The organism is Agrobacterium sp. Azo12, from assembly GCF_029193765.2.
Taxonomy (GTDB): domain Bacteria; phylum Pseudomonadota; class Alphaproteobacteria; order Rhizobiales; family Rhizobiaceae; genus Agrobacterium.
The window spans coordinates 804,514-862,184 of record NZ_JARFYO020000003.1 but is presented as its reverse complement, the minus strand read 5'-3'; the positions used below and the strand labels follow the sequence as shown (position 1 = coordinate 862,184).

Sequence of the window (57,671 nt, the reverse complement as noted above, 5' to 3'; positions counted from 1 at the left end):
GCGCTTCGGAAAACCAACATATCGATGATCTTCTTGCTGCTGATCGCGCCAGAAACCGCAAAGATATCGAAGATTGTATTCGCCGCGGTGTTGCCGGCGCAGAGTTGGCGACGACCGTCAACGCCGAGGCGCTGGCCACAACCTTCCACACATTCTTACTCGGCATGGCCATGGAAGCGAGAGATCAGGTTGATCCGAAAAAGCTCCGCTCCTCCGTCGAGGCCATCATGCTCCTATGGGATGCAAACCGCGCGCGTTAGATTTTGGGCTCCATGTTTCTTGCGAGTAAAGAAGCTGCTTGAATTTCTTTGGTACCGTGCGCGACGTGAGCCGACGGCGCGTTTTTGTGAGGGAAGATAACGCGAGCCCCACGCGGAATTGCTAGAGTGGCGTTAATTGGTTCTCCAACCAATTGAGCGCCGCCCGGTTGAGGCTTTGGATTTCTTAGAAGGCCAATTGCACTTTCATTGACTTTGTTCTGTCTGCGGCTGTTTCGAATGCGGTGACGGCTTCGTTGAGCGGGAAGGTCCCGGTCAGAAGTGGTTTGAGATCAACACGGCCCTTGTTGATGAAGTCGACCGCAAGCCCGAACTCCTCATGGAACCGGAACGTGCCCTTCATTTCGATTTCCTTGGCAACCACCATGTTTTGCGGAATGGAGACATCGCCACCCAGCCCAAGCTGCACAACGGTCGAGCGCGGACGAAGAACCTCAAGCCCCGAGCGCACAGCGCTCTGGTTGCCCGACGCCTCGAACTGAACGTCAAAATATCCCTTGTTGGCGGAATAGGCAGAGAGCTGATCGGCATTGTCGGCAACATTGATCACCCGGTCAGCACCAACATCCAGTGCCTTCTTCAGCACCGCATCCATCACATCGGTTGCCACAATCTCGCGCGCCCCATGCGCCCGTGCTGCAATGATCGCCAGTGCTCCAATGGGTCCACAGCCGGTTACCAGAACCCGCTTGTCAGTTAGAGCTCCAGCCCTCGCCACGGCATGCAGTGTGACGGCAAAGGGTTCAGCCATCGCCGCTTCATGGATTGATACACCCTCTTCTACCCTGTGGCACTGCCAGGCCTGTGCCACCAGTCGCTGGCGAAACGCGCCCTGGATATGCGGCATCGGCATGGCACTACCGTAGAACCGCATGTTGAGGCAGTGGTTCTGTTGCCCCTTCAGGCAATACTCACACTCATTGCACGGACGGCTTGGCGAGACCGCAACACGGTCACCCACGGCAAGTCCCGAGACACCCTCACCCAGTGCCTTGATCGTACCGGCAACCTCATGGCCGAGGATCATCGGTTCGCGGATGCGCACGGTGCCAAAACCACCGTGATTGTAGTAATGCAGGTCAGAGCCGCAAATGCCGCCCGCTTCAATGGCAACCTCTACCTGACCCGGACCAACAGGTTCGACGTCTCTCTCCTCGATACGCAAATCCTTGGCGGCATGTATGACGACGGCTTTCATGGCTTCTCTCACAGAACAGGCGTTAACAGGGCAGACCCGGCAAAATGCGCGGCGAGATTGTCTCGTACCAGCTTGCCCATGGCCTTGCGGGTCTCAATGGTTCCAGACGCATGGTGCGGCTGAACCAGCACATTACCAAGTTGCAGGAAACGTGGATTGAGCTTTGGTTCACCCTCAAACACATCAAGTGCTGCCGAACCAAGCGTCCTGTTCTCCAGTGCTTCCAACAGGGCCTCCTCATCGATGTTCGAGGCCCGCGAGATGTTGATCAGCATGCCATCAGGTCCAAGTGCGGCAATCACATCCTTTGATACGATATGGCGGGTGACAGCAGAAGCGGCCAGTGTGACGAACAGGAAATCGGCATGACGGGCAAGTTCCACCGGATCGGCGATGTAGGTCAGGCCGTCCGCGAAGGATTTTGCCTCGACATCGCTATAGGCGATATCCATATCAAAGCCACGCAGGCGCTTTGCGACTTCAAATCCAATACGGCCAAGTCCCAGCACACCAGCTTTGCGGCCCCAGACGCGGCGCTTCAAGGGATAAAGACCTTTTTCCGCCCAGCTTCCGTCCCTGACCCAGGTCTCTGCGCCGATGATACCGCGTGACTGCACCAGCATCATTGCCACACCAAGGTCGGCCACATCATTGGTCAACACATCAGGTGTATTGGTGACACGAATGCCGCGGGCACGGCAGGCTGCTAGATCAACCGCATCAAAACCGACACCATAGACGGAGATCACTTCCAGCTTTGGCAGCTTGCCGATCAGCTCGGCAGACGCCCCCAGTTCACCACGGGTGGCAATCGCACGGATCTTGGCGCCATGCTGGCTCAGGAATGCATCGCGGTCGGCGGCTTCAAACAGCTTGTGCACCGTATAATGTGCATCGAGTTCAACCTGATCCCATTCCGGATATGGACCCGTCATCAGAATATCGGGTTTGCTCATGGTTTCCTCCAAAAGATAAACACCGCTCACGCGGTTATGGCCAGTGGTCATGATCAGTAGTCATGGCCGATGGGCATGCATCTGCCATCATCGTCATTATGGGATCTCAAAAAGGGCTCTTTGGCTCACGGAGCCAAAACTCAAAGGCTGGTGGTAATCCCACCATCGACATAAAGCGTGTGGCCATTCACGAACGACGATGCCTTGCCCGACAGGAACACAGCCGCACCGACCAGTTCATCGACATTGCCCCAACGGCCAGCCGGTGTGCGCTTCTCAAGCCAGGACGAGAACTCCTCGCTATCGACCAGCGCCTTATTGAGCGGTGTCTTGAAGTATCCAGGTGCAATCGCATTGATCTGCAGGCCATGTTTGGCCCAGTCAGTGCACATGCCGCGTGTCAGGTTCTTCACAGCCCCCTTGGTGGCCGTATAGGGCGCAATTCCCGGACGTGCCAGTTCGCTCTGCACCGAGGCGATATTGATGATCTTGCCGCGACCACGGCCAATCATGTGACGGGCCACCGCCTGACCGACATAAAACACGCTGGAGATATTGGTCTTCAGCAATTGTTCCCACCGGTCGGCTGGAAACTCCTCCAGCGGTGAGCGGAACTGCATGCCGGCATTGTTGATCAGGATATCGATCGGTCCGATATCCCGCTCGATCGCCTCGACACCGCGCTTGACCGCGTCAGCATCCGTCACGTCAAAATCCGCCGTATCGACAGCAACACCCGTTTCAGCCTTCAGCGCTCCCGCCGCTTGACCAAGTCGCACCGTGTCACGGCCATTCAGCACAACAGATGCGCCATGCTCGATAAGACCCTGCGCAAGCGCAAGACCAATCCCCTGCGACGAGCCCGTCACCAAGGCACGCAAACCGGACAAATCAAATAGTCGAGACGTCATCATTGCCTCTCAGGACAGCGCATTTTTGACGGCCGCGAGACCACGGCGCAAAAACGGATCGGAATGCACGTAGAAGAACTGGACACCGCGGTCCCGCCAATGGGGGATTTCTTCAAGCGTCGCGAGTGTTCCCGCAATTTTGCCCGCTGCACGGATCTTGTCGACGGCAACAGCGACCTGTTCCATGACAACATCAGGCCGTGGCTGGCCAAATGGTGGCGCCGGCGGATATCCCATATCCTGCGAGAGATCACCAGGCCCGATGAAAAACACATCGATGCCCTCGACTTTCAGCATATCGCCAAGATTATCGATAGCATCGACCGTCTCGATCATCGCGATCACAAGTCGCTTCTCATAATCTGACGGCAATGCGTAACGAACAGCATCCACGATGGCGCGCGCTTCCTCAGCATTGCCCACCATCGGCACCATGACACCATCAGCCCCCGCATTCAGGTAGCGGATGATGATGGGTCGCTCATGGGAATGCGGACGGACAATTGCAGCGCCGCCCACGGACCGCACGATCTGTCCCGTCTCGCGCACATCCTCGAAACTCCAGGTTCCGTGCTCGCAATCCACGAAAACCGCATCCCCACCAAGCTCTACCAACCGGGCAGAAAGACCCGATGATGCATGGTGCGGAGTGAACATGCTGATAGCTTCACCCGCCTCAAGACGGGTGCGAAGTTTGGCTCCATTCACGACGGTGGTCTCCTCAGTTCTTTTTCGGCATATCCGGCGTATCGTCCGGTGCTCCCACCCAGCGCGCGATCTCGATATCCTTCGATGTGTCACGCATATAGGTTGGGCAGATGTGCAATTCGGGAATGACAGCGCTCTTGTTCAGGCTCGCGCACAGCACGATGGCCCGTGCCACATCATGTGGGTCCATCATCACAGCCCGCTCCTCGTCAAGCGGCGGTCGCGCACGATTGTCCATGATCGGCGTATTGGTTTCACCGGGCAGGATCGTCGTCGCGCGGATACCCTGATTGCGATAGGTGTTGTGCAGGAAGGTCATGAAGTTCTTCACACCCGCCTTTGCTGCGCCATAGGCCACACCACCCAGAAGGTTCGGGTTTACGACCGCAAGCGACGAGACCGTGATCACCGTTCCCTCACCTTTTGCGATCATCTCGGGCAACACAGCCTGCGTCAGATTGAAAACTGCAGTCAGGTTGACATTGATGGTGGAGTTCCACTCCTCCTCGCTGATGAAACGGGCATTCAGCACCTTGCTGGCACTGCCGGCATTGTTGACGAGAATATCAACTGCACCGATCCCGTCCTTGATCCATTTCACCGTCTCGAAAATTTCGTTGCGAGACTCGATGTTCAAGGCGCGGGTGAAAGCCCGCCCTTTGGTCTTTTCAATCAAGAACGCAACGTCACGAAGTGGTTCAAGACGCCGCCCCGTCAGGACAACGGTTGCCCCCTCCTTGGCCAGAAGCAGGGCGGTCTCGCGACCAATCCCTGAACCAGCGCCTGTTACCAGAGCAATTTTTCCTGCAAAAAGTCCCATGTCTGTCCCCTATTCCGCCGCGACTGCTGATGAGCCGGAATATCCATAGATATCCTTGGCCGCCTTGGGTGTAACGAGGTTTTCCAACAGGTCCTGTGCAATAAGGTCACGCGCACGGTCTGCTGCACGGCCCCATCCGCCGCCGCCGGGTGTCTCCACTTCCAGTTTTTCGCCAGTTTTCAGGACAACCTTGCCTTTGGGAAAATGGGGCTTGTCTTCCTTGAGCACCTTTCCAGCCGACCCGCTTTGCCCTTCGACAACGCCGAAGCAGGGATGACGGACACGTTCGGAGGCAAGATAGATGCTCATCGGATTTTTGCCGATGTTGCGCAGGATAACGCGCTGGCCGAGGCCACCGCGATATTTGCCAGCACCACCAGAATCGGCAATCAACTCCTTGCATTCGGTGAGAGCCGGCACTGCTACCTCGAACATCTCGATTGCGGTAACCTTGCAGTTTGACGGGAAGCTCAGCGTATCCAGCCCGTCAAATTCTGCACGTGCGCCCTGCCCGCCATGGAAGTTCTGCACGGAACCATATTGTGAACCGTCATTGCGCTGGCCGACGCAGTTTGCAGCCCAGATTGGTGCGCCACCGCTATCGCCCATCACCTTGTCCGGAACGACGCCTTCAAGTGCCTTGAAAATCAGCGACGGAATGACGTGACCTATCAGGTTACGGGAGTTGCCCGCCGTCCATTGTTGCGGGTTAAGAATGGAGCCAAGCGGAGCCTCATCGGTGATCGGAACGATGCAGCCTTCATTGTTCGGCGTTTCCGGATCAAGCAGACATTTCAGCGCATAGACGGAATGTGCATAGCGATAATTCGTGCGGCAATTGATCGAATGCAGCACCTGATCCGATGTGCCCGTATAATCGACATGGATGGACTCGTCCTGAACGATAACCGAGGCCTTCAGCGTGACATCGACGTCATAACCATCAAGCAAAACCTCGGCGCTGTAGGCGCCGTTCGGCCATTCCCGGATGGCCTTGCGGGTCTGTGCTTCCGAGCGTGAATGAATAGCCTGCGCCAGACCTTCAACGTCATCAAGACCATATTCATCCAGGAACTTTACCAGTTCGCGACCCATGACGTTGTTGGCGGCAATCATCGATTCCAGATCACCACGCACTTCGGTCGGAAGGCGGACAGAGGCTTCGATGATATCGAACACATCTTCGTTGGGAACACCAGCTTTCAACAGCTTCACAATCGGGAAACGAATGCCTTCCGCGAATATGTCGCTGGCTTCAGAGTGCAGTGGCGCACCGCCAATATCTGGCAAGTGGGCAATCGACCCGGCATAGGCAACGACTTTGCCATTCTTGAAGATCGGCGTGATCATCGTCACGTCGGGTAGGTGTCCCGTGCCTATCTCCGGATCATTGGTCGCCAGAACATCACCTTCAAGGAGATTTGCAGCCGGAAACTTCGGCAGGAAGTATTTTTGCGCAGCCGCCGGCAGCGAGGTGATGAACACCGGGATCGACCAGGTGCACTGGGCAAGGGCCTGTCCCTTGGCGTCGAGAAGCACGGTCACATAGTCGTGGTTCTCACGAACGATCGGCGAAAAGGCTGTCTTGCCAAGCACATTGTCTGCCTGATCGGCGATAAAGATCAGGCGGTTCCACATGACCTGCAGATTGATCGGATCGTTAAAATCAGTAGCGGGTTTCGACATCGGATCGCCCTCAGAGAATATTGATTACAAGATTGCCATGCGCGTCGACATGGAAGACGCCGCTCGGACCGACCACGGCAGTAGACTCCCGCTGCTCGACAATGGCCGGGCCTTGGACCGGCTTGCCAACAGGCAGCTTGTAATGGTCGTAAACCGAAGTCTCGACATAGCTGCCAGCCTCCTGGAAATAGACCTGACGGCTGCCTTTGCGAGCGTTGGCAACAAGCGTTTCGTGCGGACGTGTAACCTGGTCTTTCTCGCCGCTGGCACGCAGGCGCCAAGTAATGACCTCAAGGGGTGCAGCAACAGTGCGTCCAAAAAGTTCGCGATAGAGCTTGAAGAAGGCATCACGCAATTCCTGCAGGAATTGTTCCCTCGGCAACGTGCGATCCGGCAGAACAACCGTGATTTCATGGCCTTGACCGACATGGCGCATATCGACAGTATAACGGTTGCTGATGGTATCCTTGGGAACACCGGCAGCGGAGACGACTTCGGCGCCCTGCGCCGCAAGATCATCCAGCAGGCGGTTCATTGCCTCGCTATCCCAGCCATCCAGTGCCATTGGATGGCTTGCCGAAAGATCGACAGCGACCGGCGCAATCAACAGGCCAATCGCAGAACTGACACCAGCGCCGGTCGGGCAAATGATGCGGCTGATGCCCAGCTTGCGAGCGATGCCATAGGCATGCACGGGTCCGGCACCACCAAACGCCACCATAGGCAGCGAACGGGGATCGACACCCAGATCGGTCGCATGCATGGCGGCTGCCTTGCTCATCGATTCATTGACGAGATCATGGATACCCCAGGCGCAACGCTCGATGGACACATCAAGTGACTGGGCCAATTTGCCCATCGCATCACGCGCTGCGTCTTTGGACACCTTGAACGAGCCGCCAACAAAGGATTCGGTTCCCATGTAACCAAGCAGAATGTCGGCATCCGTGACAGTCGGCTGGGTGCCGCCACGCTGGTATGCTGCCGGTCCGGGCATGGCGCCAGCAGAATGCGGGCCGACATCCAGCAGACCGAGCGGGTTTTTCGCAGCAATCGAACCACCGCCTGCACCGATTTCGATCATCTGGATCGACTGGATTTTCAGCGGGAAACCCGAGCCCTTGCGGAAGCGCTGGTAGTGGGCAACCTCCAGATCCGTACCGACATTCGGTTCGCCATTGGGAATAAGGCAGAGCTTGGCAGTCGTGCCGCCCATATCGAATGACAAAACGCTGTCTTCACCGGCGGTCCGGCCAAATTCTGCTGCGGCAACGGCGCCGGCGGCAGGACCCGATTCAATCAATCGCACCGGCAGATCAGCAGCACGACGGCTCGGCACCAGACCTCCTGACGACGTCATCCACAACACTTGGCGATCAATGCCCTTGGCTGCAAATTCGCGCTGCAAATGCGCTACGTGACCCGCCATCTGTGGTCGTGTATAGGCGTTCACAACGGTTGTCGACGCCCGGTCGAATTCGCGCATCTCCGGGCAAACTTCCGACGACAGCGAAACGAACACATCAGGATATTCTTCACGCAGCAAAGCGGCGACGCGTTGTTCGTGCTGTGGGTATTTGTAGGCATGCAGAAGGCATACCGCGACAGAGCGAATGCCCTTTTCTTTTAGGCGACCGGCTATTTCGCGAACCGTTTCTTCCTTGAGCTCGGTAATCACTGAACCGTCAGCAGCAATGCGCTCCTTTGCGCCGTGACTGTTGGCACGCGATACTAGCGGATCGGGATATTTGATGTTCAAGTCGTAAAGGTCGTAGCGACCTTCATTGCGAATGCGCAGCATGTCCTGGAAACCGTCAGTGGTGACAAAGCCTGTTTCCACCCCCTTGCGTTCCAGAACGGCATTGGTCACGACGGTTGTTGCACCAAGAACCTGCAGATTTTCGATCGAAATCGTGTCAGCAAATTTTTCCAGAAGTTCCGACACACCTTGAACAACGGCCTCGGCCGGGTTCTTTGGAGTGCTGAGAACCTTGTGGAGATGGAGGTCGCCCTTGTCGTCCAGGAGCGCGAAATCGGTAAAGGTACCGCCGGTGTCGAAAGCCAGTTTTGCCATGTTTCCCTCTGAGCGATCATGCGGCATTTGCTGCCGATTTCCAGACCTATCTGGCAGGTCTATTCACTGAGAGTGAGGTTAGGTGAGTTGGGTCAGACTTTGCCAACACAACCTCTGTCTGGCGCCATAGGGTTTGCTTATGACAAATTCAAACGGCGCGAATACCCGGGAAGTGTTCGCTTTTCAGTTTGGTGACGATTTCGAGAAGGACAGACCTAGCCGCAAGTGCCGGTTCGGATAACGGCATATGGTCCGATACACAGAGCGAAACGGTCGCATCGATGACAGGGGTTGTCAGCGGATGCAATTGCGCGCCCTTGAAGCTGGCCGTTTTTGAAACGACGGATGAAGGCAGGATCGTGGAGCCCAGACCATCCATCACAGCCGCTTCAAGCGCCGGCACGGATTCGAGTTCGGAAATGACATCCGGCTTGGAACGGGCTCTGGCCAGACCATCATCGATAAGGCGTCGCAGAAAATGCGCCTTGCTCGGTAGCAGCATCGGTAAGCCATCCAGCGCGCTGAGCGGCAGCGGTTCGCCCGGCCCGTTTGGAAGCACCATGTCAGGCGCGGAAACAAGGAACATTTCCTCACGGAACAATGGCTCCAGCGTCACGCCCTTGATGGGATCTGACGTGTAAATCAGCGCCATGTCCATTTTACCGGTCATGATCAGTTCGCTCAGGATATGACCGAAACTATCATTGATATGTACCGTGATGGCCGGAAACCGCGCTCGCATTTCCTTGATGAGCGGCAGAGACAGGGCACTGGACGAAGAATAGGTCGCAAGCCCGATGGACACGCGGCCTGAAATGGAGCGTGCCGAACGGTCTATGTCGGTTTGCGCCTGCTCGATTTGTTTGAGCATGATTTGTGCATGGCGATACAGGATCAGGCCTGCTTCGGTTGGCGTGATGCCAACATTGCTTCGCAAGAGAAGCTGGTGCTTGAAATGCTGTTCGAGCGATGCAATCTGCTGCGAAAGCGCTGGTTGGGCAACCCGAAGAATGCTGGCCGCACGCGATACGCTACCGGTGTCGACCACCTTCACGAAGCTCTTCAGTTTTTTGAAATCGACGCTCATCGGTCCCCACTTTTTTAAGGGAGACCCTAGGGCGCGCAAAAGGGCCTGTGCAAGCCCTTCTGCAAGAGGATTCCCACTTTTTAAATCAAGGCATTCACGGCACGTTCGATACGATCGCAGGCGTCCTCGATCACCTCCATCGACGTGGCAAACGAAATACGGAAATAAGGCGACAATCCATATGCCGCGCCCTGAAGAGCCGCCACGCCCACACCATCAAGCAGATACAGCACAAAATCGAGATCATTTTCGATTATCTTACCTTCCGGCGTCTTTTTGCCAATCACACCGGCACAACTCGGATAGAGATAAAATGCACCATCCGGAACAATGCAGGATAGGCCTGGAATGGCGTTCAGGCGTTTGCACGCAAAGTCACGTCGCTGCTTGTAGATTGCCACACTTTCACTGACAAAAGTCTGGTCCCCGGAAAGGGCGTCAGCCGCAGCAGCCTGACTGATGGACGACGGGCAGGAAGACATTTGCGACTGGAGCTTGTTGATCGCCGCAATCAGCGGTGCCGGTCCAGCTCCGTAACCGATACGCCAGCCCGTCATCGCATAGGACTTTGAGACGCCGTTTGTCAGAAGAACACGATCCTTCAAGGCCGGAACAACTGCGACCAGTGTCTTCATTGGCTCATCTCTGAACCACACCTGATCATAGATATCGTCTGACAGTACCATGACATGCGGGTGGCGCAGCAAAACCTCGCCAAGCGCCTTCAGTTCGTCTTCAGAATAGGATGCACCGGTCGGGTTGGATGGTGCATTGAGGATCACCCACAGGGTTTTCGGTGTAATGGCCGCCTCAAGTGACTCTGCCGTCAGTTTGAAGCCGGTGTCTTCATTGCAAGGGACGATCACCGGCGTTCCGTCATTGGCAATCACCATATCGGGATAGGACACCCAATAGGGAGCGGGAATGATAACTTCCGCGCCGTTCTCGACGCTTGCCATCAGGGCAAGGAACAGAATCTGTTTGGCACCGCCGCCAACGCAGATCTCGTTTTCGGCATAGGTCATGCCGAGGCGTTTCTCGAAGTCTCCGATGATTGCCTTGCGCAGGGCGGGCGTGCCGTTCACCGCGGTATATTTCGTTTCACCTCGATCAATGGCGGCATGCGCCGCGGCCTTGACGGATGTCGGCGTGTCGAAATCGGGTTCACCAACCGTCAAATCAGCGATATCGCGCCCGGCGGCCTTCAGTTCCCGTGCCCGGGCGGCAGCAGCCGTACTTGGAGAAACCTTTATTCTGGACACGCGTGATGCAGGCACAAAAGTGCTCATTGTGAATTCCTCATTCTGGATCGTAATAGCTCAGAGGTTTAGTGCGCGCCTTCGAGCTCGCCGCGCATCTTGCCGGTCAGAAACAGTTCGCCCAGTTCATCATGCGTGATGTCTGCCGGCTTGCCGTCCCAGATGACCTTGCCAAGGCGCAGGATGACTGCACGCTCAGCAACTTCCATGGCCTTCTTGGTGTTCTGCTCGACAAGCAGAATTGTCATTCCGGCCGCATGCAGGCGCAAAAGCTCATCAAAAACGATCCCGATTGCTGCCGGAGACAAACCGACCGATGGCTCGTCGACCAGAAGTACCTTCGGACGTTGCAACACGGCCATCGCCACTTCGAGCAGTTGCTGCTCACCGCCGGACATGTTGCCGGCAAGGGTTGAACGGCGTGTCTTAAGGATCGGGAAAAGATCGTAGACATAATCACGATCTGCCTTCACCTTGGCATCACGGATCGTGTAAGCCGCCATCTGCAGGTTCTCATCGACCGTCATGACCGGAAAATTGCAGCGTCCTTGCGGCACGAAGGAAACGCCCTCCCCCAGAATGGTCCGCGACTTTGCTCCGGCAATATCCTTGCCGCGCCAATTGATGCCTCCACCCTTAATTGTAGTCATGCCATAGAGCGTTTTGAGAAGAGTTGATTTACCGGCACCGTTGGGGCCCATGAGCGCCACGAACTGCCCTGCCGGTATATCGAGATCGACGCCGTTGAGAATGTCGAGATTACCATAGCCCGCCCGCAGATCACGGATCAGAAGATTGGAATTAGCCACCAAGATAGGCCTCCCTGACACGCTGGTCCTGAATGATGTCGTGTGGCGTGCCTTCAACAAGCTTGGCACCCTGGTCAAGCACGATGACGCGCTGACAAATGCTTGTCACGACATCGATATTGTGTTCGATGACAAGGAAACTGACGCCCAGTGATTTGTTTGCGTAGAGAATTGTTTCCACAACACGCTCGATGATCTTCGGATTGATACCGGCCATCGGCTCATCCAGCAGAATGAGTTTTGGCTCCGGCATCAGCATGGAGGCGAACTGGATAAGCTTTTGCTGCCCGCCAGAAAGGTTGCCTGCCTGCTGGTGGCGGACATCCCAAAGTCCTGCCATTTTGATCAGCTCCCGTGCCCGCTCACGAAGGCCATTGATGCGGCTCCTGGACAGTTTGCCTAACCCGAATGTCGAGGCAAGGGTCGGAAAGGAAAACATCTGACCGGCAATGATCAGGTTTTCTTCCACATCAAGAGACTTGAACGTTACCGTCTTTTGAAACGACCGTAGCATGCGGCCTTCGCGGGCAATCCTGTTCAACGACCAGCCGGTGATGTCCTGACGGTCAAGTATAACGGTTCCGGAATCCGGCTTAGCAAGACCGGTGCTGCAATCGAAAAAGGTCGATTTTCCAGAACCATTTGGACCGATCAGCCCGGCGATTTCTCCTCGATTGATATGCATGGAGACATCATTGACCGCGCGGACAGCACCATAGGATTTGCTGAGATTACGGATTTCGAGAATGGGCAGATGGCTTGTCACTTTGCACCCCCGATCGCATTCCAGAAACGGTTGATCAACGGCGCACAGCCATTCTTGAACCAGAACACCAGAACCAGCAGGCAGAGCCCATAGGCAATCATGCGCAGTTCAGGGGCGATCCGCAGCGCTTCGGTCAATCCGACAAACAGCAGGCTACCGAAAACCGTGCCGGAGATCATGCCGGCACCACCACCAAGCACGATGATCAGCATGGTTGTCGAATAATACATCTGGAAGGTCAGCGGGCTGACAACAGTGAGATAATAGGCGTAGAGGCAACCGCCGACACCGGCAAAAACCGCGCTGATCATGAAGACGATCAGCTTGTAACGCCATGTCGGTACACCCAGGGACTCCGCCAGGGTTTCATTCTCACGGATCGCTACCATGTTGCGACCGGCCGGGGAACGTACCAGCGCCCAGACGGCGAGTGTTGCCAGCACACCGATGGCAAGTGCCAGATAGTAGAAGTTGGTTGTACCGCTGACGGTGAACGACAAGGGCCCGAGTTCGAAATAAGGCTTGGGGATGCCCGACAGGCCCATATCGCCGCGTGTCAAGGAAATCCAGTTCTTCGAAATCGCCTGGCCAATGATGACGAAACCAAGCGTACACATCACAAAGGATGTCGAACGCAACCGCAGTGCCGGAATACCGAGCGGCAGTGCCAAGGCACCAGATACCAGGCCTGCAGCAATCAGGTTGACGTAAAACGGTGTTTCGTAGTGGACAGCCAGCAAGCCAGCTGTATAGGCACCGATACCGAAGAAGGCTGCCTGCGCAAGGGAAAGCAAACCGGTATAGCCCACCAGCAGGTTGAGCCCGTGTGCCGGCAACATGAAAATCAGCGCGATGATCAGCGCATGGGTGACGTAGCGTGTCCCAATGAACGGGAATACCAGCGCCAGGATGGTCAGGATAATGGCCAGTGGGATCCGCAGATCGCGTCGACGCAACTTACCTGCTGTTTCTGTGAGTGACATGTCTAGTCCTCAAAGTTCGAGTACATTCGGCGGGCGCGGCTATCAGAAGCGCGCCTGCGTCGAGAAGAGGCCATGCGGACGCCACATCAGCATCAAGATCAGTGTTGCAAAGCCGACGGTGTCTCTGAATTGCAGGCCGATATAAGTCGCGACGAGGCTTTCGGCGATGCCAAGGATCATAGCGGCAAACAGGGTACCGCGAACGTTTCCAAGACCGCCCATGATGATGATCGGGAGCGTCTTGAAGGTGATCAATTCGCCCATGCCACCATAAACGCTGACATTGACCGGGGCAGTCAGCACGCCAGACAGCGCGGCGAGAGCGGCACCGAGAACGAAGGTGCGCAGCACGACTTGCGGCACATCAATTCCAACGACCCCACAGCACTCCACGTTTTGAGATACAGCCCGCATCGCCATCCCCAAGCGGCTGTATGTCACCATCAGTTCAAGTCCGATGAACACCAAGATGCAGACGACGAGGACGATGATACGCTGCTGCGCAAGGCTGAAACCGAGGATGGAGACCGCTTCGATGTAACCTCCGGCGAAGAACTTGTAGCCGCCGCCAAAGATGAAGATGACAGCGTTTTGCAACACCAGCGCGATGCCGAGAGTGGCAAGCACCCCCGACTCCGGAGGTGCTCCCACCATGCGGCGCATGACCAATTGGCCGACGACGTAAGCGACGACAATTGTCGAGAGTACGCCGACAACGATCGAGGCTTCATAAGAAAGGCCAAGATAATCAATTGCAAACCAGGCCCCGAATGTGCCGAGCATGTAATATTCGCCGTGAGCGAAGTTAATGGCACGCAGCACGCCAAAGATCATGGTCATGCCGACGGCAACGATCGCGTAGACGGAACCAGTGACGATACCGTTTACGACCTGCTCAATGATAGTCGAGAGCATGGCTGTACCCTTTCTTCAGTATCAATTTGCAGGGTACTGGATTTCTGCTGTATAGGCGCCTTTGATGCTCGGGACACCATTTTCGATTTGGAGCAAAATCATTGGCAAGCGCGCCTGATTATGATCATCGAAAGTCACTTCGCCAACCGGACTTTGGTATTTGATCTTGGAGAGAACATCGCGGACTTTGACTTTGTCGGCTGAGCCAGCTTCCTTGATTGCCTTGGCAAGCAGATTGACCGTATCCCAGTGAACATAGGCGTGGTTGTTCGGGGCTTCGTTATAGGTCTTGGTAAACTCTTCGACGAATGCCTTGCTGGCCGGAGAGTCAAATTGCGGAAGCCATGCTGCCGCCTCCACAGCGCCTTCCATTGCCTTAGGAGCGGATTTGATGGTTTTTTCGGTATTGAATTCACCATTGCCGATCAGTGTCACCTTACCGGCCAAGCCAAGCTCCAGCATCTGACGAGCAATGATCGGCGTGGTATCTGCCAAACCATAAAGGATTATTGCTTCTGCGCCATTATCACGGATCTTCGCGAGAACACTCCGGAAGTCGACTTCGCCCTCTTTGTAATAATCTTCGCTCAGAATTTCGCCTTTGAAATCAGGCAGATATTTCTTTGTGAATGTGATGGCAGAACGGCCATAATCGCTATCGACCGAGAGCACTGCGAATTTGGTGAAACCGCGTTGCTGTGCGGCATATTTTGCGACGATCAGTGCACGATTTTCATCGGTCGGGTAATTGCGGAAAGTCCATTTGAAACCGCCAACGCCCGCCTGATACGTGATCTTCGGGTTGGATGACGCTGCGTTCAACAAGAGCACTTCGGCATCCTCAGCAACCGGCTGCATCGCCAGTGTTACAGAGCTGGATACGTCGCCAATGATAAAATCTACGCCATCCTGGTCGATCAGGCGACGGGTCGCAGAAACACCTTCAACGGGTGTTCCCTGGCTGTCTGCGCTGAAAAGTTCAATCTTGGCACCGTCGATGCCTCCAGCATCGTTAATATCTTTCACGGCAAGCTGAGCACCGTTCAACGAGAAACCGCCATAACGGGCATTTGGGCCGCTCATCGGAGCAACAATGCCGAGTTTAATCGTGTCAGCTGCTTGGGCCGCCGAAGACATGAATTGTGCCGGGCCAACCGCGGAAACAACCGCTGCGGAAACTAAAAGTAATCTGCGAGTTATGTTGTGTGTCATGTTCCCACTCCGTTTTCGGATTTATCTGTTCCGGCCCAGGCCGGGCGGTTTGCCGCTTTTGCGGTTTGTCTTGACCAATCTTACGCTGATCTTTCAAGCAGAGTAGGTTCATCTCCCCGGGTTTTGCCAACACAAGTCTATTCTGCCGCTATAGCGTTTCGTTATGGCGATATTTTTCGGCATCCAAGGTGGAAGTAAGCTCGCCAACATTTGCATGCCACCGGTGCAAGCAGATGCCTACTAGTTCCCCTCAACTTGCTTATTTTACAGGCAACAAAGTTATTGGAGAACGATCATGAAATTTCGTGAAAAGCTTAAGAAAATGGTTCAAAATCGCCGCGCATTCCGCGAACAGTCGTCGCTCGACGATCGCACATTGGAAGATCTTGGTGTATCGCGTTCGAACATTCTCGCGGTCGTAGAAGGTCGTTTTTGAACTTCGAAATGGCCAAAATGGTGAATTTTGTCTCAGTTGACGCCATTCTTCACGGGGCGAACGATCGCCCCCTTGTCGTAAATCGCAATTTTTATGGCACCCATGTGTGGAAACGTAATGACCAGAGTTTCAACTTTTTGTGGCGACGTTGTTGGTGAATTTATCTAGAGTGGTAGTCAATAATCTGGAGGAGCTCGTCAACGGGCGATGCCATATTCGTATCGGCTTGACTCAAATAGTTATGCTTGGCATACATATCGCGGCCCTATACGCGGGCCGGTGTGCCCGCCACGCAAAGCTATGTCAGCGTTTTATTTCTGAAGTGTCACTCCATGCCAACTGGCAGGACCTGACCATTAGCGGGCACATGGTCGGATCATTTCAGGATATGGATATGACCGAGACAACAAAATTTAACAGCCTTAAGCATCTTGCTAAGCAATACGCGCGCGCTAAACGGATCACGCAAAACCAAGCGCTCAACTTGGTTGCGGAGAAACTGGGTTTCGCCGCGTGGACCAAACTCGTCTCAGCTCACAAGGGGAATTGGATACCCAGTTTTGAACAGATGGCTGGCGTCGAAGCCTTCGTGGCAGATGCATTCCCGAAAGCAGATTTTCAAGCCGGGCACCCCGACGCGATGGCTCGCCGGTCGGCTTATTTGGATAACGCTGAGCATGGCATGATTGGCGATCACCCGTATCGCCTTCTCGTGGCTTTGCACGACATCCTCATGGTCGGAGACGGGTGGAGCATCAAGGTGCGAGAAAACCCCAGCGCGCGGCCAATCGTCCAGACAGTTGCCGAAGACGATGGACAATGCCCTGTGTTTGACCCGGTGTTCCTCCACAAAGCACTCAGCTTGGCGCGAGATCGCGCTGATCGGGTTCGTGGCGGAATCTCTACGGATTGGCCCCGACGCTCCACGAAACCCGACCATGACGGCGTTGTTCGTCACCCCCTCTGGGGCGATGCGTCTGCTGTCTGGTACTGCCTACATTGCGATGGAAAAATCACTGGTTCTCAGATCGCTCAGAACCTTTGGCATTGCCCAGGTTGCGGCGCATCCCCACTCGACATCTTCAACACGGCGTTCTGGTGTGAGGATGAGGGAAAATCTCTGCCGCCAGTGAAAACCGACGGAGCCAATCACAATGACAAACCTGATTTCCGGGTTGTCGATGACAGACCCAAACTTGAGCTGACTGCGGAGAGGATCACTTTGCTCATTCGAAGCGCCTTGCTTGATGATGCGACCAACGTAAGTGAAAAGCTGGGGGCGCTTCATGCCGAAATCACTGTTGATGACGACAATGACGTGTGGATCTCACTTGAGGAAGACTTGTGGCCTTGCGACAAAGAGCCGGCCCAGGCCGTGAGAGTTGCGGCACAGTTAGGCATTGAGGTAGCACTCGAATGCATGGTTTCAGAGATACCGTTCGCTTGGCCAGGGCTGGGTGAACTAACTTCTAGCACAAGTGAATATACGCAACTGATGCTGGACGCATACGCCCAATATAGTCGTTCCGACGATAAAAAATCATAGAACTGCTGCGACCAGCTTTCCTGCTCGGCAGGGGAGTTGGTCGCATTTGAAGTTACCCTCCATGGAAACACGTGGTCGGGTGATCGCCACGACGCACGTGCATTTAGCGACCTATCCATCGTGTGGTGGCAGTGGGAAAGATAGCTCTTGAAGGGACCTGAACCACTGGCCGTCATTATTTTGGTCCGTGCGTTGCGGTAAGCTGCTGGGAACTTCGGAAATATTCAACGCTCGCGTCAAACGGCTGGTTCCTGTAGAGCGAGAACAGCTAAGTGGATGGCAGAAAACCTTCGGAGGCGATACTGACCACCTTGCAGCCCGTTGGCGTTTTGCTGCGGCCCATTCGAAAGTAATCGTTGCTACTCAAGGTTCCCCGTGAAAGCATAAATGTCACCTTCTTACGAATTTTCGCAGTTCTGCGATATCTTTCGGTTTGGTGCCGGGACACCAATTATGCGACTGACGCGGTTGAAGCGCGCCCCTGAACAGGCTCGCATACGATAACTGATCCTCGACGGCCCGAGTTCATGAACCACTTTGAAACAAAACGGCAAAGTAGAGCCGCCCCCTCCTTCTCCAGCGTCGCTCAGTAATTGAAGCGTCGTCACGGCGGGTCACGCTTCTTATTAATCTGCCAGATGTGAAATTGAAGGCACCTGAATAACCCTTCAAAAACTCGCGCCGTGCACGATATGTTCTTGTGCACGAGGGCAAATCCTGGCATTGTGACAAAAAAATGCCCAGCGAGGATTGCATGGCCGATTCGACCACCGAATTTTCTAGACTACGTCAGGTGGTCGGGATTTCTCTAGAGGAGCTAGCTCCCATTGTTGGCTTTAGCCTTTCAACTCTTTACCGGTGGGAGCGAGGGAAGCAGGAGCCGAGGCAGGCTGCAATGGTGGTGCTGCAGGGTCTACTGAATGCCCGTGCACAGATCGTCAATGATGACCCCACATTCACGTTTATCGACCTGTTTGCAGGTATTGGGGGACTGCGACGTGGATTCGATCAAATCGGAGGAAAGTGCGTGTTCACGTCCGAGTGGGATAAATACTCACAGGCGACGTACAAGGCCAATTATCGTGGCGATAGCCATGAAGTTCAGGGCGACATCACGAAAGTTGATGCCGCCGATATTCCCTCACATGACGTGCTTCTCGCCGGTTTTCCATGCCAACCTTTCAGTATCGCCGGTGTCAGCAAGAAAAACGCACTCGGGAGGGCGCATGGTTTCGCAGATGAAACGCAGGGGACCCTGTTCTTTGACGTTGCCCGTATCATCAAACACCACCGGCCCAAGGCTTTCCTCTTGGAGAATGTCAAAAATCTAGTGAATCACGATAAGGGTCGCACGTTCGCTGTGATAATGAAAACACTGAAAGAAGAGTTGGGGTATGAAGTCGAGGCGCGTGTTCTTGATGCGAAAGGATATGTGCCCCAGCATCGCGAGCGGATCTTTATCGTCGGTTTCCGTAAAGACCTCGGTGTAGGTTTTTCATTTAACGATTTCGAGATGCCTGATCGTTTTTCTGGTCCCAAGCTCAAGACCATACTGCATCCAGAAGACGGATCAGAAGGTCCAGACAAACATTATACGCTCGGTAACATAGGTAGCGTATCTGAGCGCTACATCCTTACAGATCATCTTTGGAAGTATCTCAGGGAGTACGCTGCAAAGCATGCAGCAGCTGGGAACGGTTTCGGCTATGGCCTCGTGGGGCAGGAAGATGTCGCGCGCACTTTGTCCGCACGTTATTACAAGGATGGTTCCGAAATTCTGGTGGATCGCGGATATGCAAAAAATCCCCGTCGGCTCACGCCCAGAGAATGTGCTCGCCTTATGGGATTCGATGAACCGGGCAAGGCCGAGTTTGTAATTCCTGTCAGCGATACGCAGGCTTACCGACAGTTCGGAAACAGCGTGGTCGTACCTGTCGTCAAGGCAGTAGCGAACCACATGTTGCCATTCATTGAACAAGCACTCGCCATGTCCGCCGGAGAGCATCTTAAGCTTAGGGCATGATTGAGTTGGCTTTATACACCACCCCAGATTTTTGCCGGATGACTTGACATGACGGATGTCGTGGATCCTGCGACTCGCAGCCGTATGATGTCGGGTATCCGTGGTAAGAACACGAAACCTGAGATCGCTGTAAGACTGGGCCTGCATGCGCTTGGTTTCCGTTACAGGTTGCATCCGAAACAGATTCCCGGAAAGCCTGATTTATGGCTACCCAAATACACTGCAGCCATATTCGTCCATGGTTGCTTCTGGCATGGGCATGATTGCTCTCTTTTTAAAATGCCGGCCATCCGTGAGGATTTTTGGAAAGCAAAAATCAGCGCGAATCGCGCTAGAGATGTACGGGTGAATGAGTTGCTCGCATTTCGCAACTTACGTCGGCTTGAAATATGGGAATGTGCGTTTCGGGGGCCGGGCCGCATCGGACTCGACAAGACCCTCGACCAAGCAGCCAAGTGGTTGCGAGGGACAGAACTTAGGGGCGAGATACGGGGGACACGGTAAATGATGGAGTTGGTTGACTGGCTGAATAAATACAGCGGTCGGGATTATACATGGTACATCAAACGGCTTAGTGGAAACGACACCCTTGCCAATAAGACAAACCAGGCTGGTCCCTACATTCCCAAAGAACTGCTGTTCGAGGTGTTTCCCAGCTTAGCCCGTATCGATATAGAACGCCCAGATCTTTGGTTCGAGGTCTATATCGATAGTCACGCTGACGCCCGTCGTATTCGCGCGGTCTACTACAATAGCAAGCGTTTCAAAAACCAAAGCAATGGTAGAGACGAGACCCGATTGACAAACTGGGGTGGTAGCGAATCGGCTCTACTTGATCCGGAAAGCACTGGCGCTCTGACAGTATTCGCCTTCGCAAAAGCATCTTCTCAACCAGAATGTCACGTGTGGGTATGCCGACATGAAACGGAGGAGGACCTTGTCGAGGACCGAATAGGCCCTATTGAACCCGGAAAGACCGTAATTCAGCCAGTTGGCGGCACGTTTCAGACGAACTCCATAACGTCTCCCGTGCGGGCCAATTGCTGGCTTGTGCCTGCAGAAATCCCACCGGGTTGGTTGGCAAAATTTCCCAGTGGTGCAGAGATCATTGCCAAGGCTGCAGAACTCCAGTCGCACGATAGCCTGATGCCAGATAAGCGCCTGATGAAGCGACGCAATTGTGAGTACGAAATTTTCCGCAGTATCGAGGAAACAATCGAGCTACCGCTTATCAAGGCTGGCTTCAGTGACATTGATGGTTTCATAGCTAGGGCGCAAACCATCCTCCAGCGTCGCAAGTCACGCGCGGGCCGCTCGCTCGAGCTGCATGCACGCGAGATTTTCACAGAGGAGAAGCTTGTCGAAGGAAGAGATTTCTCACATCAGCCAGAATCTGAGCCTGGCAAATCACCTGACTTTCTTTTCCCCTCCGAGACGGCCTACAAGGATCCGCTCTTTCCTCAGGAAAAGCTGCGGATGCTAGCCGTCAAGACTACGATGAAGGATCGCTGGCGTCAGATCCTCAATGAAGCAAATCGCGTTGAACAAAAGCATCTGCTGACGTTGCAGGAAGGTATTTCGGAAACCCAGTTCAAGGAGATGATGGACGCAAAAGTCACTTTGGTCGTGCCACAGCCTATCATCGAAAAATTTCCCTTATCGGTTCAACCGCATCTCCAGACACTTGAATCGTTTATCGGAGATATTAGGCTGCTACAGATATGATTTTTACAAGCCATTTTAATTATTCGCCTACGTCGCGACGATAGCCGCAAGATAATCTGACATGTCGACGCATATCACGTAATTCTATTGTGAAATGTCCAACCTTGAACGGTCAGTAGAACCTCGTTTCATCCGTTACATTGTGGGCCAGTAGCGGTTTGGGCTGTCCATGACTTTGAAATGACGAGTTAACTGAGGCTTCGATTTTCACGTCTGCTCCGCAAACGTCAACAAGATAGTTAAGGGCTTTATGAGATCAGAAGAACGTCTTGCAATCATGAAGCTGGTCAGAATACGGACACTTTCCTGTTGGCAGAGCCGCGACATTTCCAGTGATCGTTCCAGCGCGGCAATCTGTCCGAGCCGAAGTTCACGCGGCCCGGCGTCCATCGGAGCATTCTTTCTCCTCTCAAGCGCCAGTTCACGATTGCGGCACTCCTCCTGCCAATGAAAATTTAACCTCGACTGTAGAGAGCCGAAAAGTGGAGAAATGATAGACTTGGCCTGATAATCCAGCTCTTCGACCTTGTTGCTAATCATGTCGATCTGTTGACGCCTAATTGCGCTAACGATCTCTGGCTTTAACAGCGGTCTGACAGGTAAACGCCCTTTGGCGCATCGGACATTCGTGCCAAATACCAGCGGCCCCAAGAGGGTATTGATTTGATCAGTAGCTACATCTGTCCATTCCCCCGCTTTCTCATAAGATGCGACTTTGCAGAGTTGTGCGGACACATTCAAGCGAACCCAACGTTGAGCCGCGCGCGCCATGAAATGTAAGGACAGTCGATCCCCCGTCAGCCCCTCGCGCTGAGCATGTGTCGCAGCAGTTGCGAGAATTGCTTTGGCAGCTGGAGACCATAGCGCCGGGAGCATTTCGTCAGGGAATGGATCAAAGTCCGCCACGGTGACCATTGTAGGGGGCTGCCCTTTCACCGGGTGTCCCTCGGGAAGTGTAACAGTGGAATGAACGACGGGCTGGGCTCTCCCGAACATCTTCTGGCCTTCGGAAATGTATCCCTCAACCAGTGCATCGTGAAGCAGGTTGCCATGATCGAGAAAGTGAAGAGGTCGTGCGGCGTCTTCACCGGCATCTGTGACTACAGTTTTTCGTGGCGGTGACTGTATCCGGGAGCGGTGGATAATATAGGGCTGATGATCGGACATCCAGTTCTCGGTTCTGAGACCGGGAAGGGTAAAAGGTATGTAGGTCGGGCGCCCTCTCCCGTTTGGCCGATAGTACCAGAACGTTCCGAACCGAAAATCGGGATACTCACTGTCAGACCGGGTTCCAATTTCAAAGTCACCTGATCTGGTAATGGTCTCGAGCCAAGAGCGCATCGCACCCTCCGAATTCTCGATCTGCCCATATAACTTTCTCTTCAGCATCGCCGGTTGAACGACAGGCCGTTTTTGCCAGGCTTCGAAGTAGGCAATTGCGTTCTCTGTAGTAAACGGGTCCAGATCCTGTAGAGAGGTGACAAGGCCGGTAGATGCAGGGTTTATCTTGGCAAGACCTGCGGGCGCAGCGCGGCGGATGGCGGCCTGTGACATGACTTCATACACGGCTTTCCGTTCATCATCAGACAGCGGCGGCAACGGCGCGTCAAAAACCCCCAACTGCGACGCAACATCGGCAATCGCCGCCTCCTGGGCTCCCTCGTGCACAAGTTGCCATATGCGAACCTGTCTTTGCCGTCTCCCGCGCCTGGATCCCGAGTCCAGTCGGTCAACGCGCCCTATCAACTGGTCGATGCTCTCCATTTCCCAAGGGATCGAATAAAATACAACCCGGCTTGCCGCGTGATGCAAGTTCAGACCTGCCTGCACCCAGTCCCCGACAAGGAGCAATCGGGTTGAGCCATCCAGAAACGGCGCGAGTGTTTCCTGGACCTCGCGTAAGTTCGTAACCGCCTCAGTTTCTCCAGTGGCCGGCCGCCTCAGAATTCCAATGCGATCCGTCAGATCAGGGAAATAACGCGGGAGGGCGGTTCGCAGCATGTCAATTGTCGGGTTGTCCCCACAAACAATGATGAAGGCTTTTGTCGAGTCTTTTTGCCACTCTTCGGACAGAAGGTCCAGCAACGCCTCAAGTCTGCTGTCACCGGGGTCATCAAGGGATGCAGAACGAGCGCGCTCCGCTTTTTGACCCAGCGCTCCGCCTTGGCTGGCAATCTCTGACAGAACATCTCTTGCTGCCCTGGCACTTCTTTGTAAGGCGCGTACAGACGTCCACGGTCGACCTTGTATATCCCCGCTGCGGTCATTGCCCACAAGCAAATCCGCAGCAATTTCATGACGTTCACGTTCCGCCGCCAGTGGCTGGATGAGGACCTGTGTGTTGCGCCTTACCGGGAGGTAGGCTCCCCAGCCATCTCTGCCATTCCTGATAACCCTGCGCGTTGCTGCAAACTGCAAATAGGTTCCGGAAGGATCCAGATCCTGTCGTGAATGCGCCTGAGACTCACGGTCAGACAGAATGTCTGCGATCGCGCGATCTTCAAAGCGGGCCCTGAAGGCGGCCGCCGGCTCGACCATCCGCATGATCAGATCACGCCATGCTGTATCGCCCAGTCTCGGTGTTGCCGAAAGGACAAGTACTTGACGGAAGCCATCCGCAGCTTGAGAGATAGTTTGTACAATCTCCCTCGGCATGGTCTGGGGCTCGTCAACAACAAGCAAATCAAACTTGCGGCCATCGAGCTCTACGACCCGCTCGGCGTCTCCTGTATGACGAACAAGATCACGAGGCCTTGCGAGCAAAACCGGCGTCTTTTCGGAATCATCATCAGAGACGACACCTGCCAGTGCTGGCATGACATGACCACGTATCCAGCATTCCTCCTGCCACTGCGCGAGCAGGTTATCAGGCGCGACAATCAATGTTCGATGCTTTGGATATTGCCATCTGAGCGCGTTCATTATCATCAGTGCCTGAACCGTCTTGCCGAGGCCTACCTCGTCAGAAAGAAGGTGGCGGACATCTGCGTCAGAAAGCACGCGGTGCACCGTCGCGATCTGATGAGGTAACGGATCAGCCGCGACACCCAAGGCACCTCCCATCGCGATCCCCAGCGCTTCAGTTCGACGCCTCAGGGCCTGAACGCAATTCACGAAACGTAGGTAGTGATCCATCACGCCAGGCTTTCTTCAGTGAAATCCAGTCTCGACAGCTTTCGCCTCAGGGCTGCGTATCGCACCGCCCTCGCCGTTTGCATGTCGGAAAGGCTCTTTGCCAGATATCGCTGCCATTCTCCCGCCTCGATAAGACTGCGGGGTGAGATCCACAGCTCCAGGATTGCGCGGAGTTCCGGCCGCCCTATCCAGCGCAGTCCTGGTCGACGAAAAGCGTCGACATGGCAGCTGTCGAGCAGATCGATGATCTCATCCTCAGTCGCTGTTTCGTAAGAAAATGTGGAAAGCGACTCCCACCTCGGGCTTGGAAGGACAAGCGCTTGGAACATCGACAGACGAGGGATGTCGCGCGCGCGCTCCAGTGCAAGCAACCACGTGCGAGCGTCGCGCGTCATGTCAGGTTCTTCAAAGGCATCGCGACCCTCGTCAAGCATCTGCTTGCGCAGATCATCGTAGGCTTCGATGACAGCGAGATCGAGTTCGCCTCCGAGGTCGTCACTCCATTCGGCTATCGCGGTCTCGTGATCCTGGATTGCCTGATGGAGGCGCATCCTGATCCTTCGAGCAAGAAAGTCAGCATCAGGCGAGCGAACAACCGATGGCAGATCATCGCCGGACAACAGACCGTGTTGTTCCGCACTGACGTAGAGTGCGCCAGCGGGCGATAGGACTGAAAGATTCAGGCGCTCTTCGATCTGTCGCCACTTGTCCCCACAGAGGAGACCCACCAGACCGGCTTCAAGGCTGTCAGCACCTTTATGCTGCAACCAATGAGCAACCGGATCACCGGCCTCTGCAAGGCGCCAGGCAAGATAGGCGCCTGTCATCTCAGCGAGACCGGGAACACCATCCCTCGAGGATGCGTCTCTCACTGCGCGAGGAGCTTGCGGCTGAACGTAAGCCATCTGCCCCAAACGAAACACGTTCTTCTCACGAAGAATCTTGCCTGCTCCGAGAGCTCCCCAGTTTTCACTATCAGGGAGAAGCAGCGTAAGTTCATCTTTTGTAGCAGTTGACTTTGACGGAAACAGCTTTGAAAGCGTTGCCACCCGCGAGGCGACCTCCCGCTCGCTGTGCTGCGCTTGGCTCCACGACCGGCGGTGCTCATCGTAGAGGAAAAGATGTGTCGTCGGCTGAAGCACAAACTGCTCTGCTAGCACCCCTTCCAGACGTACCTGCATCCGCGCGGCCGCAGCAGACGCAATGCCTCGCTTTGTTAGCGATGTTCTCAGATCCCTGAGCAGCGGCATGCGTCCAGCGATGTGGACTGGCAACCGGTCTAACGTGTCTTCCGATACGAGATCTTCTTCACCCGCCACCATAAGTCTGATCTGGACCGCAACATTTTCAAGTGGAAGAGGCGCGCGGATCCGGATTTCCAGTGTTCCTTCCATCAGGTCGGCAAGCGTGGCACCAACGGGATGGAGGGCAATACTCGCCGCGTCGATGTCAGGCGGATCGACCATCCAGAACGGCAAGTGGGAAGCCTCATCAAAACCTTCCGGACCTACTGTATGCTCTCCGGTCTCAGGCATGAATACTGCCCATTCGCATCCATCAATTGCCAGACAGTCGTTCGCCGTAGCATTCTGATCAAGTACCAGCGCTGTCTGATTGGATGTTTTTCTTGCCAATAGAGGAAAGCCGGTCGCGAAATGACCGCCGGCCCCTGCCATAGGCAATCCCGACAAGACGATGGGCCGTCCACTACGCACACTCAGACCGTGCTTTCTGAGTATCTCGACATCGTTGGTCGAAGATGCGTCAAGCCTCTGGATGACAGACAGGCCGTTGCCGTCATTGCGGATCCTGACAATCTTTGAATCTTGCGCGATCTGCTCACCGTGCATTAGCGCAACGGCTGCTTGCGTTTCTTTCTCCAGCCGGAAAAATTCTGTCTGTTCGGGCTGCAGGCCGTCTAGGAGCTGTGCGGCCTGTGACGACAGGGCTGTCGTTACATGGCCGCGCTGCAAAGGTGAATCGGGCCAATCTGCGGTCGTACCGAGATCCAGCTCTCCCCCCGCTAGAAAGTGGCGAAGGTGGATGACGTCCCGTGACATCGTAGTCCCGAGAACATCTCCCTGCAGTCGCAGGGTAGCGACAACATGATCACGAAGTTCAGCAGTCAGGACAGGCCCTCTTACTGAAAGCCTGACGACGATATCGCCGTCGAGCGCAACCAGGAATCTCGACGCCGGAACTTCAGCCTGCCGCCCGGATCTTCGCGCTGTCAGGCGCCTCGCTTCGCCGATAGCCCTCCGTGACTCGACATCGCGACGCACGTCTGCGTCCAGCCGGCGGACAAACGTTTCGGTAAGCCAGCCATCTGCAGCGGGATCAAGCAGTCGCGCCATCACCTCGCGCGACAGATCGCTTCGCTGCAACCAGTTTTCAAAACGTCGACCCGACTGCCCGGATGCTAAATTGCGGACATAGCCGAGAAGAGTATCCTTGTTGTCCGGGGAGATACCGGCCCGGACAGCGGCTCTTAAAGCCGAGGCGAGCGGCCCTTGCACCTCAAGGGGAACTGCTGCATTTCCGATCGGCCAGGAAATATGTGGGAAATGTTGCTCCCAAGGACTGTCACCGGGTCGGGCAAGGCCAAAATTCCGATGCCCCAATTCAAAGAGTTGCGAGAGATTTACTGGAGAAATTGATCGTGGATCAAGGTCAAGATCCTGCGTAAGTAATGGCCAGAAATCGGTGCCAGTTCCCCGGTATCTGTAACCTACTTCAGCAGCGAGCACGACGAGTGGTAGGTAGCTGACACCCCAACTCACGCCTACAAGATTCGGATCTATTTCAAGCTGTCTCGATACCTGCCGACGGAGCATTTGCAAGGCATCAGCGTCGAGGCCGTGCTCGATCGCGAAAACCGGCAGACCTGAGCGATCAACTGACAGTTGCCTGAAGCGATCACCCAACGATTTATGGCAATCCTTCAGGTTAGCATCAACCGGCATGGGAGAATTCCAACAACAACAAATTGGCGACGAGTAACAATTTGCGTGTCCTGCAACTGAAATTCATTGACGCGAATCACTCATGCAGACAATCTTTGCAATGTGTGGTTGTTGAGTAAAGGCCTTGGAATTAAAATCGTATTACTTTGCCGGACTGGATAAAATCTACAAGGACAATGACTTCGACCGGGGCATTATTGCCGATCTTGTTCGCGCGATGGTCAGAGCTCGAAGAGGCGTCAGCAGATATTCTGTTTGCGAATGGATATCGGGTTTCATTGGTGAAAATCATCGTGCGGCCTGCCGGCTGGTTATTGAAACCGTTATCGATGTACTCTGCGGAGCCGGGGATATTGGCACCGGGCTCGTTCATGGTGAGAAAGTTCTTATCGCTGTGCCGCACCGGCGCATTGCGCTGCCAGATGGTCGGGTCATTGGGCTTGGCGATCATGGAGAAGTTGTTGATCGCGGACGTCACGAGCTATTCCCGACAGTCTCTGGACAGGCCACCGCGACACTTCTTGACTTGCTTGAAACACGGCGAACGACAACAGAGGCGATCCCGTCACGCTTTCTGACCGCTGACGGCCAAGTCTCTTCTAACGAGGTAGTTCCGTTGGAAACTATCATCCTGCTTTCGCTCTGCGGAAGCTTCAATCCGAGCTTGGGCTCTTGGTCGATAGGGGAGGATAATGCTTTGTTCCTGCGAGACTGGTGCGGTGTGCCGTCGCAGAAAGAACCAAGAACCGAATATGCGCCAGATAGGGAGCAGCTGCTTGTAGCGGCGGCTGGCGGTAATGAGCGCATTGTGGTGGAGGCAGGACCAGGTGCCGGCAAGACGAACACTGCTGCAGAGCGCGTGATGAGGCTTATAGAGGAAGGATTAGCGCCTTCCCGGATTGTTCTGTTAAGTTTTACCCGTGTTGCAGTCGCCGAGCTGAGAGAGAGGATCAAAAATCGCCTTTCGTCCATCCCGGGCGTCGCAATGGTGCAGATACATACATTCGATTCATATGCTGCACGACTACTTGTGGCCGTCGGCGGAAGAATGGCAGGCGCTCATGATACGACCGTTCAGGCCGCGGCGAGTCTTCTGCGAACGCGAGACCCCCTTGTGGGAAATCTCATCGACCCGCTTGAACACGTAATCATCGACGAGGCGCAGGACCTTGTCGGATCGCGAAAGGCGTTTTGTGAAGCACTGATCAACAAAGTCCATCCGAAATGCGGCGTAACAGTATTAGGGGACTTTGCCCAAGCGATCTACGGATACCAAAGCTCCCGGAGCGAGAGCGATACGCTTCTTGATCATGTCCAGCAGTTATCAGAATTTCGCATGATGCGGATATCGACGGATCACCGCGCCAGAACTGACAGTCTTCGGTCATTCTTCCGGTCAGCCCGCGATTTTCTTCGCGATCACGACCCTGTAACCCGGAACAAATATTTCGAACTCCGTGACCTGATTGAAAAAAGCGCCTCGGAGACACGGATTCGCGACTACACCGTACACCCGTCAACATCCCGCGGCCTGATCCTCACCCGGTACCGGTCGAGCCTTCTTGAAGCCGCAGAAGCGATGCGCATGAAGAAAAGGCCCTTTCGCATCCGACTTAACGACAGGCCGTTGCGTATCGAACCTTGGATTGGCGCCTGCCTCGGTGGACTGGATCCGGATACAAGAATCAACAGAGAAACATTCGGCCAGATGTATGCAGGCTACCGAGACTCGATTTCCCGATCGCCTGATGAATGCTGGGAGATCCTGCGCGAGCTCGACGACACAGGTCGCAGCGAGCTTGCCGTTGGCCGAATCGCCGAGGGGCTTGAATACCCACCACCAGACCTAATCAGTGATTATGAGGGAACGTCCGGACCGCTTCTGTCGACCGTACATTCCATTAAAGGGCGGCAGTCAGATCGTGTCCTGGTGCTGTTTAACGCGGAACGTCGGGAGGAAGGTGTTGACTGGTCAGAGGAGGCACGCATCCTCTATGTAGCGGCCACGCGTGCCAGCGATGAGCTTCGTACGGGATGGGCGCCCACAGGTCGCTTCTACACAGCCGGGTCTCCCGAACGACACTGGCGGGCGCGACGGGATTATCGAGAGATTGAAATCGGTCTTGAGGGGGACCTCATCGAATGGAGCAGATTTATGAAATCTGGCCACTGTGCCCCTCCACAAGTTGTCTTCGACTCCATCTGGCGTGCGTCAGCTGATCGATTGACTGCCGATGCCGTGCCAATCAGCAGTGACCAGTTACTGGTTCGGTTGCATACCGACGGAACGCCGATTGGCATACTTGGCCAGCAATTTACTGACGTGCTTCGAGAGATAATCAAGGCTCCGGAAGAGTCCGCACTGCCGGAGGTATCCGGGATTTCAATTACAGGGGCCACAACAGTTGTGGTGCCTGGAACAGCCACGAGGGAGTCATCCCTGGCACTGATGCCCTTGCTGGGTGGCTTCGCCAAAGTTTCGGGATGAATTTAAAGGGGGGACAACTATGTCCGATGCGCGAGACACACTAATTGACCGGATGAAAGCGGATCTGATGGGTCCGCAGGCACCCGAAGAGGTGATATCTGACCGTCCTACCGATCGCTACCTTACCGGCATCCTCTTTCCGCCGAGAACGGCGATCCCCGCCGAAGAGGACGATGAGGCGGCTGAGAGTGAGGATGCGGAGATCAACGGCACTGCCCTTGATAGCGTAAAGGCCGCGTCCACCTTTCGCCCGAGCACAGCTGGCCTGTCCTTTGCAATAGCGTCTGCGGGAGACAATCCTTTTCTGAGGATCCGGGTTGATGGTGCTCGCTACGTCGAGCACGAGGCAAAAGAAGATAAGGAGCCCGAGACACGAAAGCAGCAGAACTGGAAAAGAGACCCGCGATGCGCCGAGATCCTTGTTGACCTCCATGTTGCGTCGCAACCGGGCTTTCCCGGAATAAACCTCGGCGACAAAGGGCAACCGGGTGTAACGCTTCATTTTCGGATCGCACCATGGAAATCATTCTTGCTGGTCACGCTAGCCATCAGCAACGACGCCTGCCCGTCAGAGAAGGTCAGTCGTTCTGCTAATGAGAAAGCCGCGCTTTTTCAGGTAAAGATGACGGTGTGGTGTGAGGCCGATTGCAGCTTCGTGCCGAAACCGGCTCCCGCGAGCGCGCCGGATCTGGACGATGAAGATCGATCGAGTTCTGCCCTGTTGTATCGTCAGGCCCAGCAATGGGCGGTGGGGCATACATGTTCGGCAATCTGGGATGAACCGACTGGCGGTACCGTAGGTTGGATTTCCACGAGCTGGTTTCCGGAATCAACCGTATACGTTGTCAGCGCAAGCGGTGCTGGCACCTTTCGGGGAGGTTCCGTTGACAAAATTCTGTCCGCATTCGCCTTGGCAGAAACAGATGATAAAAATCTGGTCTCGGGACTGAACTCATTCGTCGATGCCTACGGCGACTGGATAACAGAGGCTGAAGGCCGGGTCCCCGATCTGCCGACGAGTCTCGCTGGACAGGGCGATGTTCACATGCGCACCTGCCGTACTGCGGAAAATCGCATGCGTTCGGGGATCGACCTTCTCCGCTCGGACGAAAATGCGCTGGCGGCTTTCCGTCTGGCCAACGCTGCCATGGCGCTTCAATATTCCTGGCGGAGTGACGCCAGCCCGGACGGACTGAAATGGCGACCCTTCCAGTTGGGCTTCGCCCTTCTATGCCTATCTTCGATCGCGCGGACTGAGGATGAAGACCGGGAGACCATGGACCTGCTCTGGTTCCCAACGGGTGGTGGTAAAACTGAAGCATATCTACTGCTGACCGCATTCACTATCTTTCTTCGCAGACTCCGGGCAAAGGGCGATCCGGCTGGAAGTGGTGTTACAACCTTCATGCGTTATACGCTTCGCCTTCTCACGGTTCAGCAGTTCGAGCGCGCCGCAGCTCTCGTGCTCGCGTGCGAAATGATCCGGAAAGGTAGGGCAAAAGCCGGTGCTGCAGAGGTTCCTTCGCACTTCGCTACCGACACACCGATTTCGCTCGGCTTGTGGGTGGGTCAGGGCGCCACTCCGAATTTCGTCAAGGATGCCGAGGCAGCCCTCTTTCCCGAAAGCGAGAACTCTCCAGCGCAGCTTCGCGCCTGCCCGTGCTGCCACGGGACGCTCGACTGGAGGGTTGCTCGGGACCGCAGCTGCGTAGAAGTGCGATGCGAGACCACGGGATGCGCCGTTTCTTCCGGTATGGAGCGCCTGCCGGTGTGGACAGTCGATGAAGATGTCTACAACAGGCAGCCAACCTTGGTGATTGGCACCGTGGACAAATATGCGCAGATCACCCGTAATCAGCACACTGGCAAGCTGTTCGGGATCGGTACTCCCGCAGCGCCGCCGGATCTTATCATACAGGACGAATTGCACCTTATCTCCGGGCCGCTTGGAAGCTTGGCAGGTCTTTATGAAACCGCTGTTGACGAACTTTGCCGTACGTCCGACGGGCGTCGCGCCAAGGTTATTGGCTCAACCGCAACAATCCGGCGCGCATCCCAACAGATTCGCGCGCTTTTCGACAGAACCTCCTTCCAGTTTCCGCCACCCGGTTTGGACTACAGTGACTCGGGATTTGCCGTCGAGGACAGGACGCTACCCGGACGTAGGTATGTCGGGATCAGTACAGTCGGCCGGTCTGCCAAATTCACCCAGCAAGCCGTCTCAGCTACTCTGCTGCAGGCTACGACGGATCCGGCAATCCAAGATCATGTCCGTGACGGCTACTGGACACTGATCAACTACTTTAACTCTTTGCGTGAGCTCGGCGGCGCACTCGTTCTGATGCGTGATGACGTGACGAGGAGCATTGGCGACTATGCTGCACGCAGCGCTGGCGAGACTGAACGCCTTACCGACAACCAGATCGAGCTTACCAGCCGGGTCCGGTCAAACGACATCCCCCGATATCTCAAAAATCTGGAGCGTGGCTGGCAGGATGAAGAGCATGTCGATATCGTGCTCGCGAGCAATATGATTTCTGTTGGAATGGACGTATCACGGCTCGGACTTATGCTTGTGAACGGACAGCCAAAGACAATCGCCGAATACATCCAGGCGACCAGCCGCGTTGGTCGAGATCGGCGCTGGCCGGGGCTTGTGGTCACCCTCTTCAACGCGGCAAAGTCCCGGGATCGAAGCCGCTACGAGACGTTCGCAAGCTGGCATAACAGTCTCTACAGAGAGGTCGAAGCGACAAGCGTTACCCCCTTCGCCCCGCGCGCCAGAGACAGGGCGTTACACGCTCCCTTCGTTGCACTGGTTCGTCATCTTGTGGCCGGCATGGCAGATCCCGGAGCGATTGACGATCACCAGAGAGAAGCGGAAGCCTTGCTGGAACGCATCGTCGAACGCGTACGCAGAATTGATCCCGGTGAAGCAGACGCATCACGAGAGCAACTGGATGAGTTCCTGAATGACTGGTTCGATTTCCAAGGGCTCAAGTCATACTGGGACGATTACAACCCCGCTCTTCTGACCTCCGCCGAAACCGCTGCAGCCCGGGGAAACAAAAGCCGGTATCGGTACCAGAGGCCCACACCCAACAGCCTTCGCTCAGTTGAGGCATCGACTCCATTTGTACTGGTCGAACAGGCCCGCAGCAGAGAGGACAGACAATGAAACCAATCGGGAACATCAGACGGAGCCAAGTCCTTTCAGGCAACGGACCGGGTGCCATTATCGACTTTCGCGGAGACGGAGGCGCGCCACTTTCTGTTGTCGCTGCGGGGCTCGAGGCGTGGGATCAGTTTTCAGCCCGGCAAGGGCTATTGAACGACCAGCGCATCTCGCACGAACCACTTCAGGCTCGACTGGGCGTTCGAGGATTTCGCCTTCCTCCTGTGGGCCAGGAGCGGGTGAACAATGTAAATCGTGACCGGCTATTACCAGCCTACCGGTTTCCCGACTGGCATGTGTGCCCTAAATGCGAGCTTCTACAACGTAGTCACTCGTGGGGAAAGGAAACCGATCGGCCCGAACTTTTCTGCTCTGCCTGCAGTACGGGTCGCGGGCGACGAGCCAAAAAAGCATTTGTTGTCCCAGTCAGATTTGTGGTCACCTGCCTTGATGGACATCTCCAGGACTTCCCGTGGGCATCCTGGCCTCGCCATGCCGAAGGGTGCCGCAGGAAACCGCTAAAGCTCAAGGGCGCCGGGTCCGGCCTAAAGGGATTGCGGGTTCACTGCACCGAATGCGCGGCAGAAAGAGATCTTGATGGAGCGTTGAGCCCCGGCACGCTCAAATCCATGAAGATTCGCTGCGATGGTCTTCAACCTTGGCTCAAGGGCGAGGGTTGCGAGTGTACAAACGAGCCCGTAGCCATTCAGCGTGGCGCGTCCAACGCCTATTTTCCGGTTATTGCCTCAGCACTAGATGTGCCGCCGTTCGGTGGTTCGTTTCGCGACGACCTTGAGCGGTTTTGGGACGACCTGAAGGAGCTTGACGATCCGGAACAGCTGCCCCGCTATGTCCGTCAAAAAATCCATCCTGAATGGCCGGATCGATCTGTGACAGCGGATCAGCTTACCGCGAAGATAAAGACCTTGCTGACAATACTGTCGAGCGACTCAGCCGATCTCCGCCTGAACGAGCACATGATGCTTTGCTCTGGGCCTCGACGGGACGAAGAATTTCCAGAGTTCAAGATCAATCCTCAGCGGGTCCCCGCCTCACTTGAGACCTACTTTTCCAACCTAGTCTCGGTCGACAGACTTCGTGAGGTTCGTGCACTGCGCGGTTTCACGCGTCTGAGCCCGGCAGAGGCCGAGGATCGGAATGCAAAAATCGCTCCCTTGTCTCGCGAAAAGCTGAACTGGCTCCCTGCAGTGGAGGTTCGTGGAGAGGGTATCTTTCTGAATTTCGCTCCGGACAGCGTGAGTGAATGGGAAAATAAAGAGGAGGTCAAAGCTCGCGCTGCCGCAGCTCATGCGGCCGCCAAACGCGCCTGGGAGGAGCATAATGGCTCGGACCGCCCATTTCCAATGGAAATTTCACCGAGATTTCTTCTTGTTCATACAACGGCTCATGCGGTGGCCGAGCGTCTGTCGCTCGACAGCGGATATTCGACTGCCTCGATACGCGAGCGGCTTTATGTATCTTCGGGGCAAGGCGGGATGTGCGGTTTCCTGCTTTACACTTCGGCCCCTGACGCAGACGGGACGCTGGGCGGTCTTTCGCGCAAAGGGCGAGCGAACGAGCTGGAGCCGGTACTTCTCGCAGCGCTTCGCGATATGGAGTGGTGCTCCTCCGACCCGCTCTGCAGCACCGGCATCCTGTCTTTGTCTGAGGGATCCGGATCTGCTGCGTGTCATTGCTGCGCCTTCGTACCGGAGACTTCGTGCGAGCATTTTAATCGCCATCTCGATCGGAGTCTGCTCGTAGGCACTCCCCAGAATCCGTCACTCGGCTTCTTCCGCAAACTCTTGGAAAAAGGGAACTGAAATGGCTCGCATGCATCCAAAGACACTGGCCCCACATATCCTCAGTGATCCAAAACGCTCTTCGGAAATTCGAGTGTACGATCGTATCCGGGACCAAGTCCCGGACGACTATGTTTGCTACTATTCTCGCTCCTGGCATCAGGCTGACACGGACGGCGCCGAGCACGATGGAGAAGCGGACTTCATTCTGGCCCATGCGCAGTACGGGTTGTTGTTTATCGAAGTGAAAGGTGGGCGCGTGAGTTGCCGCGAAGAGGATGAGCAGTGGCTAAGCACAGATCGGGATGGGTTCCGGTTCAAGATCAAAAATCCCATTGCTCAGGCAAGGAGCAGCAAGCATCACTTTTTGAAGCGGCTGAACGACAACAGGCGGCTGGGTCGACGATTTATCCGCGCTCGCCATGCCGCGGTTCTGCCGGGGAGCGCCAAACCCACGCGCGCACTTGGTCCTGACGCACCGCTCGACATCATAGCGTTCGGCGATGACATGGATACTCTGGGGAAATGGCTGGTTGATCGGATCAGGGAAGGTGGAGATACCCGTGAGCAGCCACTCGGCCTCGACGGTATGCATGCCTTGGACGAGCTGGTAACAGGTCACTTCGAATTGCGCGCTCACATTGGAACGAGTCTTGCCGAGGATGCACAGGTGATCGAGCGGCTGACAGCCGAACAGGCGTGGCTCCTCGACTCGCTCGAAGACAATCGTGAGATGGCGATATCCGGTGGCGCCGGAAGCGGAAAAACTGTTCTGGCCATAGAGAAGGCATTCCGGTCTTCGGCGGACGGTCGACGGACGCTCCTGACGTGTTTCAACGCTCCCTTGGCTAACTATCTCAAAGAGCTCTGCAAGGATCGACAAAACCTGATGGTTGCGAGCTTTCACTCAATCTGCCGTACAATCGCCGAACAATCAGGCACGCCACTTCCACGGAATAGCGGTCCGGGATATTTCGAAACCTTGCTTCCGGAAGCTCTTGTCGAAGCCGTTACTTCGAGCCCCGAACTCGGATTTGATACAGTCATTATCGATGAGGGACAAGATTTTCGAGACAGCTGGCTCAACGCTCTCAGGCTGTGCCTGCGTGATACTAACATCGGTGAATTTTATGTGTTCTACGATGACAACCAACGGCTTTTCGCTCAGGACGACACTTTCATTCGCGCTTTGCCGCAATCCAGTATCTCGCTTACCCGCAATCTCCGAAATACTCGCAAAATTCATGCCCTCATGTCGAGGTGGTACCAAGGAAAGTCGAACCGTGCTGCTGGACCGGAAGGAGAGGCCGTTGGTGCAATCGGCGTAAAGCGGTCCGATTTGGCTTTTGCACGCCTCAACGAGCGCATTGCACATCTGGTGCGTTCCGGCCAGGCAACCCCTGGCCAAATTGCCGTTTTGACGGGTCGGGCGAGCGATGTTGAAGGCGGCTTGTTTCGTATCGCAGGCGCTGAATCGTGCCGGGCAGATAATATCCATGCGGAGCGAATTATTTTCGACACCGTCCGGCGGTTCAAAGGTCTATCCCGTCCGTGCGTCTTCATCGTACGAATAGAGGATATCCGTGAACCGGAACTTGTATACGTCGCGACGAGTCGTGCAAATTTGCTACTCGAAGTGGCGGGCACCGAGGAAGAAATTGCGCGATTTGGCATAGCGTTTGGGGAATAGGTGGTCTGCTTTAAACAAAGCACTTCACTTATCAGCAAAGCCAGTGGAAGCAGTATGGTGTACGCCCGTACGAAGATCTACGAATTTGCATATCGTATCTGCTACGAAGGTACTTTCAGATAAGCCGACAAGTTTTGTATGGAGCGGCTATCGCGATCGCTTTACGGCTTCTATGGGCCTCAACTTCGGCAATTTTCCCGGTTCTGGGCTTGGAGTGGCCGCCTGATCGTATGTGACAGTGGGGAGACGCGTACGGCGGGGTGAACGCCTTGTTTCCTGCTTTCGCGTTCATTGCTATACTTCTGACGCTACTATCGGCTTTCCTCGGTCGTGATGTTGCGCCAAATATACAGCCTCGCTTTTGAGGATGTGAACCGACGACCCCCATCGTGCAGCACGATGTTCGCACCACTTTCCTCAACCCCTTCAGTTAATCGACTCTCAGGAACCACAGGTTTGGGGGGGGAACTTGACAACGGTAAAACGGATGGGCCATCTGTGGCATCTGCAGACAAAGATGCGTGTAACGCCTATCGCACGGCGCTTGTCGAAGGTTACGGACGAATGGGGGAGCAAGCTAATGGCGCACCTTTTCTGCGCTCAGCTGTTGCACACGATGCTCAAATCAACGTTGATCGTCTGCTTGAGATAGGTAAGAGCTGCTGCAAGTACTTGTGACTGATCATCGGTCACGCTCCCCTTTTTAAGACCAGGCTGCACGATCAAGATTTCAGTGATCGCAGGCTTTAAACGGCTGACTTTGACCATTTGAGCGACAGTAGCCACATCACCTTTGAGGAATCTTGTCGGACGAGTTCCCGTTTTAAGTGCGTCTTCTCTCCTTCGGATATGCGCGCAGAGCTGCTGGAATCTCGCGTTCCACTTTGTCGAGCGGACAGCTTGCGATGCAACTTCAACAACATCTTTGACGCGCTCTCCCGGCTTAACTCCTCCAGAGAATTTACAGTGGACGAGAACAACACGAATACTATCCTCTAAAAGCTTTAGGCAAACAAGGTCGGCGGCTTCTCCACTGGCGTCGTCATCGAATACGACATCGAACTCACCATCTACGAAATATTTTGCGGCGTGGCCTTGGATTGAAGTTTCTCGCTGTACACCATCCTTCCACATCGACTCCTTCGTAATGTCCACGCCTTTCCAAACCCAGGGCTCATAGCGATCGTCTGGGATCGCAAGTTCCTGAGGATTTTGCGGTCTGATATGCAGATTGGCGTCGAGTTCAGTTAGGTCGACGAACCGGAATAGAGGGGGGCGTTCGCAGAAAAACTCTGCCAGCAGCTTTGACATTCTTCCGATTGAAATTGTAAGTGCGTGACCTTTCTCCTGCTTCACTGAGAACGCGTTCTCGCCGCCTAACTCGAACAAGAATGTCCCCAGCTCACCTGCGGTCGCCTCAACCAATCGGAACTTAATGGTGTTAGCCTCGCGGTCGATAGAGAGGTACTCGATGTCGCACATCATCAACGAGTAGGTCACACCCGCACGGATGATTTCCACACGCTCTTCCGATTCCCGAACAATTTCGTACGGCCATTCCATGCAGAGTAATTCTGCATCTGGAAGTGTCGTCACTTCCGTCGGAATCAGGACGTTTGCGAGTAGGTCTTTGAGATCGATCTTTGGATCTTGCAACTTCTCGCCAAGTTTTTCGCTCCACTCGTTGAATTCGGGTATCGTCCCTTTGTCGCGGGACCATATCCGACCCTTGACTGAGCATCCGATGCTGACCTGCTTCCCGTCCTCCCAGCCGATGCCGCTCAGGTTCGATTTAGTTGAACCACCTTTTTCGGTGAGGCCCAGCGCCTCTTCAACCTGTGCACCGGTATACATCGCATAGGATAGATTGCGCCTGCCGTGCTTCTTTAAGCCAATGTTTTGGAAGAGTAGTCGCGCAATCTTCCCGAGTGACTTGAAAATTACTTCACCGGATATCAGATCATCCGCACCGACCGCCGTTGCCAAACCAACAAAATCCGATGAGTGGTCACTAGACGAGAGGTAGAGTAGGCTGCGGGCTTTGTCGAAATGTAATACGAACAGTGCCCACTCCGTGTCTCGCACAGCTTTAGAACGACACCATTTCAGGTAGGGTTGAGACTTCGTTACGAAGAACAATGTGTCCTCGCCATGCAGCCACGCCCTATACGGAACAAGCTGCTCCGGTAATCCGTCGACAAAGGCTTTGGGCCTGAATGTCTTGGCGTTGTAGACAAGCGTGCTCAAAGTCGGGCGCAAAAGCCTGCGGGAAATTTCAGTATCGCTATCATCTTCTTCACCGACGATAGGCTTCGCGTTTTGAAGAAATTCGATAAGCTTGGCGTGCTCCTTGGCAGCATCAGAACTTAGCTCAGAAAGTAGCTGGTTCCAGTCCGCGTCCTCGCTATAGAGCCGTTCAAGCGCAGTAGAGACATTTGGCTCGGCAATGTTGGCAATGATTGTGGCATCGCCGATGTTCTCGCCGCTACTCCGGGTAAAACGACCGGCAAACTGCAACAGGATCGCTAGACTCTTGTGAATATCGTGAATCGCCGCGATTTTCAGTTCAGGTAGGTCAAAACCTTCGCCCAGCATATTAACGCAAACTACGATACGGCTCTCTCCTGCGCGAAGCTGTTTTATAAGAGCATCACTATTGCCAACTTTGGAATGGAGAAGAAGCGGCTTTAGGTCCTTTGCTAGACTGTCGTAGATTTCATGAACTTTTCGAGCTTTGGTAATGTTCTTGCAGCGGACCATCATTAAATGGTTGAAGCCCTTAGCGAGATCGTCTCTCAACCGCGCAATTGCGGCCTCTGCAATAACCGCATCAACTTTAGATGAAACCGGCTCGTAGATCGGCTGAAACGTGATAGGCTTGAAATAGTTTTCTTCCTGCGCACGGCGCAACGGGTAGTTGAATATAACCTGTCCGTCGACCAGCAGACCATCTCGCCGAAACGGCGTGGCGGTAAATTGTAAAACCTTCCGATCGCGAAAGGCACGGCGAAAAGTACTCCAACCTTTAGCTGCAACGTGATGTGCTTCATCTACGAACAAAACCTTGACGCGTTCAGCGATTTTCTCCGCCAAATTAAAAGGGGTCGTGTCGATGGCGTCGTCATCCGCCTCACCAGCAATCTCGTCATCGGGTTCGTCCTCATCTTCGCCGTTCTCCTCAGCACCCTTGTTGCCTTGGAAGGCCGACATGGTGCTGATCACGACATGGCAACGCTCAAATATTTCGAGGTCTTCTAGACATTTCGGCCGTTTACTTATGATGCCAACAATGGGGTTGTGTACGTCTTCATCCAACGCGTGGAGTCTCCGCAGCCAGCCAAAATTCAGAAACTTTCCTGCTGTTTGGCTGCGCAATGCATCTGTTGGGACAATGACTAGAACGCTTCGACAATCGTAGGCCGCAAGAGTCGCCAGCATTGTTTCTGTTTTGCCAGTGCCGGTCGGCATGACCACAGTTGCTGGTTGGCTGGTTAAACTCCAGTGAGCGCCGATGGCATGTAAAGCACCGATCTGAGGAGGGCGAAGGCCCTCATTCCCACTGGAAACAGTGCCATCTGCGTTTTGCTTTTCGTGATGGAAGTGAAATGAAGAAGGCCAAGAACTGGCGATAGAATCGAGAAGAGTTTGCCATCCTGACTTCGCGGCGATCTCAATCATCTCGTCGATGACACGATGGGATTTCCATGAAAGACTCCCATCTAATTTCCGATGCAGAACTCCATCTACATTTTTTGGTCGGGCCAAATTCGAGCGTTCAGTGATGAGAACGGTCTCTCCGTCGTTTATTGTGTAAACAGTTTCCTTAGACCTCGATGTTACCGCGACTTCGCCAGACGGCTGAGCAGAGACAGTTTGCTGGACCCGGAGACAACATTGTATCGTACCGACGGATGTCTTGATCGGTCCGTAGTTGAGTGGTGGCAAGCTGATCTCGATCGGTTGATCGATTGCTAAAGTATTAATAGCATCCACGTCAGGCGGCCCCGTAATTGTCCCTATTCGAGACAATAAGCTACAGGTTGTATATTTTCTAGGCCCTTCTGTTCCATATGCTTGCCATCGTCACCAATACCTTGACGAAGCCGGCCTATGAAGGCTACCTCTGCTAGCGGCCTTGGACCAGCGTCGCATGCTGCTCTGCGCCGGAGCCGGCGAGTTCCTCCACAATCAGTCGATGCTGCTTCGTTTATCTTCCTGTTTCATATTCTTCGTGGTTGGAGAAAGATAGGTAGTGAGATCTAACCTGCTGCTGAACGGAAGTTCGCAAAATGTCGGCATATTGTCTCAACCTCCTAGAGGCCAATGAAACAATAGAATGCTGTCGCGAGTAATTGAACTAGAAGGCGTAACAGGTAAGGTGCGCACCATAGGTCTTTCAGCGGCATCCCATTTCGCTGCGACACAAACGATTGTTAATTTCGCTTCAAACCAACCCCCACGCCCGAAACCTTCCCCTACCGGTCATCTCGCGGAGGCCGAGTTCCTGGACGATGCGCCGTGCGGCCTGTGGCGTGACGTCGAGGGTTTTGGCGATCATGCCGGCCGACACCAGCGGCTTTGCCATCACCAGTTCGATAAGCTCGGGCAGTTTGGACGAGGCGCGGCGCCCCAAAAGTTTGCGCTCCATCATCTGGCGGGCCAGTGCCAGCCGGTCATGTTCCTTTAGACCGATCTCGGCTGTCGCGACAAATGCCTCGGTTATTGCCAACAGCCTGACTTCGCGACTGCGATGGCGGCGGCGGTCGACCGAAATGGTTTTCAGGCCGGTGTTGATGGCGGCGAGATGATTCTGGGTGGTGATGCTGGCCTGCCGCAACAGCGCGGCCGACAACAACCGCCCCAACCACGGCGCGTGCTGCAACACATCGACACTGTTCCAGGCATCAAGGACCACAATCGACTGCAGCATCGGTGGCAAGTCTCTGGCCTGCCGCAGCACGGTGCGCCATTCATCCAGCCGGGCATCTTCATCCCAGTCGAGATCATAGACCAGCGGATCTTTTTCGGCCGGGCCGACCCGACCCGGTGTTCGCGCTTGGGCGATGGCGGCTTCCGTGCGGGCCAAGAGCGCATCAATCTCGGCAAACTCGCCAGACGGCTGATCCGCATCGCCGTCTTCAGACGTCCCCTGCCCTGCCGCCGGGTCGTCATCCACGATCTTACTTGCCACGCCCATTCCTGCTTTGCCCGACGATGCTACAGACCACGCCTGCTCGGTTCGGTCCTCGCGCAGACTGCGAATACCGTCTGGCGACAGCGCCCAGTCGGGTGGCTGCGCGACAATCCGCCGTCGGGTTTTCAGAACATCGCGGGCGATGGTCAGTTCATGGGTCGGGGCACGCACATCGCGAGTGGCGTCGTGCAGCACCAGGTCTTCGAGATGCACCAGCTCACCATCGATCCATAGCGAAGCACACGCGTCGCTAAAATTCTGGCGTTCACACCAGCCGACGCCGACGGTCGAGCGTGCAATACGCTCGTCAAGACGACAAAACGCTGCCGTGGCGTTGCTGAGCGGTTTCAGCAGGGTGTGGATGGGCAATTTGGCAAGATCGTAAACCATTGAAATCACGGTAAATGATTTGTTAAACGAATGCTATATGTGTTTTAGTGTTCTCCAGTGGGTATGGTTAACAGTTGGTATATCTACCATCGATAAGTGTACCTTATCGATGGTAGATGATCTGGAGTCGCAGATTGCTTATTTCGGCCATCTTCCCGGTCGCGATGGCTCCTGTGTATCGCCAATTTCCGTCTCAAGATGAGGATCGTGGCAGATTTGATAAGATCTGATGGAGTCAATTGCATCGCCGGGAGAATTGAGCGGAACTATCTAGAAAACCAACTCTGCCAGTCGCCTTGTCGGGAAATCTAACGCGCCACGTGACCGGCTGCATGAAAGCATTTATGCCGCCTGTCCGCCGTTCGTCTTATCGCGTTGCTTGATCGACCATGCGTGCCCGAAGTGATCGAAGATCACGATCACCTTATGACCTTCAGCAGCTATTTGCAGTTCATCACGTTCGGTGGCGCCGGTGGCTTTGTGGCCGCGACCGCTGATGCGGCATTTTTACATCGAGCCGTATTACCGATACTTATAGATCCCGGCACTTTAGGGGGCCGCTGCGCCACTGCTCAGCCTCACGTCGCGGATTTGAACGGACCGCACTTACGGCCAGACCATGCAACATGATATCGACCGCAATCAATTCACCCTGATGAGGGTGTTTTCTCAAAACTTTTGCGCGGAACGCAGTTTTGTAAAATAGAGCAGCCTTTGCCGACTGCCGTGGTGCACGGAGATAGTCGAGCTCACTGTCGTCTTCACTTCCAGCAGTGCCCTGCAAGTATTCCAGTTCGGGAAACCGAGTTGCTGCGACATGATTTCCAGGCAGTCACTACGCGAAAGTCAATGTTGCGCCCAGCCAATGACGAGCGCAACGCCTTCACCATAGCTTTCGAATTGGGTATGTCGATCGTCTGATCCCTCTTTGGGCGCTATCGATGTCAGTGCTCGACAACAACCCCGTCGGGTCAAACCATTTGGGGGTACGTTCGCCATTCCAGTTTGAGCGAGCGGCAGGCCGCCGCAGGCCACATCCACGATAGCATTGCAAATCAAGGTGGGGTCAACCAACACGACCGCAGCAAGCCTCGCAGCCTGGTCATGCCGTGCACAGGTTTAAACTGGCTCATTCTGCTCGCTCAATCGGCATTCTGCGGAGCGACACATAAACGAAATGACACACCGAAACCCATGTGGACACTCACTCGTTTCTGAGGACCGGCGGTCGACACCAACGACACAATCCAACTCGCCGAGCAGACAGTTCCCCCTAAATCACGTTTGATGACATTTATCGTCCTTCGTGTAGGCTCCCCAACAGGCAGATTTTGCTCACAGCGCATGGTTGGAAGAGATGGAAAGTTCCGAACATCAGGACGTAATCGACAATGTCAGTCCATCGGCCATCAGCGCAATCTGCATTCGTTTAGCAGGCGGCCTCGAAAGTCCATTGACCACGCTGTTCGAAAAAAACGCTGACAGACCTGCGTCACCAGCGTCGATCACCAAGCTGCTCACGGCAGTGACCGCGCTGACTGTATGTCACGCAAAGGATATATCCTTGGCAAAGGAGTTATTAGTCCTGCCAGAGGATCTTGTAGAGGGATCCGGAAACAATCTCCGCGCAGATGATCGGTTAAGCGTTCGCCATGCTTTGATTAATCTCCTTCTGGCGTCGTCAAACGTTTCGGCCAATGTCATAGCCCGTTCGCTTGGCTCAATTCTTCTCAGTGACCGATCAATCGGACCTTCCGCGTTGGATGCCCAGAGCCGTTTCATTGATGAGATGAATTCAGTCGCGGCACGCCTGCAGATGCAGTCATCGCGCTTTCTGAATGCTCACGGTTTGGCGGTCAAAGGGCAACGTTCCACCGCTCGGGATTTGTCGCTGCTGGTTTTGGAGTGCCTTCGGCACAGCATGATTTTTGGCGTCTGGGGTTTGGAAAAATACGGAATTCAAATAAATGGGCCAAACCCACGGCGGCTTATCGTACGATCAGTCTTCATAGGCTCAAGCCGCAGAGCACTCCCAGATTTTTCCATCCCTCAGTTCAGAGGTGGAAAGTCCGGATCCTTGTGGCCATCGGTGTTCAATCTTGCTGCTGTCTCGACACTCGAAAATGGCAATTCAATCATTTCCGTCACTCTGGGGTCCCCTACCCTTACCGATCGTCATCAGGATTACCTCCTTATGCTGAAGGTCGGAAATGATGAGCCTTCGCACTAGCAGCCCGATTACCACCAGATTTCCAGCCATCGGTGATCAATTCATGGGCTCCTAATTCTAGTTAGTCGATCAAGACTACCTATACGCCCAACAGAGATCATCAGCCGCATGCAAAAACCGTCAAATTCGACCGCACAGACGAAGAGACGGCTAGGATGAGGAATTGCTCGTCTCGAGCGCCAAAACGCGCGCAGGGCCATCCTGCGGCCGAAACTGAACGCCCTTAGCATGACGCTGAGATCACGAGATGTTCTCCACTGATGGTGAAATGTCTAAAAACACTCTGCCGCACCTGGTTGATTGAGCCTATTCGAGCTTCGTCTGAATAATGAGCCGGTGACAGACCTGGCGTCACATTCCGCGGGTGAGTTGATCTGTCATGGCAAATCATCGAAAATAACCGCCATCGCGGGTCTTGAAAGTACGAGCGTAACCCGGAGCAGGAGCCGTAAATGTCACGACCGGAAAAAACCGCTGTCCAGCTTCGAGCAGAAGAACTCGACACGATTGCAGCCGTTTTGCCAATCGAGCGCCGAGACGAACTCGCAGAGCTTCTAACGGATCAGGATGTCGAAACATTGCGGCATCTCGTCAACCAGGGCATGGGAGAAAATACGCTACGGGCGCTTACGTCTGATCTTGCTTATCTCGAAGCCTGGTCATTGGCTTCAACCGGCAGCCCCCTGCCCTGGCCAGCGCCAGAGGCATTGCTTCTCAAGTTTGTTGCTCACCATCTATGGGATCCGGAAAAGCGCATAGCCGATCCCGACCATGGCATGCCTGACCCGGTGTCCCAAAGTCTGCGTGACCAAGGGTTTCTGCGCGCAACGGGCCCACACGCACCAGACACTGTACGTCGAAGACTGGCATCATGGTCGACATTAACAAAATGGCGCGGTCATACTGGTGCATTCGCCTCCCCTGCCCTCAAATCCGCGATACGGCTTGCCGTTCGAGCAACGCCACAGGCCCGTAAACGCAAAAGTACCATGGCCGTTACAGCTGATGTGCTGTCAAAACTGCTGGCCACCTGTGGAAGCGAAAGTCTAAGGGATCTACGTGACCGGGCAATCCTCATGCTTGCCTTTGCATCAGGCGGTCGCCGCCGCAGCGAAGTTGCCACCCTGCGCTGCCAACAATTGATCGCCGAGCCTCCTGTCACAGCGGAAGATGGCAGTTCCCTGCCCTCTCTCGCCATTCATCTTGGCCGCACCAAAACCACCAACGGCGAACAGGATGACATCGTCTATCTCACGGGGCTGCCGGTGGAAGCATTAAATGCATGGCTGGTCGCTGCGAAAATTGAAAGTGGAAGTGTGTTCCGGTCGATTGGCAGGTGGGGAACGGTATCACGGCGCGCCCTTGATCCGCAGTCTATCAATGCCATCATCAAACAACGCGCCGTGATGGCCGGACTGGACCCTACGGAAATCTCAGCACATGGTCTGCGTTCTGGCTATCTGACCGAAGCTGCCAATAGAGGCATTACTCTGCCCGAGGCCATGGAACAGTCCAAACATCGCTCTGTCCAGCAAGCTTCAAGTTACTACAACAATGCCACACGCAGAAGCGGTCGCGCAGCGCGGATCCTGTAACGCATTTATATTTCTCGCATCACACGCCCAGACCGGGCGGGTATTCAATCGTGAAGGAAAAACTCATCCTCGCAATCGGCGCTTTCCGGAATCCATTACAGTTATGACGATTTTTTCTGGCGGGCGAACTGCGATAAAGCATTCAACGCAGCTCTCAGAGCCTCATGCGGATTGGGGACACCAATCGGCGTTCGAACTTCGAGTCCGTCTGATATTTTCAAGTAGGATATTGGCATGTGATCTTTCTCCTTATCGGGTCAGATCCGATTTTTTCTTGCTTCGTTCGGCGCTGGTTTTCCATCTCAGCCAGCCGCCTGGCAGCTTTTTTTTTGCAAGATTGAAGACGCAAAGCTTCCCCGTTGTGCCACCGATCGAACAACTCCGAGCTATCAATTGCAACGGCCACTTCGCCACGATAATTTGTGGCCATGAAAATACTCGCAATTTCCGGCAGCACCCGCCAACAGTCCACGAACACGGCTCTGTTAATGGCAATAAAAGCCGCCTCCCCCAATGACATTGCTATCACTGTTTTTGACGGTGTCGGAAGTTTGCCGGTGTTCTCACCTGACCTTGAAGGTCCCAACCTTCCCGAAAGCGTTCAAGATTTCCTGCGTTTGATCGCCCAAAATGACGGTCTGCTGATCAGCAGCCCGGAATATATCCGAGGCATTCCAGGTGGCTTGAAGAACGCGATCGATTGGTTGGTGTCTGGCGATCAGATCATCGGCAAGCCGATTGCTCTCGTCCACGCGTCGCATCGTGGTGACGACATGCTGGTCGCTCTGCGCAAAGTGCGTCCACCATTAGCAGCAATTCAATGAAGAGCTGTTCTTCCGACTGCCAGTGATGAAGGAAACGCCAGAAGCGATCCAGGAAATTTGAAAGTTGCGGAGAACAGGCAAAGAGTGGAAGCGTTTTTGAGGGATTTATGTCCTTTTGGCAAAATCAGCTGGGCTCGCAACCGCTACAATAGTGCTGCGAACTACAGTCCGAAGCGCGTTCCGTCCCGAGAAATTTGTACCAAAGATCGGCGTACGCGATCACTCAACACACTGTTCCAGATGCTGCAGCCTTAAAAAAATGGCGGCCATTTCGACAATGACCGCCATTCTCAACATCACCTTACGCCGGCAGGCAAAACTTCCCACTTCCACAAGTGTTCCGTTTGGAAATATTTCTGAGCAAACTCACGAACCTGATCCGCCGTTACCTTTCCATAGCCCTCCATGGTATAGCGGATAAGTTCTAACCGGCGTGGGTCCGTCTGCGCTTGCTGCAGATAAAATGCCCAGAAGTCATTGGTCTGCTGCTGGTGTTTGAGCGTCTCAACTGCCGGCTCCCGCGCCCTTGCCAGTTCGTCGTCAGATACGGGATTGGTTCGCAGATCGGCAGCAACCTTGTCCAGCAGCGTGTAAAAACTGCCAACCTTTTCGGGCGTCGTCTCAAGAGAAATATAACCGAAGCCATATCCCGGTAAATCTCGCGACAGTTCAGCACTGACTTGCAAACCGTAAGTCGAACCCTCGGCAATTCTGAACTGGTCAATCAACCGGTTTTGCAGAATTTGGGTTGAGATATCTGCGATGAAGGAACGCGGAACGTCCGAGAAAAGATCACCGATCGGGACGCCAACACTGATCGCGGCCGTGTCATCTCTTCCCGTATGGTTGGAAATCAGCGGCTTATCGTTCGCATCGGGAAACTTCACGACAGTCTGATCGCTCTGCGGTGAGGTTTCGGCCCGCTGCGGAAGCGCACCGAATGTACCGGCTGTGAGGCGAATAGCGTCATCAACCGTCACATCACCGACGATGGTGATTTCAATCGGCCCCTTGGAAACCAGCGGTTTGAACAGCGCCCCGACATTGCCAAGCGTCGCGGATGACAGTTGTTCACGGCTCGGGAATGCCCAGCGCGGATCGTTGGAGTGTACCAATCCGGCAAAATCTCGGCGCACAACGCTTCCAGCGGTGGCATCATATTGGTCCAGGCTGCTCAGATAAGCCTGCTGCACTCGCTTGAAAACTTCGGGGCGGTAGGTTGGGCGAGATGTGTAGGCAGCCATCAATTGTAACTGGGTCTCCAGATCTTCCGTACGTGTGCGCCCATCGAACCGTACGGCACTATCGCCAACCGAGAAATCGATGCCAAAAATCTTTCCAGTCAACGCTTTCTGGATGTTTTCAAAATCCAGATCCTCCGTGCCAGACAGTATGACGGCCGGAGAAGCCCACAGGGGCGGGTAGGGGTCACGCGCAATTTGCGATCTGCCACCACTGATATGTTCGCGCACCAGAACTTCATTGGCCCGCAGCTTTGTAGGTTTGACGGTCAGGCGCACACCATTGGCAAAACGCACCATGGTCAGCCCGAGATCTTCAACGGCCTCGCGCTCCACAACGGCCGACGATTCACCAAACGACGTGTAAGGCCAAACGACATCTTCTGCGCCAGCAAGTGCGGAAACGCTAATGGCGCGGGTTGTGCTATAGGCAGATCGTACGGCTTCTTCGCCACCTTCAGGGGCTTTTGCTGCCTGGAGCAAGACCTGCGGACCATTGCCGGTAAATGCAGCGCGCAGCGCAGCGTTGACTTCATCAACCGTAACGTCACTGGTTATAGTCTCAAAAAGCGAAAGGTCGTCCTTCGGTGATGTGAAGACCTGATCGGCATCGACACTACCAGCCAGCATGGAGGCGAGGGCAGTGGAATTTCGTGTCGCGGCACCTGCAGCGTCGGCTTGCAGGGCCGAGCGGAACTCGACAATCTCACGCTGGAGTTCAGCTTCTGTGACACCAAACTCCTGAATACGGCGTTGCTCCTGATCTATCGCAGAAAGCGCGGCCTGCCATTTGTCGGGTTGAGAACTGGCGGAAACCACCGCAAGTCGGGCAGATTTCAGCAGGCCTTGCGTACCGGCATTCGCGCTGATGAAGGGCGCATCAGCTCGACTCGCCATGACACTCAGACGACGTTGCAAAACCAGAAAGCCAAGATCTTCGATGAGATCATCGCGGCGCTTAGCCACAGAATCTTTCGTCTTGTCGAATGGACGTGTCCAAGCAATCTGCACGCGCGTCATGTTTCCCGGACGGGCCACAACATTGACCGTTTCACTCTTGCTTTTCAAAGTGCCAAAATCCGGCGCTGGTTGTTCTGGCCCACTGGCTTTCCAGTCACTGAAACGCTCACGGATTTCGGTCTCCAGAGCTGCGGGATCAACATCGCCAACGACGATCAAGGTCGCGTTATCAGGACGATAATTGGCAGTATAATATTCTCGCAGCAGATCGACGGACGCATTACGAATGATCTCGGTTTTGCCAATTGGCGAGCGCATCGTAACGCGCTGGCCTTCGAGCAAAGAATTGAGAACACTCACACCAGTACGGTACTGTGGCGTATCGCGCAGCCTTTCTTCAGAAAGAATAACGCCACGTTCGCGATCAAAGGCAGCAGCATTCAGCGTCAACTCGCTCGCGGTTTCACGCATCAGTTTCAAACCGGTCGAAATCGTATCGGCATCGACCTGCGGCAGATCGAGCGAATAGACCGTCTCGCTATAGGACGTGTGCGCATTGGTATCCGGCCCGAATGCCAGACCCTTGCGCTGGAGCATACGCACCATCTCGTCTTCGCCTACATTTGTTGAGCCTTTGAAGGCCATGTGCTCGAGGAAGTGGGCGAGGCCCTGCTGATTATCATTCTCGTCAAGGGAGCCGGAACCAATACGAAAGCGGATCGCCGCTTGATTTGGTGGTGTAGTATTGCGCTTGATGGCAAATCGCATACCGTTTGCAAGCACGCCAAACTGGACATCGGGATCTGCTGCCAGATCACTCTGGGCCTGCGGCCAGGACGTGGCGACATTCTCGGCCCGAACCGGCATTGCCAAGCCAATGCCTATGGAAATTGTCGCAAGCGCAATAAGCGTCTGGCGGGCGGAGTTTGTTATATATTTGAAAAACATCAGTGTTCCGGCAGATTGTCATTGATATGCAAGGGAATATCTCAAAGCGACTGGTTCGCTTCAAGTGCATATTCTCAGATAGCGAAGTGTTGAATATGTGACTTCTGCCAATTTGGTCTCGCCATCCTACTTCGGCTGAGCGCAGACATGCTTGGATTTGGAAAGTAAACTCGGGGCCAAAAACATACCCGAGAGAGATAGCGGGAAATTTCCGTACTGAATTGAGGGCGCAGGCGAGGGCAGGGGAATAGGCATTCTCAAGCATCACGCCCTTATCGAGGTGGCTCGAGTATAAGAAGTCAGGTCGTCTTGCCGTCTACCAAGCCGACGCGGAATATTGCCGCAATTGTTGAAGATCACCACGTGCTCCTCATTCCAGCCAACGGTCTCATTGTCGCGTGTCAAAGCATCCGCTGGGCCGCAAGCAATGAGTGACGTTGGTACCAAAATTTCAATGATCAAAAGCGACAAAGGGTTTTAGCGAGTGTGCATTTTTCGACGGTCCTTTTAGCACTCTTCAGGTTTCCGGTCTGATGCTGCGGCATCGATGAGCTCGCTAGCTCATTTGCTCATCAAGTATAACAAAAGGAGAAGGAGACGCTAAAGCAGGGTAGGGGACTGCAGTCATTCACCACAGTCATATGAGAGCAATGCGCAGCGACAGCCCAAGGAAAAATCTTTCCGTTGTTCTCGTTTCGGGTGGCGGTCGGGCAAGTCCCCTCCATTTCAAACATGAGCGTGGTGAGGTGTCGGGTAAGACGCATCCGAAAGGCACGCAAGGAAAAGTAACAGCTGTAACTTTTCCTTGCTCACTTGCTGGCGGGTGAGACGTCAAGAGGCTGGCGCAAAACTTTGGCAGGGCACTAATTACAATATGATCACCGCGACAAAGTTCTAAACGACGTCCTCGTTCATCCCTCTGTAATTCACACTGAGCTCAGCCGAGAATTGCGTCATTTCGAGATTGCTCAACATCATCCCTTCAAGCATGTAATCGAGTTGAACGACCTGTGACTCTTTTGCTGACCATCAATCCGGATGCTGCCCCAGTTCTTCCCGATATCAAGTTCAAACTTGAGCCGGGAAGGGGAGTGCAACATCGGTGTTCTTAGACAGCACCCAAAAGTTACAGCTGTTACTTCTGGGTTTTGCCGTATCGGTTATCGGCCAGGCCAAACAGACTGCGCTCCAGATTCAGTTTCCCTTCAAGGGCACGATCGATCATCGCTCGGAAATAACCACCGGGTTTGCTGATTTGTTCGGGATCACGAATGGATTTTTCGAGCACTGTGGCGAGAATTGCCGCGGCAGCATAGGAGCCAACCTTCTGTTTGCCGTCCGCCCAACCTGCTTCTGACAGTCCAATCATTCGCCGCAACACCTCACCCGAACGAGAAAGTGTCGCCCAGGAGTCGAATTGAGTACCTATCATCGCCTGCGCTTCGGGGCAGGCGGCTTGGAGCAACCCCACAGATACGGAGCCAAGAATTTCACCTTGAACGGCATCAACACCCCGTTGGGCCACACCAAAAGTTTCTTGCTCAACTGCTGGATTTGCCGAAAGCTTTTTTTCAAAAGCTATATCGGCCGCGTAGCGGTCGCTACGTAAATTATCTTCGCGCTCGTTAGAGCGTGTCCTTTCATTCTTACTTTCAGTTGGAGATTCTAGGGTTGTATTAATAATAGCGGTGACACTGATGTCACCCTCGGATGTCATATTAAAAGGAATATGCTCGGATGGGAGACTTTCTACTACCCTATCATGCAGCAACTGAGTCTCTCTTGCTCCTGCTACAATATCGACCTTCAGGAGGCCAATGGCCGCAAGCTCGGCACGAACATCAATTGTTTCGTCGGGAAATGCTACGCACATATCCTCAATGGCCCGAGAAAGCCTGGCGATGTCGCGCTTTGCCGCAAGCTCGATTGCCAGTCGCTGTTGGTAATGGGTGACGGCCTGCGTCAGCTCTTCAACTCTTACACGCGCTGGCGTGAAGTCGATGCCAAATCCAGCGACAACCTCGCCTTGATCGTTGCGATAAACAAAACGGCGGCCTGTAGAACTGTCGCGGTAAGCTGCGATGCCTGCTTCGACCAACCGACGAATGCATCTGATAACAGTGCGTTCCGAACGCATGGTGTATTCCGCCAGCTTTGCATTGGATATGGCGACGATCGGCCGACCTGAGCCCTTCCAGTCATCAGCACGCGACAGGCCAAGCAGGATATCCATCACATGATAGGTTGTTCCATCAATGCCAAGCACGGGCGCTGCCTTTTTCAAAAGCAGTGCGATTTCGGATTTTGTAGTGTCTGGAACGTCGTTTGCCATCGCCAATCGGGCGCTCGCAACGATCCCAGGAGTGACGCGTCTAAAGGACGCTACTGCAGAAGCTTCAGTCATAGCTTACCCGCTGCGATCGCAAGATCACATTCCCAATCGGTCGATTTTCAGGAAGCCATCGGAATTTAGACGCAAAAAAACGGTCTCTGCCAGTTACAGAGACTTGATTAACGCGTTCGTCCGTCTTAGAATCAGATCGTTACAGCTAATGTTGACGGTGCTTCGTGTTCCGTTGGCCAATGGTTTAAGGGTCTATCGATTGCAGTCGATGGGCCCTTTTCCGTTCTGGCGACTAGCTCATCCCAGAATCCTTTCGTTGTTGGTCCTGAAATTCCGCAACAAGTTCGGGTAGCCGTTGCAGCAGCCAGTCCGAAAGCCCGGGAAGGCGATTGTCCGGAATTGAAATCCGTGTCGATGTATCTGTACGTTTCGCCGCGATGACGACGCCATTGGCCACCGTCACGTCGACGGCAACCGGTTCGCGCTTCGCTGATTGATCGAGAACATCAAGGATCAATGAAAAACGCTGATCGCTTCCAGTAGCAGCCCAGGATGGAGATGTGGTGAGTTCGGCAACCGCGGCGGCCTGCGCTCCATTCAAACGACGGTCCTTGATGAAAGAGCCCAGTTTTTCCCATTTCGGGCGTCCAATCGACGAGGCTGGCCCGATCAACCGGATAATGTTTTCCGGGATCAACGATGCGGTGTTTGTCAGGATCGAAATATAGGCAAGGTTTCTGCCCTCTTTCCGACCCAGCGCATCAGAGATAACTTCTCTGGAATATTTACGATCGCGAAGAGTAAGGGCAAACAGCGCCTGTTCGATAAAAGACAGGTTCAGACGCTCAGAGTTTTCGATGCCCTGAGAAACGACAAGTTCCTCATCACTCATATCGCGAACGATCGCCTTGACCGGCCGTTTCAGAATCTGGCAGGCGCGAAGCCGTCTATGTCCGTAGGCGGCTTGATAATGGCCTGGACGGTTTGCGAGCGGACGCACCAGAATAGGCAGCTTCTGACCCGCATCCCGGATGCCCTCGACGAAGGCCTGAAACGTTGCATCGCCTTCAATATCAAGGCGATCATTCACAAACGAACCCACAATGTGGTCCGGATCAAGCTCGACAATCGACTCCGCGGACAGCAGCTGATCGTGCAGGCGCTTATTCTCGTCCTCTATCGAAACGAAAGCACGGTCCATGGATTTGACGGCCGTTGAACCGACGCGTCGCTTTTCATGATCGACAACGGACACTGGCGTATGCTTTGCAAGCGCCGCCGTGTCGACATTGGCGAACAGGCTCTTCATGCGCTGATTTCGTTCTTTGGGATTTGCCATTATCTGCCCCACACGTCTTTGATGTGAAGGAAAATTTCACGGTTCACGGAATCCACGGACTCGATCGCACGATTGAGCGTGTCGCGCCCGACACTGCCTCGTGACAGTTCGTAGAGACTCTTTTTTTCCAGACCCGCACTCGCAATGGCCGTGGTTTCCACAACAGCCGGCGCCAACACATCTTCCTTGAAAAGAGAGCGCAGCAAGGTGACGACATTCACCTGCGGCCCATCATTCGGGTTGTGACGGGTAATGACATAGCGAATGAAATCGTGACTAAGCGTACCGCCGCGATCTTCGATAACGCCCATCAGATCGCTCATCATCGCCAGAAACTGGTTCATACTCGCGACATCGATCATTGCCGGATGAATAGTGATCAACAGACCGGTTGCCGCGCATAATGCACCGAGCGTCAGATAGCCGAGCTGCGGCGGCGCATCGATCAGCACAACATCGTAATCTGCCTCAACTTCCGAAATGACGGATGATAAGCGGCGGAAGAAAATCTCGTCGCCACGACCATAACCTTCGGCAATCGCCTGAGGTGTCTCGTGCTCATATTCCATGAGTTCAAGATTGGCCGGAATGAGGTCAATCCCGTCGAAATAGGTCTTTCGGATCACCTCACGAACGGGTCTGCGCTTCTCATCATAACGAATAGCGGCGTAAACAGTCTCGTTTTCATCGACGTCAAATTCCGGCTGGTAGCCGAACATCGCTGACAAAGACGCCTGCGGATCAAGGTCAATCGCAAGAACGCGCAGGCCCTGGATTGCCAGATAGTGCGCCAAGTGAAGGGTTGTCGTGGTTTTTGCCGAACCGCCCTTGAAGTTTGCAACAGCAATAACCTGCAGCTTTTCTCCGTCACGACGGCGGGGCAGAAACTCCAACGCCTCGTTAGGACGCTTACGTGCCAAGTGTTCACGGATCTCGTTGACCTGGGCTAGCGTATAAATCCGCCGGCCATTGTCCTGCCGGTCCGGGATTGCGCCTTCGCCATCGAGCGACATTTGCCGCAAGGTCGATTCAGCGATGCCCAACAGGCTGGCAACTTCGCGAGAGGTAAATGTCTTGAGGCTCTTTTCAATCTCTGGCTCATACAGTCTTTCGCGGATAGACTGGAGCTGGGCAGACAACAGCTGAGCCTGTCGGCTAATCTTCATTGCCGACGATTCTTTTGGTTGAATTCGCTGTTGGTTCGTTGTCATTTCGCCTCACGACGGTTTTTTCGTGATTGTCAGTAATTTACCGTCGACCGACAGTTAACCGATTCCGCATTTTCGTCAAATCCTACTTGGTTAATGAAATCCTATCATCGACGTCAACTCCGTCAGATGTTTACACCTGTTAAGAGGTCTTCGCGTCTATTTATCAATATCTTAACCAATTGGCCGCCGTCCTATGGGCATCTTTTGCATGATGTGCGCACCACGAATGAAAGTTGTTTAAAAACGCAACCTTGGGGCCATCAGGCACCTTGATGACGAAGACGCGTCACGAATCAGTTTTGTAGAGCGTGAAATCGACCAACTGATTCTTAGCTACAGCCAATATCCGCCCCGTTGCCCAGTGACCGTCAAAACGGCTCGGATATCTCGTCCAAACAGACCTCTCAGATTCGAAAAATCATCAAAATCATGAATCAATGATGCCTGATCGATTCAGATTAGTCGTTGGACGATATCCGGGTCGGCAGCGACAATCCGGGCATGGAAAAACCCGACAGACATACCATTCATCTTCAACGGATCGACCGGGCGCAAAACATGCGGCGCTTCTACATGTTGAGCATTCAACCGACATTGTTCGGAGAAGTCTCGCTTATCCGAAATTGGGGTCGTATCGGTGCAGCAGGTCAGACGATGGTCGAGACATTTGACCGTCCGCATGATGCAAAAACAGCATTTCTGCGCATTGAACGCCAAAAAATACGCCGCGGTTACCGCGATCTGGTGGGCTAGAACCGGCCACTCAAAGCACCCCCCCAGATTGCTTACATATTTGGCAGTTTCGGCACCGGCGACGTCATTAAAACAAAAGGCCGGTCGACAAGACCGGCCTTTCAACTCTACGGCTCAATACGCCTCATCGGCGTAGCAAAAGTTTGCCTCAATCAACGCCAGCCAAGTGCTGGAGCAATCTGCTTCAAGATCGTTTCAATCACATGCGTGTTGTAGGCGACACCCAGTTGATTTGGAACGGTCAGAAGCAGCGTATCAGCCTCGGAAATAGCCTCGTCAGCCTTCAGTTGTTCGATAAGGGCTTCCGGTTCAGCTGCATAGCTTCTTCCGAAGATTGCGCGTGTCTTATCGTCGATAAAACCGATCGTATCGCCTTCCTTGTTGCCGTAACCGAAATAGGCGCGATCCATATCATTGACGAGAGCAAAGATGCTACGGCTGACCGAGACGCGTGGTTCACGGGCATGACCAGCGTCTTTCCAGGCAGCACGGAACGCGCGGATTTGTTCCGCCTGCTGAACATGAAACGGTTTGCCGGTTTCGTCTGTCTTCAGTGTCGAACTTTGCAGGTTCATGCCAAGTTTTGCGGCCCATTCCGCCGTCGCATTGGAGCTTGAGCCCCACCAGATGCGCTCGCGCAGACCATCCGAATGTGGTTCGAGCCGCAACAGACCAGGAGGGTTGGGGAACATCGGTCTTGGGTTGGGTTGCGCAAATCCGTCGCCTTCAAGGAGATCAAGGAAAACTTCGGTGTGCTGGCGCGCCATGTCTTCTTCTGTCTGGCCTTCTGCCGGGCGATAGCCAAAATACCGCCAACCGTCGATAACCTGTTCAGGCGAACCGCGGCTGATGCCCAATTGCAGGCGTCCGCCGGAAATCAGATCGGCCGAACCAGCGTCCTCGATCATATAAAACGGGTTTTCGTAGCGCATGTCGATGACGCCAGTACCAATTTCAATCGTCTTGGTTCTGGCACCGACAGCGGCAAGCAGCGGGAACGGCGAGGCAAGCTGCCTCGCAAAGTGATGAACGCGGAAATAGGCGCCATCTGCACCAAGTTCTTCGGCTGCTACGGCAAGGTCGATCGACTGCAAAAGAGTGTCGGCAGCCGAGCGTGTTTGCGACTGAGGGGAGGGCGTCCAGTGCCCGAACGATAAAAATCCGATCTTTTTCATGATGGCCTTCAAAACGTTGGAGAACTACCGGTCACGCCGGCATCATTGTTGCCAGTCATATAGGCATCATTGCCCCTTATCCAATCCGGCAAACAAAGACAGCGTGTCGTCGAATTGTGAACGATCGCCCTCATTACACGCATTTGGCACGGTAACCGGCACACAGCCACATTAACCGGCCCACAGCGACATACTGTCACAACAGCAATCACCGGTCGCCATCGTTCTTAACGATTGTTAAAGCAGCATATACGTTTCCACTGGTAGCCCGGAGTAAAAGCGGATGCCCGCCGATTTCAATTCAGAATTACACGCTCGTCCGTCGATCTATTTTGAAGGCCCGGCTTTTGTGGAACATCTCGCATTTATGCCTGAAACGGCGGCAGCACGGCCCAATGTCGACGACCACGTCTCAAGGATCAAGGAGGATAATTCCTTCAAGACCCAAATAGAGCATCATACGGAATTTGTTACCGTCACTCGAGTTCATCCCATTGATAACACCAGTGAAAACTGGCCAACATCAGGTAGCACAACAGGCGAATATGCTGAGGTTGCCGGCCTTACAGATGCCCGACTTATTTGCCGTGTCTGCATTCTGGTATCGGGCCCAGCGCCAGCTGAACTTGGCACTGTCTTGAGAAAATTTGGCTTTGGCGACACCGCAGCATCGTCTATCGGCAACGGGGCTGCCCAGGTTTGCTCCGATTTCCGCGTCCATGATGACCAAAGCAGCCGCATCATCCTGTTCAACAATGATTTGAATGCCTATCGCCTCGGCCGAATGATCAGACGGATATACGAAATCGAGACGTATCGCGC

General features: G+C 54.4%; 37 protein-coding genes and 1 pseudogene (2 of these 38 only partly in view). 15 read left to right on the top strand and 23 right to left on the bottom strand.

The features are described from left to right. A protein-coding gene (locus tag PYL13_RS25915) for a TetR/AcrR family transcriptional regulator (protein ID WP_275642811.1) crosses the window boundary here: on the top strand, positions 1-260 show its 3' end. Its footprint begins 349 nt before the window's first position; the window shows 260 of its 609 coding nt (coding positions 350-609); its start codon lies off the left edge, out of view; it ends in the stop codon at positions 258-260. 184 nt (positions 261-444) lie between these two features. On the opposite strand, the gene PYL13_RS25910 is transcribed toward PYL13_RS25915, so the two are convergent. The 14 genes from PYL13_RS25910 to PYL13_RS25845 form a co-directional block, all read right to left on the bottom strand. After that, positions 445-1,476, bottom strand: a complete 1,032-nt coding sequence (locus PYL13_RS25910; protein WP_275642810.1) for an L-idonate 5-dehydrogenase — start codon at positions 1,474-1,476, stop codon at positions 445-447. An 8-nt stretch (positions 1,477-1,484) separates the two neighbouring features. Further along, positions 1,485-2,432 carry a 2-hydroxyacid dehydrogenase gene (locus PYL13_RS25905; protein WP_275642809.1) on the bottom strand — a complete coding sequence of 316 codons (948 nt, stop codon included), beginning with the start codon at positions 2,430-2,432 and terminating at the stop codon, positions 1,485-1,487. A gap of 140 nt (positions 2,433-2,572) precedes the next feature. Next, entirely contained in the window at positions 2,573-3,343 is a 771-nt protein-coding gene (locus tag PYL13_RS25900; RefSeq protein WP_275643075.1) for an SDR family oxidoreductase, read from the bottom strand. A 9-nt stretch (positions 3,344-3,352) separates the two neighbouring features. Beyond that, positions 3,353-4,051, bottom strand: coding sequence for an HpcH/HpaI aldolase family protein (locus PYL13_RS25895; RefSeq protein ID WP_275642808.1), 699 nt, complete (start codon positions 4,049-4,051; stop codon positions 3,353-3,355). Positions 4,052-4,064: 13 nt separating this feature from the next. Beyond that, positions 4,065-4,871, bottom strand: coding sequence for an SDR family oxidoreductase (locus tag PYL13_RS25890; protein ID WP_275642807.1), 807 nt, complete (start codon positions 4,869-4,871; stop codon positions 4,065-4,067). Positions 4,872-4,880: 9 nt separating this feature from the next. Continuing rightward, complete coding sequence (locus tag PYL13_RS25885; RefSeq protein WP_275642806.1) at positions 4,881-6,557, bottom strand: hydantoinase B/oxoprolinase family protein; 1,677 nt, start codon at positions 6,555-6,557, stop codon at positions 4,881-4,883. Positions 6,558-6,567: 10 nt separating this feature from the next. Beyond that, positions 6,568-8,631: a hydantoinase/oxoprolinase family protein gene (locus PYL13_RS25880; protein ID WP_275642805.1), complete on the bottom strand. Its 2,064-nt coding sequence runs from the start codon at positions 8,629-8,631 to the stop codon at positions 6,568-6,570. A 148-nt stretch (positions 8,632-8,779) separates the two neighbouring features. Further along, positions 8,780-9,718: a nitrogen assimilation transcriptional regulator NAC gene (gene nac / locus PYL13_RS25875; RefSeq protein ID WP_275642804.1), complete on the bottom strand. Its 939-nt coding sequence runs from the start codon at positions 9,716-9,718 to the stop codon at positions 8,780-8,782. Between the two features lie 80 nt (positions 9,719-9,798). Then, a complete protein-coding gene (locus PYL13_RS25870; protein ID WP_275642803.1) occupies positions 9,799-11,007 on the bottom strand; it encodes an aspartate transaminase in 1,209 nt (402 codons plus the stop codon). A 38-nt stretch (positions 11,008-11,045) separates the two neighbouring features. Next, positions 11,046-11,789 (bottom strand): branched-chain amino acid ABC transporter ATP-binding protein, encoded by a 744-nt coding sequence (locus PYL13_RS25865; RefSeq protein ID WP_275642802.1) that lies wholly within the window; start codon positions 11,787-11,789, stop codon positions 11,046-11,048. Continuing rightward, complete coding sequence (locus PYL13_RS25860; protein WP_275642801.1) at positions 11,779-12,552, bottom strand: ABC transporter ATP-binding protein; 774 nt, start codon at positions 12,550-12,552, stop codon at positions 11,779-11,781. Before PYL13_RS25860 ends, PYL13_RS25865 begins: the two co-directional genes overlap by 11 nt. After that, complete coding sequence (locus PYL13_RS25855) at positions 12,549-13,535, bottom strand: branched-chain amino acid ABC transporter permease (RefSeq protein WP_275642800.1); 987 nt, start codon at positions 13,533-13,535, stop codon at positions 12,549-12,551. Before PYL13_RS25855 ends, PYL13_RS25860 begins: the two co-directional genes overlap by 4 nt. 42 nt (positions 13,536-13,577) lie before the next feature. Continuing rightward, a complete protein-coding gene (locus PYL13_RS25850; RefSeq protein ID WP_275642799.1) occupies positions 13,578-14,450 on the bottom strand; it encodes a branched-chain amino acid ABC transporter permease in 873 nt (290 codons plus the stop codon). A gap of 21 nt (positions 14,451-14,471) precedes the next feature. Beyond that, positions 14,472-15,662 (bottom strand): ABC transporter substrate-binding protein, encoded by a 1,191-nt coding sequence (locus tag PYL13_RS25845; protein WP_275642798.1) that lies wholly within the window; start codon positions 15,660-15,662, stop codon positions 14,472-14,474. Positions 15,663-15,957: 295 nt separating this feature from the next. On the opposite strand from PYL13_RS25845, the gene PYL13_RS25840 reads away from it, so the two are divergent. The 5 genes from PYL13_RS25840 to PYL13_RS25820 all read left to right on the top strand — a co-directional run bounded on the left by PYL13_RS25840 (position 15,958) and on the right by PYL13_RS25820 (position 21,392). Further along, a complete protein-coding gene (locus PYL13_RS25840; RefSeq protein WP_275642797.1) occupies positions 15,958-16,098 on the top strand; it encodes a DUF1127 domain-containing protein in 141 nt (46 codons plus the stop codon). 394 nt (positions 16,099-16,492) lie between these two features. After that, positions 16,493-17,644 (top strand): hypothetical protein, encoded by a 1,152-nt coding sequence (locus PYL13_RS25835; RefSeq protein WP_275642796.1) that lies wholly within the window; start codon positions 16,493-16,495, stop codon positions 17,642-17,644. Positions 17,645-18,398: 754 nt separating this feature from the next. Next, on the top strand, positions 18,399-19,667 hold the full coding sequence (gene dcm, locus PYL13_RS25830) for a DNA (cytosine-5-)-methyltransferase (protein ID WP_275642795.1): 1,269 nt from the start codon (positions 18,399-18,401) through the stop codon (positions 19,665-19,667). Positions 19,668-19,715: 48 nt separating this feature from the next. Further along, on the top strand, positions 19,716-20,171 hold the full coding sequence (locus tag PYL13_RS25825; protein WP_275642794.1) for a very short patch repair endonuclease: 456 nt from the start codon (positions 19,716-19,718) through the stop codon (positions 20,169-20,171). Next, positions 20,172-21,392: a type II restriction endonuclease gene (locus PYL13_RS25820; protein ID WP_275642793.1), complete on the top strand. Its 1,221-nt coding sequence runs from the start codon at positions 20,172-20,174 to the stop codon at positions 21,390-21,392. Between the two features lie 207 nt (positions 21,393-21,599). Here the strand turns inward: PYL13_RS25820 and PYL13_RS25815 are convergent, their stop codons facing one another. Together PYL13_RS25815 and PYL13_RS25810 are read right to left on the bottom strand one after the other, a co-directional pair. After that, a complete protein-coding gene (locus PYL13_RS25815) occupies positions 21,600-24,527 on the bottom strand; it encodes a DEAD/DEAH box helicase (RefSeq protein WP_275643074.1) in 2,928 nt (975 codons plus the stop codon). Next, positions 24,527-27,490, bottom strand: a complete 2,964-nt coding sequence (locus PYL13_RS25810; protein WP_275642792.1) for a hypothetical protein — start codon at positions 27,488-27,490, stop codon at positions 24,527-24,529. The genes PYL13_RS25815 and PYL13_RS25810 overlap by 1 nt, the downstream gene beginning before the upstream one ends. A 124-nt stretch (positions 27,491-27,614) precedes the next feature. Between PYL13_RS25810 and PYL13_RS25805 the strand changes: the two genes are divergently transcribed. The 4 genes from PYL13_RS25805 (at position 27,615) to PYL13_RS25790 (ending at position 36,645) form a co-directional block, all read left to right on the top strand. Continuing rightward, on the top strand, positions 27,615-29,978 hold the full coding sequence (locus PYL13_RS25805) for a UvrD-helicase domain-containing protein (RefSeq protein ID WP_275642791.1): 2,364 nt from the start codon (positions 27,615-27,617) through the stop codon (positions 29,976-29,978). Positions 29,979-29,997: 19 nt separating this feature from the next. Then, the gene (locus tag PYL13_RS25800) at positions 29,998-33,156 is read left to right on the top strand and encodes a DNA/RNA helicase (protein WP_275642790.1); all 3,159 of its coding nucleotides are present in this window, start codon (positions 29,998-30,000) and stop codon (positions 33,154-33,156) included. Next, positions 33,153-34,976 carry a DUF1998 domain-containing protein gene (drmB, locus tag PYL13_RS25795; protein WP_275642789.1) on the top strand — a complete coding sequence of 608 codons (1,824 nt, stop codon included), beginning with the start codon at positions 33,153-33,155 and terminating at the stop codon, positions 34,974-34,976. The genes PYL13_RS25800 and drmB overlap by 4 nt, the downstream gene beginning before the upstream one ends. A 73-nt stretch (positions 34,977-35,049) precedes the next feature. Then, positions 35,050-36,645, top strand: coding sequence for an NERD domain-containing protein (locus PYL13_RS25790; RefSeq protein WP_275642788.1), 1,596 nt, complete (start codon positions 35,050-35,052; stop codon positions 36,643-36,645). Between the two features lie 600 nt (positions 36,646-37,245). On the opposite strand, the gene PYL13_RS25785 is transcribed toward PYL13_RS25790, so the two are convergent. Next, a complete protein-coding gene (locus PYL13_RS25785) occupies positions 37,246-40,638 on the bottom strand; it encodes a DEAD/DEAH box helicase (protein WP_275642787.1) in 3,393 nt (1,130 codons plus the stop codon). A gap of 451 nt (positions 40,639-41,089) precedes the next feature. After that, the gene (locus PYL13_RS25780) at positions 41,090-42,238 is read right to left on the bottom strand and encodes an RHE_PE00001 family protein (RefSeq protein ID WP_275642786.1); all 1,149 of its coding nucleotides are present in this window, start codon (positions 42,236-42,238) and stop codon (positions 41,090-41,092) included. A gap of 1,348 nt (positions 42,239-43,586) precedes the next feature. Here PYL13_RS25780 and PYL13_RS25775 point away from each other — a divergent pair. The 3 genes and pseudogenes from PYL13_RS25775 to PYL13_RS25765 form a co-directional block, all read left to right on the top strand. Continuing rightward, positions 43,587-44,459: a D-alanyl-D-alanine carboxypeptidase family protein gene (locus PYL13_RS25775; RefSeq protein WP_275643073.1), complete on the top strand. Its 873-nt coding sequence runs from the start codon at positions 43,587-43,589 to the stop codon at positions 44,457-44,459. A gap of 452 nt (positions 44,460-44,911) precedes the next feature. Further along, on the top strand, positions 44,912-46,054 hold the full coding sequence (locus PYL13_RS25770) for a site-specific integrase (RefSeq protein WP_275642785.1): 1,143 nt from the start codon (positions 44,912-44,914) through the stop codon (positions 46,052-46,054). Positions 46,055-46,482: 428 nt separating this feature from the next. Next, positions 46,483-46,980: pseudogene (locus PYL13_RS25765) on the top strand (NADPH-dependent FMN reductase); the annotation flags it as partial. A 194-nt stretch (positions 46,981-47,174) separates the two neighbouring features. On the opposite strand, the gene PYL13_RS25760 reads toward PYL13_RS25765, so the two are convergent. The 4 genes from PYL13_RS25760 to repA form a co-directional block, all read right to left on the bottom strand. Continuing rightward, entirely contained in the window at positions 47,175-50,027 is a 2,853-nt protein-coding gene (locus PYL13_RS25760; protein ID WP_441296696.1) for a M16 family metallopeptidase, read from the bottom strand. A gap of 1,135 nt (positions 50,028-51,162) precedes the next feature. Continuing rightward, on the bottom strand, positions 51,163-52,431 hold the full coding sequence (gene repC / locus PYL13_RS25755) for a plasmid replication protein RepC (RefSeq protein WP_275642784.1): 1,269 nt from the start codon (positions 52,429-52,431) through the stop codon (positions 51,163-51,165). Between the two features lie 232 nt (positions 52,432-52,663). Further along, on the bottom strand, positions 52,664-53,710 hold the full coding sequence (gene repB / locus PYL13_RS25750) for a plasmid partitioning protein RepB (RefSeq protein WP_250983854.1): 1,047 nt from the start codon (positions 53,708-53,710) through the stop codon (positions 52,664-52,666). Further along, positions 53,710-54,921, bottom strand: a complete 1,212-nt coding sequence (repA, locus tag PYL13_RS25745; protein ID WP_250983855.1) for a plasmid partitioning protein RepA — start codon at positions 54,919-54,921, stop codon at positions 53,710-53,712. Before repA ends, repB begins: the two co-directional genes overlap by 1 nt. Before the next feature lie 501 nt (positions 54,922-55,422). Here repA and PYL13_RS25740 point away from each other — a divergent pair. After that, complete coding sequence (locus PYL13_RS25740; protein WP_250984088.1) at positions 55,423-55,674, top strand: WGR domain-containing protein; 252 nt, start codon at positions 55,423-55,425, stop codon at positions 55,672-55,674. A gap of 152 nt (positions 55,675-55,826) precedes the next feature. On the opposite strand, the gene PYL13_RS25735 is transcribed toward PYL13_RS25740, so the two are convergent. Continuing rightward, positions 55,827-56,849 carry an LLM class flavin-dependent oxidoreductase gene (locus PYL13_RS25735; RefSeq protein ID WP_275642783.1) on the bottom strand — a complete coding sequence of 341 codons (1,023 nt, stop codon included), beginning with the start codon at positions 56,847-56,849 and terminating at the stop codon, positions 55,827-55,829. Positions 56,850-57,132: 283 nt separating this feature from the next. On the opposite strand from PYL13_RS25735, the gene PYL13_RS25730 reads away from it, so the two are divergent. Beyond that, positions 57,133-57,671: the start of a DUF3422 domain-containing protein gene (locus PYL13_RS25730; RefSeq protein WP_275642782.1), read on the top strand. The gene runs 667 nt beyond the window's last position; only the first 539 of its 1,206 coding nucleotides appear in the window; the start codon lies at positions 57,133-57,135; its stop codon lies beyond the right edge, outside the window.

Coding starts and splice junctions, on each gene's coding strand:
- PYL13_RS25775 (WP_275643073.1), top strand. CDS start 43,587: ATGGAAAGTTCCGAACATCAGGACGTAATCGACAATGTCAGTCCATCG.
- PYL13_RS25760 (WP_441296696.1), bottom strand. CDS start 50,027: ATGTTTTTCAAATATATAACAAACTCCGCCCGCCAGACGCTTATTGCG.
- PYL13_RS25870 (WP_275642803.1), bottom strand. CDS start 11,007: ATGAGCACTTTTGTGCCTGCATCACGCGTGTCCAGAATAAAGGTTTCT.
- PYL13_RS25825 (WP_275642794.1), top strand. CDS start 19,716: ATGACGGATGTCGTGGATCCTGCGACTCGCAGCCGTATGATGTCGGGT.
- PYL13_RS25845 (WP_275642798.1), bottom strand. CDS start 15,662: ATGACACACAACATAACTCGCAGATTACTTTTAGTTTCCGCAGCGGTT.
- PYL13_RS25770 (WP_275642785.1), top strand. CDS start 44,912: ATGTCACGACCGGAAAAAACCGCTGTCCAGCTTCGAGCAGAAGAACTC.
- PYL13_RS25900 (WP_275643075.1), bottom strand. CDS start 3,343: ATGACGTCTCGACTATTTGATTTGTCCGGTTTGCGTGCCTTGGTGACG.
- nac (WP_275642804.1), bottom strand. CDS start 9,718: ATGAGCGTCGATTTCAAAAAACTGAAGAGCTTCGTGAAGGTGGTCGAC.
- PYL13_RS25810 (WP_275642792.1), bottom strand. CDS start 27,490: ATGCCGGTTGATGCTAACCTGAAGGATTGCCATAAATCGTTGGGTGAT.
- PYL13_RS25905 (WP_275642809.1), bottom strand. CDS start 2,432: ATGAGCAAACCCGATATTCTGATGACGGGTCCATATCCGGAATGGGAT.
- PYL13_RS25820 (WP_275642793.1), top strand. CDS start 20,172: ATGATGGAGTTGGTTGACTGGCTGAATAAATACAGCGGTCGGGATTAT.
- dcm (WP_275642795.1), top strand. CDS start 18,399: ATGGCCGATTCGACCACCGAATTTTCTAGACTACGTCAGGTGGTCGGG.
- PYL13_RS25740 (WP_250984088.1), top strand. CDS start 55,423: ATGGAAAAACCCGACAGACATACCATTCATCTTCAACGGATCGACCGG.
- PYL13_RS25880 (WP_275642805.1), bottom strand. CDS start 8,631: ATGGCAAAACTGGCTTTCGACACCGGCGGTACCTTTACCGATTTCGCG.
- PYL13_RS25835 (WP_275642796.1), top strand. CDS start 16,493: ATGACCGAGACAACAAAATTTAACAGCCTTAAGCATCTTGCTAAGCAA.
- repA (WP_250983855.1), bottom strand. CDS start 54,921: ATGACAACGAACCAACAGCGAATTCAACCAAAAGAATCGTCGGCAATG.
- PYL13_RS25840 (WP_275642797.1), top strand. CDS start 15,958: ATGAAATTTCGTGAAAAGCTTAAGAAAATGGTTCAAAATCGCCGCGCA.
- PYL13_RS25910 (WP_275642810.1), bottom strand. CDS start 1,476: ATGAAAGCCGTCGTCATACATGCCGCCAAGGATTTGCGTATCGAGGAG.
- repB (WP_250983854.1), bottom strand. CDS start 53,710: ATGGCAAATCCCAAAGAACGAAATCAGCGCATGAAGAGCCTGTTCGCC.
- PYL13_RS25855 (WP_275642800.1), bottom strand. CDS start 13,535: ATGTCACTCACAGAAACAGCAGGTAAGTTGCGTCGACGCGATCTGCGG.
- PYL13_RS25890 (WP_275642807.1), bottom strand. CDS start 4,871: ATGGGACTTTTTGCAGGAAAAATTGCTCTGGTAACAGGCGCTGGTTCA.
- drmB (WP_275642789.1), top strand. CDS start 33,153: ATGAAACCAATCGGGAACATCAGACGGAGCCAAGTCCTTTCAGGCAAC.
- repC (WP_275642784.1), bottom strand. CDS start 52,431: ATGACTGAAGCTTCTGCAGTAGCGTCCTTTAGACGCGTCACTCCTGGG.
- PYL13_RS25850 (WP_275642799.1), bottom strand. CDS start 14,450: ATGCTCTCGACTATCATTGAGCAGGTCGTAAACGGTATCGTCACTGGT.
- PYL13_RS25815 (WP_275643074.1), bottom strand. CDS start 24,527: ATGGATCACTACCTACGTTTCGTGAATTGCGTTCAGGCCCTGAGGCGT.
- PYL13_RS25800 (WP_275642790.1), top strand. CDS start 29,998: ATGTCCGATGCGCGAGACACACTAATTGACCGGATGAAAGCGGATCTG.
- PYL13_RS25885 (WP_275642806.1), bottom strand. CDS start 6,557: ATGTCGAAACCCGCTACTGATTTTAACGATCCGATCAATCTGCAGGTC.
- PYL13_RS25735 (WP_275642783.1), bottom strand. CDS start 56,849: ATGAAAAAGATCGGATTTTTATCGTTCGGGCACTGGACGCCCTCCCCT.